The sequence below is a fragment of the Anoxybacillus suryakundensis genome (assembly GCF_001418025.1).
Classification (GTDB): Bacteria; Bacillota; Bacilli; order Bacillales; family Anoxybacillaceae; genus Anoxybacillus; species Anoxybacillus tengchongensis.
In genome coordinates this window covers 113,962-171,632 of sequence record NZ_LIOK01000003.1, presented here as the reverse complement: position 1 = coordinate 171,632, position 57,671 = coordinate 113,962, and the positions used below count along the sequence as shown (strand labels likewise).

Here is a 57,671-nt window from a genome sequence, read left to right as displayed (position 1 = left end):
CTGTTCACACGTAATGATTTTCGACCGTCCTGTATGTTTACGTGCGAGCTTGATCGCCGCTTCGTTCGCCTCCGCTCCGCTATTGCAAAAAAATACGGCGTCACCAACAGAATGTTGAACAAGAAGGGAAGCAACTTGTTCTTGAATCGGAAGATGAAATAAATTCGATACGTGCCATACTTCGTTTAACTGCGCTTCTAACGCTTGTTGCACAGCAGGATGACGGTGACCAAGATTGCATACCGCAATACCGGCAACAAAATCGATATATTGTTTTCCATCCGTCGCGATGACTTTCGTCCCTTCCGCTTTTGCGACCGTAATCGGAAAACGTTGATAAGTAGGAAAAATCATACATACACCTCTTTCTTCATCATCGTTCCACGCCACGTTCCTTCTTTATAAAACGGAACTTTTCCGCTTACAATGGCCACTTCATTGACCGAGTGGAGCGCATGAAGGGCGGCTTTGACTTTCGGAATCATCCCACCTGAAATCGTTCCGTCTGCGATCATCGCTTCAATCATTTGAGCTGTCGCTTCTTCCACAACTTCTCCATTGTTTAAAATGCCATCCACATCTGTGACAAAAACGAGTTTATCAGCCGAAAGTGCCTGCGCAATAGCCGCTGCGGCTGTATCTGCGTTAATGTTATACGTTTGCCCACCTTCATCTACACCGATTGGCGCAATGACGGGAACGTATCCGTGACGCAACAACGTATGCACAAGCTTCCCACGAACGTTCACGACTTCACCGACATAACCAAGCGCATGAAGATCAATTGGCTTTGCTTGTAAAAGACGATCATCCACACCCGATAACCCTACTGCGCGAATGTCGTTTGCTTGCAAAAGAGAGACGAGCGTTTGATTCACTTTTCCGTTTAACACCATTTCGACAACGTCCAACACATCTTTGGTCGTTTTTCGCAAGCCGTTTACAAATTCAGATGGAATGTTGAGCGCCTTCAACAACTGCCCAATGTCTGGCCCGCCGCCATGAACGATGACAACATCAAGTCCGCTTTCTCTTAGTTGTTTTACGCTCGTAAAAAACGATGGGGATAACTCATGAAGCACGCTGCCGCCACATTTAATAACAATCACACCGCTCCCCCCTTACGTGCGATAGCTCGCATTAATTTTAATGTAGTCATACGTTAAATCGCACCCCCACGCGATACCTTCTCCTTCACCGAGATGTAAATCGACTGTAATGACGACAACATCTTCCATTAAGGCCGCTTTCGCCTCTTCCTCTGAAAACGGTACCGGTTGGCTTTGCTTTAACATTTGAATGGAGCCAATCCATACGTCAACACAGTCGGGATTGATCGTTGCTCCACTATGACCGATCGCGCCGATAATACGCCCCCAATTGGCATCCGCCCCATACACCGCTGTTTTCACTAAATTCGAGCCGACGATATGTTTGGCTGCCCATTTTGCTTCTTCGTCTGTTCGCGCTCCCTTGACGCGCGCTTCAATCAATTTCGTTGCCCCTTCACCGTCGCGCGCAATTTGTTTCGCTAAATGTTCACACGTTTGGCGAAGCGCTTCATAAAAATTCGCCCAATCCGGATGTTGTGGAGAAAGCGGCTCATTGCCTGCTAACCCGCTCGCCATGACGATGACCATATCGTTCGTTGACGTTTCTCCGTCAACAGTAATTTGGTTAAACGACACATTTGTAATCGAACGAAGAGCATCTTGTAACACATCTGACGGAACGTTTGCATCCGTCGTAATAAAAGCAAGCATCGTCGCCATATTCGGATGAATCATCCCCGATCCTTTTGCCGCTCCTGCGACCGTCACGACTTGACCGTCCACGATCGTTTCGTAGCACGTTTTTTTCATGACAAGATCGGTCGTTAAAATCGCCGTTTGAAAATCAACCGCTCCAGCCCATTCTGCCGTCGGTTTCAATTTTGGGATGCTTGCGCGAATGTTTTCCATCGGCAAACATTCACCGATCACCCCTGTCGATGCCACAGCGACAAGATGCTCATGGAGCCCGAACGTCTCCGCACACAATTTTCTCATTTCGTACGCATCTTTTAATCCTTGTTCGCCTGTACATGCGTTGGCATACGCGCTGTTGACGATTACTGCTTGCAGCTTGTTTTCAACAGCGATGCTTTGCTTTGTTACTTGCAATGGAGCGGCTTGAAACACGTTTTGCGTATATACTGCCGCACATGATGCGGGCACGTCACAAACGATCACCCCTAAATCTTTTTTCGTATAACGTAAGCCCGCATGCACACCTGCTGCTTGAAATCCTTTCGGCGTGACAATCGTTCCATCGGCTATATATTTCACTTTTTTTTCTTTCACTTTCACTTTTCTCCCCCCATTTACGGATACAGTGGCATTGACGTCAATCCCGTTTGTTCATCAAATCCACACATCACATTTGCATTTTGAATAGCCTGCCCCGCTGCACCTTTCACTAAATTGTCGATGACGCTCACAACGGTGATGCGGTTTGTTCGTTCATCATAAGCGATCCCGATATCGCAATAGTTCGAGCCGTACACGTCTTTCGTGCACGGAAAAGATCCCGCTTCCCGAACGCGCACGAACGGGCAATGTTTATACGTTTCTTTATATAACTCTATGATTCTTTCATGCGATAATGCGCATGCAGCTTCCGCATAAATCGTCGCCATAATGCCGCGCGTCATCGGAATTAAATGCGTGCTAAACGTCATTGGTGCCATTTGTTCGTTCCAATCGCACAACATTTGTTCTATTTCAGGAATATGTTGATGTGTATTTACTTTGTATATTTTTACATTTTCATTCGTTTCCGCAAAATGAACGCCAAGCGAAACGCCTCGTCCTGCGCCAGATACGCCTGATTTCGCATCAACGATGACGGAATGCGGCACAATCCATTTTTCAATGACAAGTGGCGCTAATCCGAGCAACGTTGCTGTCGGATAACAGCCAGGATTGGCGATTAAATTCGCCTTCGCAATGTGTTCACGATTCCATTCTGTTAAACCGTATACTGCCTGTTTCAACACTTCTTCGCTCGGCGGCGTTTTTTTATACCACTTCGCATATACGCTCCCATCACGCAAACGAAAGTCTCCAGATAAATCGACGACTTTATATCCTGCCGCAAGCAATTTTGGCGTCCATTCGCTCGATACGCCCGGCGGCGTCGCTAAAAAAACGAGCTCTCCTTCCATTTCGTCGATTCGGATATCGCGCAATACAAAACGTTCTTTCATATGCGGATACACATCGTGTAGCAAAACATCACTTTGTGAAGATGAATGGACGGAAGCGACATGCATATACGGATGATGTTGCAATAAGCGAATGAGCTCAATTCCCCCATATCCTGTCGCTCCAATAATGGAGACTTTCATCAAACCGTTCCCCACTTTCTGTATATTTTATAAATTTAGTTATCATTATAATACTGCATAAAAATAAAATCAAATGTATATTTAAATATTTTTTCGTTTTTCCACTTCCTTTATTGACGCCATATATATTTTTCTTTTTAATGGAATTAGATAACAACAAAAGGTGGTTAGCGTATGACAATTCGACCGATCTCCTTATCCGAGCTTCTTTCCCTCCCTCACCATATCATCAACATACAAAAAGGAGAATATATTTTTCGCGAAGGGGAAACGACAAACGAACTATATATTGTATGCAAAGGAAAAGTACAATTAAGCAAAACGACGGAGGAAGGACGTGAACTGTTGCTTCGCATTTGTGAGCAAGGCGATGCGTTTGGGGAGATCGTTCCGTTCCAGTTGACGTGCACATGTACCGTCAGCGCAAAAATGATGGAAACAGGAACGTTAGCTGTGATTAACAAGCAGCAACTCGAAGAAAAATTGTTGATAGATCATGTGTTTGCGTTGCAATTTATGCAATGGATTCATTTACAATTACAGCGGATGCAAACGAAAATACGCGATTTAATTTTGCACGGAAAAAAAGGGGCGCTGTATTCGACGCTCATTCGATTAGCAAATAGCTACGGCGTAGAAACAGAAGATGGCATTCTTATTGACTTCCCGATAACAAACCAAGAGCTTGCCAACTTTTGCGGCAGCGCCCGCGAAGTCGTCAGCCGCTTATTAAAAGAATTAAAAGAGCTCGAGATCATTTCCGTCGAGAAAGGGAAAATGACGATTCACGATGTGCAATTTTTAAAAGATGAAATTCGCTGTGAAGGCTGTCCCATTGATATATGTAACATGAAATAAACGGGTGTCCGAAAAAATGAAGACACCCGTTTTGCACGATATTAATAAACGATCATGATAACAAGCGCAAAATAAACAGCATTGGCAATTTCGTAAATCCCTACTTTTTTAATGGGCATCGCTTTTCCATAAAAGTAAATGGCACGCACGACGCTCGGCACATAAGCGAGCGCAAGCCAGCCATGGCCCGTTGCGCTGCATGCGACAATAAGCCCGATATGAAACAACCATGATGCCCATTTGTAACGCGGATTATTTTTTTCGCGAATCATCGTTTTGACGTAAAACGTGCTTCCGATGAAAAATAACATGGAGACGATAAACAAAAACCATGCTTTTCCATCAATCGTTCCTGTACCGATGTAGTAACTGCCAAGCCCGCCAATCGAAAAGTTGATAATTGCAGCGACATCATTTGTAAACGACCGCTCTTTTTTCTTTTTCGCAAAATACATATTCACTAGAAAAAACGGAATAATTGCTAATCCGAAATACAAAAGCGTCGGTTTGTAAGCAAGTGGAATTGCGACAAAGCCGAGCGCGATCAACATATATGTGGCAAACCATTGTTTATGACGAGCGTTCGCTTGTTTTTTCACGATTAACGTCCATATATATGTGGCTAAATAAAGAAAAAACCATGCAATGAAAAGTGGAAGATGAAGCCACGTCGCCTGACCGATATCGACGCCGAACAAAAACGGAATAATTAACATTGCCCAAGCGCCATGTTGTTTTGGAATAACCATCACATCCCCTCCTTCATCTTCGATTGTATCATCATCTTCCTTCTTTTTTTGTGACGCTCATCACATATTTTTATAAATGTGTGACAAACCATTGAACCGTTTGTAAAAACGCCTCGCGCGTCACTTTATGCCCCGCATGTTCATCAATTAGCATTGTAAGCGGCTGATGAAACGGCTCGATTTGTTTATAAAAAGCGTATGTATAATCAAACGGAACGACGTCATCTTGTTTTCCGTGCCAAATGAAAAGCGGACGACCGTTTAATTTTTCAGGTTGTAGCGATAAATCGTATGCCGTTAATGTGTTGCGTAACGCGTCGAGTTGCTGTTTAGAAAGTGGCAATGTCATCCCTTTTCGCTCGGCAAATTGCAATTGCAAATCAAAAAACGTTTGATAGCAAGGGCTCCCCATTAGCGAACCAGCCACGCGAATCCATTCATATTGCGTCAACGCACCAAACGTCACAATGCCCCCCATCGATGTCCCAACGACGCCAATGCGCTTTGGATCAACAAGTTCTCGCGCCACAAGCTCATTTTTTATTTGTTCTAATTCGCGAATAGTCGTTAACACAATATCCCAAAAAGACAAATGAAGTTCATCGTCAGAAAGCGGATTTGGACGTTCCCCATGATACAACGCATCCGGCAAAACGACACGATACCCTGCTTCCGCAAGCAAATAACCGAAATGAAGATTATGTTCTTTCGCGCTTGTAAATCCATGAATAAAAATGACAAGTGGTCGCATATGATGTGTATCATCTTCTTTCACGACGTGCAAGCACGGAATATTTGCGATCGACTCCCGAATAATCGACACCATGTTCTCATCTCCCATTTTATGTTTTAACATTATCTTACCATATAGACAAATATTTTGGAAAAACGATACACTAATAACGAACGATTTTAACGAAAAGGGGAACGACAATGGAACAACATTTAATTGCACTTGATTTAGATGGCACGTTATTAAAAGATAATAAAACGATTTCTGATCGTACATACGATGTCATTCAACAAGCAAAACAAGCAGGGCATATTGTCGTTATTGCGACAGGACGACCGTATCGTGCGAGCAAAATGTATTATGAACAACTCGACTTAACGACACCGATCGTCAATTTTAACGGCGCGTTCGTTCATCATCCGAAAGACGACAGTTGGGGAATGTATCATACGCCATTGCAGTTAGAAACGGTAAGAGAAATTGTTGAAGTAAGTCGAAAGTACAACGTGCGCAACATTTTAGCCGAAGTGATGGACGACGTTTATTTTCATGAACATGACGAGCAGTTACTTGATTTATTTAATTTAGGGAACCCAAACGTATATATCGGAAACTTGCGTGACATTTTACGCAAAGAGCCGACAAGCATTTTAATTTTATCTGACGAACAAAACGTCGGGCGCATTCGCACATATTTGTCAGAAGTGCACGCAAACGTCATCGACCATCGCAGTTGGACAGCCCCGTGGCACGTCATCGAAATCGTCCGTACGGGCATTCATAAAGCGGTCGGTCTTGAAAAAATTGCTTCTTTTTACGGCATTCCACGCGAGCGCGTCATCGCTTTTGGCGATGAAGATAACGATATCGAGATGTTAAAATGGGCAGGCGTAGGCGTTGCGATGGGCAATGCGATTGAACCGCTTAAAGCAATCGCAGATGATGTGACAAAAACAAATGAAGAAGATGGCATCGCTATTTATTTGCAATCATTATTAAAGTTATAAAAAATTCCCTCACGTATTGTAGCGTCATATGTGCAAACTATATGCGACGCCATATGCGTCACAAGCGGCAAATAAGGGGGAATGTCGTGTGGGTAAACGAAATAAATCAAAACGTTTCGTTCAACAAGGTGCCGATGCCGTGTATAAACATGATGAACGCATTCCGTATCATATGACGTATGAAGAAGCGGAACGACGCAAAGCAGAAAAAGCGGATCATGCAAATCTTGGGGGCTTTTAATATGGGGAATCCGTTATTTCAACAAGCGAAAAAAGCGGTTGCCAAAGCAAAAGAAGAGCGCACTGAACGTGCCATCGCTTTCGCAAAAAATACGCTCTCATCCGCTTTTGCGAACGCTAACGACGCCGAGCGAAGACAACTACACGATTTACAAGATGAACTTGATGCTTTGTAAAAAAGCTGCGCACGCTGCGCAGCTTTTACTCTTTTCGGAAAAACCCGACGACTTCTGTCGTTTGCATGATGTTCGTGAACGCCTTCGGGTCGACTTCTTTAATAATGCGTTTTAAATCAAACAACTCATAACGTGTAATGACAATCATTAACATATCTTTATCCTCATTTAAAAATGCACCTTTTGCTGGAATGACAGTAATGCCTCGAATCATTTGCGACTTGATCGCTTGTTTCATCTCTTCCCCTTTTGTCGTAATAATAAGCGCGGTTAATTTTTGATGGCGCGTATGAATCGCATCAATGACGCGCGTTGTCACATATAACGTCACGAGCGTATATAACGCCTTCTCCCAACCGTACATATATCCAGCCGTTAAAATAATAATCGAGTTGAGCGCAAAAATGTACGTCCCAACAGATCGATCGTTTACGCGCGACAACACGAGTGCAATAATGTCTAATCCTCCTGTCGACGCCCCCCATTTTAACGTCCAACCCGTTCCGACAGCCGCAATGACCCCACCGAATACCGCATTTAATAAAATGTCTTCAGAAAGCGAACGAACGGGAATAAGTTCGAGAAATAGCGACATAAATACAACGCTCAAAAAGCTATAAAACGTAAAAGACTTCCCTACTTTTTTCCATCCTAAAATAGCGACAGGAATGTTAAATACAAAAAGCAACAAACCTGTCGAAATCGCATAAGGTGTGTAGTCGCCGACAACTTTAGAAATAAGCTGTGCAGCTCCAGCAAACCCGCTCGTATATACGTTCGCTGGAATTAAAAATAAATTCATGCCGATGGCGTTTAATAATCCACCGATGATGACGACAAATAGTTTTTTTACGTCCACAGAACATCCTCCTACAAAGCACTAAGATTGTTTTTTTTCATCATAATCGCTACACTTAAAATAAGTACATACATAGGGGTGATGGAAATGAATATTAAAATTATAGCGGATAGCGGGTGCGATTTGCCACTTTCTTTTATACAAGAAAAACAAATTGCTTTTTTACCGTTAGCTGTACATATAAACGACCGCGACTACGACGACCAACTAACCGTTCAACCAAAGCAAGTGTACGATGCGATGCGCAATGGGGACGTGCCGAAAACGTCGCAAGCGAAACCGTCACAAATGGAAGAGCTATTTACGACATTCGCCAAAGAAAACATCCCTGCCATTTATATTGCCTTTTCTTCCGCTTTGTCAGGTACATATCAAACCGCTGTCATGATAAAAAACGATGTGCTTGAACAATACCCTCACGCAAAATTGACGGTCATCGACTCGAAATGCGCCTCACTCGGTCTTGGGCTTGTCGTGAAAAAAGCGGTTGAGCTTGCGGAAAGCGACATGCCGTATGAACATGTCGTGACAACCATTGAAACGTATTGTCGTCATATGGAACATATTTTTACGGTCGATGATTTGCAATATTTGGCACGTGGCGGGCGCGTCAGCAAAACAGCGGCGTTTGTCGGTGGAGTATTAAACATTAAACCGCTTCTTCACGTCGAGGACGGAAAGTTAATTCCGATTGAAAAAGTGCGCGGACGGAAAAAAGTACTGAAGCGCATGGTCGAACTTATGCAAGAGCGCGGAGCAGACGTGCAAAACCAACTCATCGGCATTAGTCACGGCGATGACGAACAAACGGCGCTCGAACTAAAAGCGATGATTGAAGAAACGTTCGGTTGCAAACAATTTTTCATTTCTGAAATTGGCGGCGCCATCGGAGCGCATGCTGGTCCAGGCACGATCGCCCTCTTTTTCTTGAATAAACAACTCGAGCAATGATTACACTACTTTTCAAAGGGGGCAAGAATATGACGAGCGATAACGACAAAAAAGCAAAAGACAATAATGCCAAACGACACGAAAAAAATATGGAGCGCGAAAAAAACCGTCAAGCTGGCAAACGCGCCTACTCAAAAGAAACGAATCATTTGTAAAGAAAAAGATGCTCGCGCGGAGCATCTTTTTCTATTTCATTTGAAACTTTGCCATCGTCCGTTGTAAATCATCTGTAAGTTGACGCAACGTCGTCACTTTTTCGCTCATTTTTTTGAACGCTTCTAACTGCTCCACCATCGACGCGGCAATTTCTTCGCTGCCTGCTGCCGATTGTTCAACGACCGCACTAATGCTTTCAACATTTTGCAAGACGTTTTTGCCAAGCTCTTTCGATTCATTCATGCCGATGACAAGCGCTTGAATATCGGTCGTAATATGGTGTACTTTTTTCTCAATGGCACTAAACGCCTCCGTCGTCGTTTCAATGGCTTTCGTTTGTGCTTCAGCAATATCTACCCCACGACGAACGGCTTCGGTGACGTTCGTTAACCCCGATTGAATGAGATGAACCATCTCAAAAATTTGGCTTGTCGCTTTCGATGATTCTTCTGCCAGTTTGCGCACTTCTTCCGCGACGACTGCAAATCCTTTCCCTGCCTCCCCTGCACGCGCCGCTTCAATCGCGGCATTTAACGCCAATAAGTTCGTTTGCGTCGCAATGTCAGATACTGCTTTTGCCATATCTTCAATTTTTCTTGCATACGTCGCAAACTGTTCCGTCGATTGTTCAATGGAGGCAGTCGCCTGTGCATTTTCATCAATAAACGCTTTTTGTTCCGCTAACGCCGCTTGACCGTGCACAATCGCTTCGACCGCTTCATCGCTATAACGAGCCGTTTGTTCGGTACGCCCAACGTTTTCTTGTACAGTATGTTCCATTCGTTCAATGAGTTGTACCGCATGTTGTAAATCTTCGGAAATGCTTTGCGCTCCGGCTGACAATTCGTTTGTTGATACAGCTACTTGATTATTAATTTCTGTTAACGTTTTTGTTTCCTCATCAATTTCTTTCGCAAACGCCTCTACTTGCTTACTGACTGTATCAACCGATTGAAGCAAGCCATTCAGCTGATCAGCCATCGTTGCAAATGCTTCATTTAAATCAGCAAGCTCGTCTCTCCCGCTATACTTCACAGGCTCAATACGCAAATCGCCGCTTGCAATTTGTTTCGCATTTTCAGCGATTTTTCTTAGCGGCACCGTAATTTTTTGTGTTAGTCTAAATCCGCTAAATCCTGCAAACAATAATACCACTGCAATCGCAACGAGCGAAATCGTAATAACGCCTGAAATTTGTTTTTGTAACGTTTGTTGCATGTACGTATAATATTCGCTCACATATGTGTTGACGACATATATGTCGTTTAATACCCCTTCTGCTCGCATCGACTGGCGGCGAATTTCTGCTACGTTCCGTGCATCAAGTGCCGCTTTCGATTCTTTAGCTAGCACGTCAAATTTTTTATTCGCTTGTTCAAGTGCAGCACGAATGTACGATTGGGTCAGTCCTTTATTTAATACGCGAAGCAACTTTTCTGATTCTTCCAAATGAATAAGTACTTCTTGTTTATTTCCTTCTGTTGGGCTATATGCATAGTTGCTTAAACTTTGCTTCGTCGCTTTCAGCTCTGCTTGTAAATGTTGCGCCTTCATCATCAGCGGAACGAAATCTTGATTCGACGATTGAATCGAAAGCATATTTATAATAATAAACACAATAATAGCGCCGGCAATGACTGGCGTTGCTAATGAATGAAATAATAATCGTTGTTTAATCGACATCGTATCCCTCCTTTATTGCGTAATGCCGTTTGTCGCTTTTTCTTTCCATTTTTCAAGCGTCGCCTGTTGCTCTGGACTGAGCGTCACGACACGAATCGGTGCTAAATCGACGCCGTTTTCTTTTAACCCAAGTTCGATCGTTCCTTTTGGCACTTCTTTCTTTTCAACATACTGTTTAATGACTGTATATAACGCAACATCTACATTTTTTAACATCGATGTGACCACCGCTTTTTCCGCATAAAAATATTGGTCGCTATCGACACCGATTGCATATTTTTTGTTCATCTCCGCCTCGCGTAGCACCCCGACACCTGTAAACCCAGCCGCCGCATACAACACATCTGCGCCGTTGGCAATCATTTGTTTGGCGATCGTTGCTCCAAGCTTGTCATCGCCAAAATTGCCGGCATACACTTCTTGCACGTTTGCTTCTGGCTTCACCGCTTTTACCCCTTGAATAAAGCCGTTCGCAAACTTCCGAATCAATGGCACATCCGCTCCACCAACGAAGCCGACGTTGTTCGTTTTCGTCAGCATGGCTGCGACAACACCTGCTAAAAAGCTCCCTTCATCTTCTTTAAACGTAATGGACGTAATGTTTTGGAGGTTAGATACCGCGTCAATTAATATAAATTGCTGTTTCGGATATTTTTTTGCGACTTTTTCTAAATCTTGTTGCACCATAAAGCCGAGACCGATAACGAGATCGTTCCCTGCTTCAACAAGCTCGGTTAGCCCTTTTTCATACGTTCCCGTTTCTTTTAACTCACGGTAGTCAAAAAAGATGCCGAGCTCATCTCTCGCTTTCATTAACCCTTGAAATGCCGAGTCGCTAAATGATTGATCGCCAAGTCCGACGTCTGATAACATAATGCCAATTTTCACACGCTCTTTCGGCTGAAAGGAGCTCGTTTGTGAACACCCAGCGGCAAGTAACAAAACGAATGCCATCATGAGTGAAATCATTTTTTTCATAAAATTCCCTCATCTCCTTATCTTTCGATCAAATCTCACTTCATGTATTATATCGACAATATTCGACAGTTTGTTTACTTTTTATATATAAATATTTTGTAAAGTTGTTCATATGTCAACAATCGACTATAATGGAAACACAACAAATTTATATTGAGGTGATATATATGTCAAAAGAAAGTTCATTTGATATTGTGTCGAAAGTCGATTTGTCAGAAGTAACAAACGCCATCAACATCGCGTTAAAAGAAATTCAAAACCGCTATGATTTTAAAGGAAGCAAAAGCGACATTTCGCTTGAAAAAGATGAACTCATTTTCATTTCTGACGATGAATTTAAGCTCGAACAACTCAAAGACGTGCTCATCGGCAAGCTCATTAAGCGCGGTGTGCCAACGGAAAACATTCAATACGGAAAAATCGAACCTGCTTCTGGCGGAACGGTGCGCCAACGTGCCAAACTCGTCCAAGGCATCGACAAAGACAACGCGAAAAAAATTAACACAATCATTAAAAATACAGGTTTAAAAGTGAAAAGTCAAATTCAAGAAGACCAAATTCGCGTCAGCGGCAAAAGTAAAGACGATTTACAAAAAGTCATCGCCGCCATTCGCGAAGCAGACTTACCGATCGACGTCCAATTCGTCAACTATCGTTAAGAAGGCAACACGCCTTCTTTTTTATTTTCAAATAAAATAGTTGAATATTTCTAAAAAATCAGTTACATTTATGAGTAACTTCATACAACATCTTATCGAGAGAAGGGGAGGGACTGGCCCGATGAACCTTCAGCAACCTGACGATCGTCAAGGTGCTAAGTCCAGACAAGCGATTCGCTTGGAAGATAAGAAGGAGCGCACAACGTCTTCTTCTTATGAAGAAGACGTTTTAGTTTGAAAAAGAAACGGAGGAATGGACGTGGGACTGTTAGACGATTTAAAACAACGCATCGTCATCGCCGACGGAGCGATGGGAACGTTATTATATGCGCACGGCATCGACCGTTGCTTTGAAGAATTAAACGTAACGAAGCCGGAAGAAATCGTTCATATTCACGAAGCGTATATCGAAGCAGGCGCTGAAGTGATCCAAACGAACACGTACGGCGCCAACTATGTAAAACTTGCTCGCTACGGTTTGCAGGACGATGTAAAAGAAATCAATAAAGCGGCTGTCCAACTTGCAAAACAAGCAGCAAAAGGACGTGCCTACGTGCTCGGTACGATCGGAGGATTGCGCAGCACAAACAAAAGCACGATTTCGCTTGAAGAAGTGAAACGGACGTTCCGTGAACAGCTGTATGTGTTGTTAAGCGAAAATGTTGATGGACTTTTACTTGAAACGTATTACGATTTCGAAGAATTACAAACCGTTCTTTCCATCGCTCGGAAAGAAACGACGTTGCCGATCATTGCCCACGTCACGCTTCATGACATTGGCGTCTTGCAGCACGGCATGCCGCTTGCTGAAGCGCTTCGTCAGTTAGAACTACTTGGCGCCGATGTCGTCGGCTTAAACTGTCATCTCGGTCCATATCATATGTTGCGTTCGCTCGAAGAAGTGCCGATTCCAACGCGCGCCTTTTTATCGGTGTACCCGAATGCGAGTTTGCCACAATATCGCGACGGACGATTCATTTACGAAACGAGCGAACAATATTTTGAAGAAACAGCCCGCGCGTTTCGTGATCAAGGGGTTCGACTCATTGGCGGCTGTTGCGGCACGACACCAAAACATATTGCCGCGATTGCTCGCGCCCTTCCCGATCGCACACCTGTATATAAAAAAGAAGTGAAACAACGGCATACTATTGTCGTTCAAGAAGCAGAACAAACGAAACAACCTTCCCTTGCCGATCTTGCACGCACGCGACGGTCGATTATCGTCGAGCTCGATCCGCCAAAAAAACTCGGCTTAACGAAATTTTTAGAAGGCGCAAAAGCATTAAAAGACGCACATATTGACGCACTAACGCTTGCCGACAACTCGCTTGCGACACCTCGCATTAGCAACATCGCTGTCGGAACAATCGTCAAACAACAACTAAATATGCGCCCACTTATTCATATTACGTGCCGCGACCGCAATTTAATCGGTTTACAGTCGCATTTAATGGGACTTCATACGCTCGGCATGACCGATGTACTCGCTTTAACAGGCGACCCGTCCAAAGTCGGCGATTTCCCTGGCGCAACGTCCGTATATGATTTATCATCGTTTGACCTCATTTCGTTAATTCGGCAATTTAACGAAGGGCTTTCGTACTCAGGTAAACCGCTCGGACAAAAAACGAACTTTTCCATCGCTGCGGCCTTTAACCCGAACGTGCGCCACTTAGATAAAGCGGTCAAGCGGCTAGAGAAAAAAATTGAATGCGGGGCGCACTACTTTTTAACACAACCGCTGTATAGTGAAAAACAAATCAAAGACGTATATGAAGCGACAAAACATTTACCAACGCCGATTTACATCGGCATCATGCCAATTACAAGCGCGCGCAACGCTGACTTTTTACATCATGAAGTGCCAGGCATTACGCTGTCAGACGACATTCGTGCCCGCATGGCTGCGTGCGCCAACGATCCTGTTCAATCGACAAGAGAAGGCTTGGCGATCGCCAAATCACTCATCGATGCAGCATTCGATTTATTCCGCGGCATCTATTTAATTACGCCGTTTTTACGCTACGACATGACGGTCGAACTCGTTCACTACATTCATGAAAAAGAGCGGCTCACAAAAGAAAGGACGGTCTACTATGGCTAGTTTATTTGAACAGCTTGAGAAAAAAATTTTAATTATTGACGGTGCGATGGGAACGATGATTCAAGCGGCCAACTTAACAGCGGACGATTTCGGCGGTGAAGCGTACGAAGGATGTAACGAATATTTAACACTCACTGCTCCTCACGTCATTTCACATATTCATGAAGCTTATTTTGCCGCAGGAGCAGACATCGTTGAAACGAATACGTTCGGAGCAACACGCATCGTCTTAGACGAATACAACCTCGGCCATTTGGCGCTTGAATTAAATATCGAAGCAGCAAAACTTGCGAAACGAGCGGCGGAAAAATATACAACAAGCGATCACCCTCGCTTCGTTGCTGGCTCGATAGGTCCAACGACAAAAACACTCTCCGTCACAGGAGGAGCGACATTTGCGGAACTCGTTTCTTCCTATGAAGAACAAGCGCGTGGCTTACTGCTTGGCGGCGTTGATTTGTTGTTGTTAGAAACGTGCCAAGATACGTTGAACGTGAAAGCTGCTTTTCTCGGCATTACCGAAGCGTTCAAAACGGTTGGCAAGCAAGTGCCGCTTATGATTTCTGGAACGATTGAACCGATGGGAACGACGCTTGCCGGGCAAACGATCGAATCGTTTTTTATTTCCATTCAACATATGAAACCATTTGCGGTCGGTTTAAACTGCGCCACAGGTCCTGAATTTATGACCGATCATTTGCGCTCACTCGCTTCATTAGCGAACACCGCCGTCAGCTGCTATCCGAACGCTGGTCTTCCTGACGAAGAAGGACATTATCACGAAACGCCAGACATGCTCGCAAAAAAAATTCGCCAATTTGCCGAAAAAGGATGGCTAAATATCGTCGGCGGCTGTTGCGGCACGACGCCACAACATATTCAAGCGATTGCCGAAGCCGTACGCGACATTCCACCGCGTGCGATCCCGAAACAGTTTGCGATGCACGCCGTCTCTGGCATCGATGCGCTTATTTATGACGAAACGATGCGACCGCTCTTTGTCGGCGAACGAACGAACGTCATCGGTTCGCGCAAATTTAAGCGGCTCATCGCGGAAGGCAAATACGAAGAAGCGGCAGAAATTTCCCGTGCCCAAGTAAAAAATGGGGCGCACGTCATCGACATTTGTTTGGCGGACCCTGACCGCGATGAAAAAGAAGATATGGAGCAATTTATTCAACAAGTCGTGAAAAAAGTGAAAGTGCCGCTTGTGATCGACTCGACCGATGAAGACGTCATCGCCTGCGCATTGTCGTATTCGCAAGGAAAAGCGATCATTAACTCTATTAATTTAGAAGATGGCGAAGAGCGGTTTGAAAAAATTGTTCCACTTCTTCATCAATACGGGGCAGCGGTCGTCGTCGGCACGATTGACGAACAAGGGATGGCGATTGACGCGAAACGAAAGCTAGACATCGCCCTTCGTTCGTACGATTTGCTTGTTAACAAATATGGCGTCTCACCACACGATATTATTTTCGATCCGCTCGTTTTTCCGATCGGCACAGGAGACGAACAATACATCGGCGCAGCAAAAGAGACGATCGAAGGCATTCGTCTCATTAAACAACATTTGCCAAACTGTTTAACGATGCTCGGCATTAGTAACGTGTCCTTCGGTTTGCCACCTGTCGGACGCGAAGTGTTAAACTCCGTCTTTTTATACCATTGCACACAAGCGGGACTTGATTATGCAATCGTCAATACAGAAAAATTAGAGCGATTCGCTTCCATTCCAGAAGAAGAAGTACGCTTAGCCGAGGCATTGTTGTTTAATACGAATGATGAAACGTTAAACGCCTTTATTCAATTTTATCGCGATAAAACGAAACAGCCGAAACAAAAAGACGTCCATATGACGTTAGAAGAACGGCTCGCCACATATATCATTGAAGGAACGAAAGATGGGCTGATCGAAGATTTGACGCTCGCCTTACAAACGTACAGCCCGCTTGACATTATTAACGGGCCGCTCATGAACGGAATGGATGAAGTCGGTCGCTTATTTAATGATAACCAGCTTATCGTGGCCGAAGTGCTGCAAAGCGCAGAAGTGATGAAAGCAGCGGTCGCCTTTTTAGAACCGCATATGGAGAAAAATGAAACGAGCGTGAAAGGAAAAGTGTTGCTTGCGACCGTCAAAGGCGATGTGCACGACATCGGCAAAAATTTAGTCGACATCATTTTAAGCAACAACGGGTTTCGCGTCGTCGATTTAGGCATTAAAGTAACACCGCAACAGCTCATCGAAGCGGTGCGTCACGAACAGCCCGATATGATCGGCTTATCGGGGTTGCTTGTGAAATCCGCGCAACAAATGGTGCTCACTGCACAAGACTTAAAACAAGCGGGCATTTCGCTACCGATTTTAGTCGGCGGTGCAGCGTTATCGCGCAAATTTACCGATACGAAAATTGCCCCGGAATATGACGGCATCGTTTTATATGCGAAAGACGCGATGGAAGGACTTTCGCTTGCGAATCGCATCGTCCAACAAGACATCGCCTATGAGAAAAAAGAAAAAATCGAACATGTCACAAAACGACAAAGCGCCGTCGCCGTTATGACAAAATCGAACGTGAAGCCAGCGCCTGTTTATGTTCCGACCGATACAGAGCGACATATATTGCCACACATTCCGCTTTCCCATATTGAACCGTACGTCAATTGGCAAATGCTTCTCGGTCACCATCTCGGTTTAAAAGGAAACGTTAAAAAACTGCTGGCGGAAGGAAATGAAAAAGCGACGATGTTAAAAGAGTTGATCGACGAACTGCTCGCTGAAGCCAAACAAACAACGTCACTTGCACTAAAAGCGGTATATCAATTTTTCCCAGCAAAAAGCGACGGCGATACGGTCGTCATTTACGACCCGCGCGATCAACAAACGGTTATCGAGACATTTACGTTTCCAAGACAAACGAAAGCACCGTATTTATGTTTAGCCGACTATCTTTCTCGTGAACAAATCGACTACGTCGGGCTATTTGCCGTCACCGCTGGCCGAGGCGTGCGCGATTTAGCCCAACGTTTCAAAGAAGAAGGGCAGTTTTTAAAAAGCCATGCGATTCAAGCGTTAGCGCTTGAACTCGCAGAAGGATTAGCGGAGCGCGTCCATCAAATTATGCGCGACCGCTGGGGCTTTCCTGATTCGCCTGATTTTACAATGGAAGAACGGTTTGCAGCAAAATACCAAGGACAACGTTTTTCTTTCGGCTACCCTGCTTGTCCAAATCTGGAAGACCAAGAAAAGCTGTTCCGCCTTTTACGCCCAGAAGAAATCGGCATTCATTTAACGGAAGGCTATATGATGGAACCAGAAGCGTCCGTTTCAGCGATCGTCTTCGCCCATCCCGAAGCAAGATACTTTAACGTGTTGTGAAAAAGCTGATCGCCATCAGCTTTTTCACAATATCCATTCTTTATAAATCAATCCCTTTCATCGCTTGAACGCCTTGATGATAGTAATGTTTCACTTCTTTCATTTCCGTCACTAAATCAGCAAGTTGAATGATGTCCTCTTTTGCGCCTCTTCCTGTCACGACAACATGCGTATGCGCTGGCTTATTCAGCAACGTATGCACAACATCTTGAAGTGGCAAAACATCATCAATCGGAAACGATGTAATCGCTAACGCGACGTTTAGCTCATCTAAAATAACGATATCGTACTCTCCTGACAGCACACGTTCTTTCGCGAGCGCCCACCCTTTTTGTAACGCTTCGCGATGCTCGGTCGGCGTTTTCGTCCATGTAAATCCTACACCTGTTTGATGCACGCCAATGCCGAGCTGCTGTAATACTTTCGCCTCACCATATGGACGGTGCGGCGACTTAATGAATTGAATGACAATCACTTTTTTTCCATGTCCTGTCGCGCGAACAGCAAGACCGACTGCTGCAGTCGTTTTCCCTTTTCCGTCTCCCGTATAAACAATCACCACGTTTCTTCCACCCACTTTAACCGATCATGCAGCTTCACAACATCCCCGACGACAATAATGGCAGGAGAAGAAAGTTTTTTCTCTTGTACGATGTCAACAATCGTTTGTAACGTGCCAACGACCGTCCGCTGCTTATTTGTCGTTGCCCATTCAATCACTGCGACAGGTGTATGGCCATCTTTTCCATGACGTTGCAGCTGTTCACAAATGTAACCGATATTTCCCATCCCCATATAAAATACAATTGTATCCGTCGCATGACTGAGCGCATCCCAGCGAATGCGATCACGTTCCCCGCTTTGGTGTCCCGCAATAAACGTGACTCCACCCGCATAGTTGCGATGCGTCACCGGAATGCCCGAATATGCTGGCGCTGCCACACCAGCTGTCACACCCGGCACGATTTCATACGGAATGCCATGTGCTCGTAAATATTCTGCTTCTTCGCCGCCGCGACCGAACATAAACGGATCACCACCTTTTAACCGAACGACCGTTTTTCCTTTCATTGCATATTCCACAAGCCATTTGTGAATTTGTTGTTGAATGTTTCCGTGCTTTTTTGGCTCTTTGCCACAATATAAAAACTCTGTTTCTTCTTTCGCATAAGTTAACAACTGCGTATTGACGAGCCGATCGTAAATAATAACGTCCGCCTTTTCGATACACTCCCGTCCATATAAAGTAATCAGCTTCGGATCACCAGGACCTGCACCAACAATGTATACTTTTCCTTTATTCATGATGATCGCTCCCAGTTGATACGTTACCTGACGAAAATGTCGCCATACGAAGCATCGCCATTGCCATATTGACAATCGGAAAGGCGACCGCTGCTCCACTTCCTTCGCCAAGGCGCATATGTAAACGAACGAGCGGCTCTTTGTTTAACAACTGAAGGGCGATGCGATGCCCTGGCTCCACAGACTCATGACTAGCAATCATATAATGAACGACGTCTTCATCAAAACGTGTCGCAACAAGTGCGGCAACGGTACAAATAAAACCGTCAAGCAAAATTGGAATGCGCCGCTCCGCCGCTGCAATCATCGCCCCTGCCATCGCTGCAATTTCAAGTCCGCCGATTTTTGTCAATAAATCAATCGGATCAGACGCTTTCGGCTGATGAAGCATAAGTGCTCGTTCAATGACTGCCCGTTTATGTTTCACCGCCTCATTATGAATGCCTGTTCCTTTCCCGACAAGCTCTGCAACGTGGCGACCGCTCATTGCCGCTAACAATGCACTTGCAGTTGTCGTATTTCCGATTCCCATTTCCCCAACGATCAAACAACGAATACCGCTGTCAATCATTCGGTTTCCTTGCCGATATCCGACTTGCACTGCTCGCTCTGCGTCTTCTTTCGTCATCGCTTTTTCGTACGCAAAATTGTTCGTTCCGTACGCCACTTTTTCATTGATGACGCTTTCTTCATGAATATCAACCGCCACACCAACATCGACAACTGCAAACGTGGCGTCAATTTGTTTACTAAATACGTTAATCGCGGCTCCGCCACGTGCAAAATTAAGCACCATTTGCGCCGTTACTTCTTGCGGATAAGCAGACACCCCTTCTTTTGCGATGCCGTGATCGGCTGCAAAGACGAGCACGCCCGGCGGTGTCACGCGCGGAAAACGTTCCCCTGTCATTTTCGCAACCTCGATCGCTAGTTCCTCAAGCCGTCCAAGACTGCCACGCGGTTTTGTTAGTTGATCAATATAGTTGCGCACTTCTTCCCCGATTTGTTTATAAAGCATGATCCTCTCCCCCTTGAAATGCGATCATTTTTTGTTCAATCGCTTTTACATCGACATGTGTTTCAATGCAATTTGCCAGATCATCGAATGCTTGCTCACGTAATTGCCGATAAAGCGGTCGCTCCACTAGTGGTGGAAGCTGTTTTTTGCACCGCATATCATTTAACAAGTGATGACGAAACGCATCGTTATGAAACAAATCGTGCATATACGTTCCGATCACGCGCTCATCTTTCGTTTTACACCCATCTGTTTTTCCGTTGAGCAAAATAAGTGGCTCACCGTGTTTCACAATCGAACGTCCCATATGAATTTCATATCCTTTTACATGAAACGTTTTGTTTTTATAGGTTAATCTTCCTTCGCATAACACCGTCGTTTTTTCACACGAAAGCGTCGTTGCCACCGGCAACAAACTTAATCCATCTATATCATCGAGCGGTGTTTCGACATGAAACGGATCTTTGATGCGCTCACCAAGCATTTGATAGCCGCCGCAAATGCCGATGATCGTCACATCCGTTCGCTCATACAAACGCTGGATGTCAGAAAACAACCCTGTTTCTCTTAAAAATTGAACGTCTTCAATCGTATTTTTACTTCCGGGCAAAATAAGTATATCGGGCTCTCCTAATACCGACACATCGGTCACAAACCGCACCGAACAATCCGGTTCAGCAAAAAACGGATCGACATCTGTAAAGTTCGACAGGCGCGGATATTGAATGACCGCAACATCAATCGCTTTCGTATCGTCTTTTTTTGTCGCATACCGGGAAAGCACGACCGAATCTTCAGCATCGATTCGCATCGGCACGTACGGCACAACACCGAGCACCGGCACACCTGTATATTGTTCAAACCAACGCAATCCAGGCTGAAGAAGCGAAGCATCGCCGCGAAATTTATTAATAATGACCCCGATGACACGCTTGCGGTCTTTTTCCTCTAATAGCTGCAACGTGCCAACTAAACTCGCAAACACTCCACCGCGCTCAATATCGCCAACAAGCACGACAGGCGCATTCGCCATACGCGCCACGCGCATATTCACGAGCTCGCGATCGTTTAAATTTACTTCCGCTGGGCTGCCAGCTCCTTCAATGACAAGACGATCGTATTGTTGCATCAATGTGTCGAGCGACTGTCGAACGAGCTCAAGACCGATATTAAAAAACTCGTTGCGATAAGCGGTCGCTTTCATATTTGCATACGGTTTTCCATGCACGACAATTTGCGCTTCTTGATCGCGGCTCGGCTTAATTAAAATCGGATTCATATGCGTCGTTGCCAACACACCTGCCGCTTCCGCTTGTACCCCTTGCGCGCGCCCGATTTCTTTTCCATCGACTGTCACATATGAATTGAGCGACATATTTTGTGATTTAAACGGTGCCGTCTTCCAGCCGTTTCGTGCAAAAATGCGGCAAAAAGCGGTCGCAATGACACTTTTTCCAGCATCCGAATGTGTTCCTTGAAACATAATCGGAAGCGCCTTACGCATCGCACTTCACCTCGCAACACATTTTCAGCCATCGTTCAACAATCGAAGGGTTGGATGGAAAATAAAAATGAACGTAACCAGCGACGAGGCGTTTGTCCATATAACCATCTTTTTTGCATCCGCGCAACCCTTTTGTTTCATACGCAAACTTCCCTTCCGTTCTCGGAATAAATGTTGAATAATGAAATTCGTGCCCTTTCGCTCGATCTTGTTCAAACAAAAAATTTCCTTCTGCTCCCATCACTTCGCGATAGCCGAGCGCCGCAAGCGTTCGTTGCATGCGCACATGCCCAGGAATGACGCCGACCATTTCGTAATATTGTCCAGCTGTCGTCACGATCCCTTCTGTTAAATACATAAATCCCCCGCACTCCGCAAGCGTCGGCAAACCACTTTCAATCACTTCGACAATCGACTGTTTTACTTCTTCATGACGCGCCAGTTCCGCGGCAAATTCCTCTGGAAATCCCCCTCCAATGTACAAACCGTCAACGTCATCTGGTACACGTTCGCCGGCAAGCGGTGAAAAATACACGAGCGTCGCTCCATACTCCTGAAGCATCTCCAAATTTTCTTCGTAGTAAAAATGAAATGCGGCATCTTTCGCGATGGCAATACGCACGTCATACGTTTGCTTCGGTTTAAAAAAAGGCGCGCTTGATAGATCATTCGCCTCCGCCAATTCCCATATTGCATCCAAATCAACCGTTTTAGACGTTCGCTTGCCAAGCTCATCAAAAAACGGCTGAAGTTCTCCTCGTTCGACAGATGGAACAAGACCTAAATGGCGCTCTGGAATCGTTACATCGCTCTCTTTTTGCAAATAGCCGACGACAGGAATGTGACATTGTTGTTCAATCGCTTCTTTCACAAGCCGAAAATGTCCTTCGCTTCCGACCCGATTCGCAATGACGCCAACGATACGAACACGCTCATGAAACGATTGAAAGCCGCGTACAATCGCTGCGGCGCTGCGCGCCATCCCTGAACAATCAACAACTAATAATACAGGGCTTTCAGTCATGATGCTAATTTCCGCAGTCGAGCCTTCGTTTGTCGTCGCCCGTTTTCCGTCAAATAACCCCATCACTCCTTCAATGATGGAAAGATGTGCCCCTTCGCTTCCTCTCCGACATATGTCGCGCACAACGTTTTCATTCCCCATCCAACTATCTAAATTGCGTGATCGTCTTCCCGTCACCGCTGTATGATATGTCGGATCAATGTAATCTGGCCCACACTTAAATCCTTGAACAACATATCCTTTTTGTTTAAATGCGCTCATTAAACCGAGCGTCACCGTCGTTTTGCCGACGCCGCTTCCCGTTCCCGCCACGACAATTCTTCTCACCGCTCTCCCTCCCATAGCGCAATCGAAATCGTCACGTTACCGCTTTTTTTCTTCGTTAAAACAAGTTGTTGTTGTCCGCTATATCGCTTCGCGGCAGGTTCGCTGACGCCGTATGCCCCTACATAACGAAACACTGTTTCAGACGGTTCGTCGATTGGGACAGCGTTTAATTGTTCTGCCGTGTAAAAAATAAGTGGCCACTTATATTTGTTCGCGACAGCTAATAAACCTTCTTCTTCTTTTTTTACATCAATTGTACATAACGCTTTTACACTTTTAATAGAAAAACGAAGCTGTTGCAACGTATCGCAAATCACTCGTTCAATCTCTTCTGCACTCGTTCCGCGATTGCATCCGATGCCGATGACAATCACTTTCGGACGATACAACACCCCGTTTTGTAAAATGTCTTCTTCTTCTTTTTCAAGCAAGCGATGCGTCACAACGAGCGCCGCATCCGGCTCCGCTTCAAGCGCTTCGGCAACCGAAGCATACTGCCGAATGTTTGATGGAATCGGCGTATCATACGTCCACCAATTGCGCTCTCCTGATTCTTGTACAATCGCAACATGTTGCTCATTAACAACCGCAGCGCTCACAGGCGTCAAATTGTTTTCATTTTCCCATTCCCACCCGAACGAGCGACCGAATAAATCAACCGCAATCGTTCGCTGTACATCGGATGCTGTCGTAATGACCGGACGAGCGCCAAGCAAATTCGCCACTTTTCTTGTCAGCTCATTGGCTCCTCCTAAATGACCAGATAATACACTAATGACATGTTCTGCTTTATCGTCAATCACAACAACGGCAGGATCTGTTTTTTTATCTTTTAATAGCGGAGCAATCATGCGCACAACAGCGCCGAGTGAAATGATAAGAATGAGCCCGCGATATGCGGAAAACAATTCCGCCAACAGACAGCGAACGTTTCCCGAAAATAAATGAATGCCTTTTTTCGCTTCGTCGCCTTTTGCAAATTTATCAGTGTAATAAACGTGCGCATGCGGAAGTTGGTCATACAGTTTTCTTGCGATTTCTACCCCATGTTTCGTAATCGCTACAACGGCATACATTTTACTTCTCTCCTTTACGATAGCCGTGTGTAAATGTTTCATCGTACAATTTAGAACGATATGACCCATCAAGCTCATTTGAAAGCGCCCATCCCGCTAAAATAAGGGCATGTTGTCGAATGCCATGGCGCTGCATATCTTCATGAAGCGTACCAACAGTCGAACGCACGACTTTTTCGTCCGGCCACGTCGCTTTATATACAACAACGACAGGGGTATGCTCACTCCAGCCAGCTTCAAGAAATGCAGCTGTCACTTTTTTTGTTAACGTTGCACTTAAAAAAAGAGCAATCGTACAGTGATGTTCAGCAAGCAAAGTGAGCTTCTCCTTTTCTGGAACCGGTGTTCTTCCTTCCGCACGTGTTAAAATAACCGTTTGCGTCAAATTAGGTACGGTCAACTCCACTTGCGCAGCAGCGGCAGCAGCGAATACAGAACTAACTCCCGGAACAATTTCGACGTCAATGCCTTCTTTTTTCAAAAGTACGATTTGTTCCATCGTTGCTCCATAAATTGCTGGATCACCTGTATGAAGACGAACGACCATCTTCCCGCTTCTCACTTCTTCACACATAAGTGAGACAATTTGCTTTAAATGCATGCCCGATGTCCGAAAAATGCGCGCGTCTTTTTTTGCATATGTAAGCAATTCATCATGGACAAGCGAATCCGTATAAAAAATGGCATCCGCTCGCTGCAACAACTTCATTCCTCTGACTGTAATTAAGTCGCTCGCTCCTGGACCAGCTCCCACAATATATATTTTCACTTTCTCACCACCATTAACGTTAAATATGGCAACGACATATGTTCTAATTGCTCGATGTCCCATATGACCTCTTCATGAGACGTCACTTTTGTCACGACTGCCGCTTGCTTCACCAAATTCATCTCTTTTAGAAGAGAGAGAAGGAGTGGCATGACTTTTGCTACTTTTAAAAATACGACGCACTCGTGCTCTTGAATCGCTTTTTTCATCGCATCATAATCATCGCGTGCGGGGAAGATAGCGATCGTTTCATCGCCGTCCGCTAGCGGCAACTGCAGGCGTGCTGCTGCGCCATTTATAGATGAAATGCCGGGAACAATTTCAATTGACACGTCTGGATATTTTATTTGCATCGTGCGCATAAAATGAATAAATGTGCTATATAAAAGTGGATCGCCTTCTGTCACAAACGCCACATGTTTCCCCTCACGCAAATAAGTCCATACCGTTTCGACTGTTTCATTCCATTTTTCACGCAATACATTTTCGTCTTTCGTCATTGGAAAAACGAGACCAAGCATCTCTTTTTCCGCTGAAGAAAAGTACGCATCAACAATTTGTTGCGCATAACTTTTACTGCCATTCGTCTTTTTTGGATAAGCAATCACGTGCGCTTCTTTCAATCGCCGAAATGCTTTTACTGTCAACAGTTCTGGATCGCCCGGTCCGACACCAATGCCATATAACGTACCGATCACTTGCTTTCCCCCTTTCGTGCTGAAATAATATATATCGGGTTTAATGCATCAAACCGTGTCAATTGTAAAATTGGCTTGCTTCGCGAAAACTGAGCGAGCAAAATATCGACATCGTAACCGTGACGACGTAACGCATCTGTCGCTTCATATAACGTTTCGATTGTGACCGCATTGATGACGATGCGTCCCCCTTGTTTTAACCGCGTGCAACAAGCTGCAATAATATCCCGTAAACTTCCTGATGTCCCCCCAATAAAGACGGCATCTGGATCAGGAAACTGCTCTAAATGTTCTGGCGCTCGACCGTGCACGAGTGTAAAGTCTGTGCGGAATTTTTTCATATTTTTCCGACATATTTCAATATCTAACGCGTTTTTCTCAACAGCAAATACCGCTCCTTCCCGAGCGATTTTCGCCGCTTCAATAGCGACCGATCCTGTGCACGTACCAATGTCCCATACGACACTTTTTTCATGGAGGCGAAGTGCTTGCAAGCTTAATACACGTACTTCTTTTTTCGTAATGAGCCCTTTTTCTGGTTTTCTCTGAAAAAACTCTTCATCCTCTATACCAAACGTCCAGCTCGGTTCTTTATTTACACGTCGTAAAACGACGATATTTAATGGGGAAAACGATGTATGCATCATATCCTCTAATGTAAAAAAGCGACAACGCTCGTTCTCCCCACCAAGATTTTCGCCAACAAACGCCTCATATTCCGTCATACCATATTCTAAAAGATATGAAGCAATCGCACGCGGATCGTTCGTTTCATCTGTTAAAATAGCTACTTTTTCTTTTCCATCTATACGCTGAGCAAACCCTTTCATCGAACGTCCATGTAAACTAACAACGTACGCATCATGCCAACTTTCCCCTATTTTCGCAAACGCCCATTGGAGTGAACTGATAGAGGGATATACTTCAATCGGAACTTTTTTCGCTAAATAACTACCGATTCCGTAAAATAACGGATCACCTGATGCTAAAACGACCGTTTTTTTCGGCTCGTTTACAAGCGTTTCAAAAAGTGATGATAAGTTGCTTCGAATAACAATTTTTTCCCCTTTGTAGTGAGGAAAAAAAGACAGCTGCCTTTCTCCGCCCACGAGCCGCTCGCTCTCATGAATCCATCGTTCATACAGGGAAGGAAGAGAATCTGTCCCATCAGCTCCAATTCCGATTAATTTCATTCGCTCCATCGTTTCGCACCGCCCTTCCTAACCGTTGTCCGTTTAACGTATAAAGCGTCGTTTCAATGACCATTCCACCATGCACTTCCCGCAACGCATGTTGACAACAATAATCACATAACAAATCGAAAAACGACATATATCCTGCTGCGTACATCATATCTCCAACTTGTGACGCTGTATTCGCTTGTTTCACCGCTTCAATGAGAGGTGGCGGAGCACCTGCTTGCTTCGCAACATCTGCTAAAAAATGAAAATCGACAGGAGCACTTTTCGAGTGCACCATCATTACTCCTTGAGCGACTTTTGAAAATTTCCCCATCATCCCAACGAGCGATATAGTTTTCATACCGAGACGCTTACATTGTTTCAGCGTAAAACCGACGAAATCTCCCATCTCAATAAACGCTTCTTCTGGAAGATGGCTATATTGCATCATCGCATATTTTTCACTTCGTCCTCCTGTAGTAATAACCACATGGCCACAACCACACGCGACGGCAACTTCAAGAGCACGCACAATACTTGCTCGATAAGCAGATGTCGAAAACGGGACGACGATGCCGCGGGTGCCTAAAATAGAAATGCCGCCAATAATGCCGAGACGACCATTTAACGTTTTCTTCGCAATTTCTTCTCCGTTCGGTACGGAAATAACAATGCGTACCCCACACTTCACACCGTATTCCGTAAGCAACTCGTGAACAACATCGGTCATCATTTGCCGTGGTACCGGATTAATGGCTGCTTCGCCAACTGGAACGGGAAGTCCGGGCTTTGTTACTCTACCGACCCCTTCTCCTCCATCAATAAGAATGCCTTCGTCGATCCAGCTAACTGTCGCAACAATGGAAGCACCGTGCGTCACATCAGGGTCGTCCCCCCCATCTTTCACCACGGTCGCACTCGCTCGATCTTTCTCCATTTCACAAGAAACGATCGGGAAAGTGACTTCCCGCCCGATCGGCAACATAATTGTCGCTTCTGTTTGTTTGATGCCGGTAATAAGCGCACATAACGCCGCTTTTGTCGCAGCCGTTGCACATGCCCCGGTCGTATACCCCTCACGTAATTTTCCCTTTTCCATACTTATCCTCGCTCCGCTAAAATAGACAAGGCATTTAACGCGGCCACTGTCACCGTACTCCCTCCTTTTCTTCCGATGTTCGTAATAAATGGAATATCTAGTTTCGCTAACTCTTCTTTCGATTCCGCTGCTGAGACAAAGCCGACAGGGAGACCGATAATTAAACCTGGGCGTGCCTCTCCTTCTTTCACTAATCGAATTAATTCAAGCAAAGCGGTTGGTGCATTGCCAATGGCAAAAATGCCTCCGTCCGCTTCTTTCACCGCTTTGCGCATCGCAACAATCGCACGCGTCGTGTTTAATCGCTTCGCTTCTTTCATGACATCATCATCAGAAATATACACGTGCACACTCCCACCATATTTTTCAAGACGTGCTTTGTTTATTCCAACTTGTACCATTTGTACATCAGCAACGACTTTTTTTCCCGCGCGAATCGCTGAAATGCCCGCTTCAATCGCACGAGGATGAAATAAAAGACTCTTTCCTAACTCAAAATCGGCGCTTGCATGAATGACGCGTTGAACGATGGCGTATTGCTGTTCAGCAAATGAGTGCTCTCCTATCTCATCATCAATGATTTGAAAGCTTTTTTGTTCAATTTGTTCTGGCTGAACAGTTAATGGGCGAAATGTTGTTCGAAAATCCATTTATTTTTCTCCTTTCTTTTTCATTTCTTCCAACGCACGAATGACGTCAGAAAACTCATGATAAACGACGGGATAAGAAAGTTTCGGACGGCGGATGACAACCGTTTCAATGCCAAGTTGTTGCGCTGCTGCAATTTTTTCATCGACAAATCCCACTCGTCCGCTTTCTTTCGTTACAAGGAGCGTCACACCAAAATGTTTCATCAAAGCCATATCTAGTTGCTTCGTAAACGGTCCTTGCATCGCAATAATATTTTCTTGCGGAAAGCGTAATTGTTCGCACTTTTCCATATTGTCTTTCCGTGGCAACATACGTGCAATGAGACGAACATCGGGAAGCGGGAGCAACTTTTCTGCAAAAATATGCAACGTTTTGCTTCCTGTCGTAAGCATGATGACCCCTCTTTTTTTCGCTGCGTACTCTGCTGCCGCTTCGTAGCTATCGACGAATGTAACGCGATCATACATAATGACGCTTTCTTTTCGTTCATAGCGGATATACGGAACGTTCGCTTCCTCTGCTGCTTGCATCGCTTGTTGCGACGCTTCTTCTGCAAATGGATGGCTCGCATCAACGATCGCTTTCGCTTTATGTTGTTTTATGATCTCAACCATTTCATGCGCGTTTAAACGTCCGATATGCGCACGCAATCCGACATATGACATTTGTTCTGCGGCGTGTTCGGTGACAACTGTAGCCAATACGTCATACCCTGCGTCACGAATGGCTAACGCTAATTGCCTTGCATCGCTCGTTCCCGACAACATAATAATCATTCATCTCACCTCAATGATCATGATGATGGTGGTGGTGATGTTCAGCCATATGAAGCCGATATTGGCACGTATCACAATTCATATGAACCGAGTGACTAAGCACTTCTTGTAACCGATCAAGCACAATCGTTTGTAGCGACGGATGAAAGCCAAAATAATGCGCCAATACAAATGACATATGCGGATACATGCTTTGAAACTCAGAAACTTTCTTTTCTAATCGCTTAATAAGCACGCCTGTAAATAAAAAGTAAGGTAAAACAACGATTTTTTTTGCTCCGAGCTTAACACATCTTACGACAGCCTCATCTAATGACGGATTTGTGACACCCATAAACGCAGGTTCAACGATCGCCTGTTTATTTCGCTCCCAAAATAAGCGAGCAATTTTATATAAATCGCTATTCGCATCGGGGTCGCTTCCTCCGCGTCCAAGCAAAATGATTGCTGTTTGCTCATCCGTAACAACCCCTGCTTCTTTCAGTCGGTCGTTTAAAATCGTAAACGTATCATTATGAATACCAAGTGGTCGCCCATACATAAACGAAACGTGTGGATAGCGCTCTTTTGCCTCGTCAATCGCTGCCGGTATGTGCAGCTTGGAATGTCCAGCTGGAAGTAAAATGATTGGAATGACAATAACATCTGTTGCCCCTTGTTCTACACAATGGGCAATGCCATCAATGATTGATGGAACGCCAAATTCTAAAAAACATGTATGCACATAAAACGTCTCATCAATTTGCGGGCGAATGGTTTGAACAAACTGTCGTACTTGTTCGTTTCCTTCTTCATCTCGACTTCCATGCCCAACAAATAAAACAGCTTTCATTTTCATCACTCCCCACATGCCGCAGGCTCTGCTTTGATCGTTTGTCCATAAGCAAAGCCACCGACCTCTTTTTTTCGCTCAAAAAACTTATGAAATCGCTCGTTTGCATATCCTTCTTCTTTATATTGCACAATAATGCGAGCGATCGTTTCTACAATGTCATCTGGACGAATGCCTTCGGCGACAAGCTGTCCAGGATGTGCATTTCTTCCTACTGTTTTCCCACCTAAAAATAAATCAAACGCCCCTTTACGATAAACAATTCCGATATCTTCATGGACAGCCCCGTAACACGCCATGCCACACCCGTTAAATCCAAGGCGCAGTTCTTTTGGTAAATTCATGCCACCAAATTGTTTATGCAGTTGCTCAGCATAAGGAATCGCATCTTTTTTTTCTCCCTCACAAAAGTCACACGCTTTTATAACACACACATTTCCCGTTGGTGCAACCGTTAAACCTGCTTCTAAAAGTTCACGGACGATGTCGTCTGGTCGTTCTGTTTCCACCGTTACTTTTAAATAATGATCCGCCGTATACGTAATCATCCCTTGCTCGCCGACGATGCGAGCGAGATCCATCATTTGCTTTGGCGTAAATGTTTTATTTACCACTCCCGGACTAACTGCTACTTCCAACCGTTCCGTTGTTTGTTTCTTTGGAGCAGCCACTTTTTCATACGCTTCTTCCGCTAGTGAGCGCATGTTCGTTAACGCCCATGGTTCCGCTTCTGGTCGCAATCGCTCGTGCAGTTTTAACGGTTGGACAGCGCTTGATAGCTTATATTTTCGCTCATAGCCACGAGGGGTAATCATCACACCGTCATGAACGAACGTGGAAGAATTTCCGATAATGACCGTCGTTAACATGCCGATGTCATGCTCTAACATTTCCCCTAAACTCGTTAATACAATATGTTGCCGCTCGCGGTACGCACTTTTCACAAGACCAACGGGCGTGTCTGGTGAACGGTATGTTAATAAAATACGCTGCGCCTCGACAATTTGTTGCGTACGGCGACCGCTCTTCGGATTGTATAGCGCAATAACGAAATCCGCTGCGGCAGCTGCTTCTATTCTTTTTGCAATGACGTTCCATGGCGTTAAATGGTCGCTTAAACTAATCGTGCATGAATCGTGCATAATGGGTGCCCCTAATAAAGCGGCGCAAGAATGAATGGCTGAAATACCCGGAATAATCTCCACTTCGATGCCTGTTTCTTTTTCCCATCCTTTTTCAATTAACACTTCGTAAATGAGCCCCGCCATACCGTACAACCCTGCATCTCCACTTGATATGACAGCCACTTTTTTACCACGTTCCGCCTGTTTAATCGCCTCTTGAGCCCGGCTCACTTCTTCTGTCATTCCCGTGCTAATGACTTCTTTTCCATCGATGAGATCCATGACTAAATCGACATACGTTTTATAGCCGACAATAACATCGCTTTCTTCAATCGCCTCGCGAGCTCGCTTTGTCATATGATCGACACTTCCTGGGCCAAAGCCGACAACAAACAATTTTCCCACCATGTTTTCACCCCTTTTTCCATCGTTCGATCCATTCAAACAGTTGCTGTTCTGTACACATCTTGTTTTCCTTCAGCCATATGCGTAAAAGAAGTGGAAGCGGCAAACCAAGCTCATAAAATATGTTCGTTTTTGTAAATACAAAGGCCGGTGTTCCATGCAAAACGATGCGACCATCATGCATAACAAACACTTCATCCGCCCATTGCCAAACGAAATCAAGATCGTGCGTAATGACAACAGGCGTTGTACCCTCTTTATGCAGCTCATTTAGTTTCATGACTAAGCGCTCGCTCTGCGAAACATCTAAATAAGCAGATGGTTCATCGACAATAAGCAAATGAGGCTTTGGCGCCATCGCCACCGCAAGTGATAACCATTTTTTTTGTCCAAGACTTAAATGATGTATCGGTATATCGCGCCACTTCTCAAGCGAAAACTGTTTCATAATTTGTGCCATTTGCTCGTGATTTCCTTCTAAACTAAGCGCTAGTTCTTCCTCAATCATCGGTGCTAAAAATTGATGTTCTGGGTTTTGAAAAACGACACCAACATGCTTTCGCAAATCTCGCCATTGCTGACGATCTGCTACTTTCTCTCCTTCCCAATACACATCCCCTTTGGTCGGTCGGTAAATACCGTTTGCATGAAGCAACCACGTCGTTTTCCCACAACCGTTTTTTCCAATGAGCGCATATTTTTTTCCTCGTTCAATTGTAAGCGACACCCCTTTTAACACGTGCGCTCCGTTTCGATACGTATAATGAACATTATGAAACCGTAGCATATAAGCCCTCCAAAATAAATAGAACAACAATTCCAATAAACGCTTCAATGATATACCTTCTTGGCAACTGTTCATCTGCACACATTGGAACAGCAAAAGAAACGTTGCGCGCCTGTTGTGCAATCATCATCGTCTCATAATGATGTAATGTTTGACGTAACAACTGTGCAACAGCTAGTGAAGCAAAGCGCCAATCCCGCTCCCCACATTTTATTTGCGCCGTAACAAACAGTTCTTTTGCTGTTTTTTCTACTATAAAAATAAAACGATACGTCAACAACAACAGTTCAATAAATGCTTTAGGAACGTGCCATTTGCTTAATGCGTGAGCAATACGAAAAAATGGCGTTGTGATCGCAAGGAAAAAGAGAACAAGAGAACTTGTAAACGCTCGTAAAAAAACTGTACTTACATATGAAAAGCTTTCACTTATGAAGTGAATTGCGCCATCAAATGAAAAAAGAAGCGGTATGCTACTTCCGAGAATAACGAGCGCTATGAGCATACAAACGCGTAAACAAACGCTCGAAGGCAAACGCGCATATCCAAGCAACCAAACGAGCAACCAAACGATAATGATTAAGCGGACAACATTCGTCCCAAGAAGCGCCCATATGAGCAAAATAAGCGCAAATATTAGCTTAAATGTAGCATTTAATTTCGAAAGACGATTCCGATACGCCCATTGATCAAGCCAACTAACCATTTCTCTTTCGTCCTTTATACAGTCCGATAATATATCCAATCACTCCAGCACCAAACGCAGCTTGTAAAGAAAATAATAACGTCTCTACTTCTCCACCCGGCGGTTCAAATACGACATCAAACCACGGTTCATAATGTGGTGCAATTTGTTGAATCATTTCTTCAGCAGCCGTATCCGCTCCGGCAAACTCTGTATTTTTGACAAACAAGAGCGGCAAAATGATTAAAAGTGCAGCAATGAATAACAATATCCGATCGCTCATTTAAAAAACACTCTCCTCTCCTCTAACACATCTAACTCTCGCTCCGAGTACGTATGCAAAAAGTTCCATACGACAACAGTAAGGAGTCCTTCCGTAATCGCAAGTGGTACTTGTGTCACCGCAAAAATTGAAGCGAATTTTAAAAATGCGCCCCATACGCCACTCGTTACATCTGGAAATGCTAGGGCGAGTTGAAACGACGTCATGACGTATGTCGCCAAATCAGCCATCATCGCCGCTAAAAAGACGGACATACGCAATGATATTCCACACTTTTTACATAAAACGAACAAGCCGTACGCAACGAACGGACCGACCACCGCCATCGAAAATGCATTCGCCCCAAGCGTCGTCAAACCACCATGCGCAAGCAAAAGCGCTTGAAACAATAATACTGCTGTACCGATGACCGTCATAACAAACGGTCCGAATAAAAGCGCCCCGAACCCCGTCCCTGTCGGATGCGAACTACTGCCTGTGACAGATGGAATTTTTAATGCCGACAAAACAAATGTAAACGCTGTAGCGAGTGCAAGGAGTAATTTCACCTCCGGCTTTTGTTTCATCAGATGCGTCATTGTACGTAAACCAATAAAGAAAAACGGTAAAAATAGCAACCACCAAATGAGCGCCCATTGCCAAGGTAAGAACCCTTCCATAATGTGCATCGCATATGCGGAAGGTGAAAGTGCAAATAAAATATAGACCGTAGCGCACATACTAACAATCCAAAACAACGGTTTCTTCACTTTTTCTTCCCCCTTGTCGCAACGCTATATTTAGGCATGACAAAGCCTTCATCGTATGTGTACGTCACATATTCATGCAACATTTCACCATCGCGTACATGTTTTCGTACGATGTCCTTTCCGATCTGCTCATTAACGGCACGATACCAAATGCCTTCAGGATAAACGATAACGACGCACGCATCTTCACAGCGACCGTTACATCGTGTCCGCGTTGTATGAACATACTCATGTAATTGTATCCTGTCAATTTCATCACGAATCGCTTGTGTCACCTCCTCTCCACCTTTTCGCATACAACTCCCTCCGTTACAAATCAACACATGATGTTTCGTTCCTTGTAAATCCCATGTCGCCATATATGTCGCCCCTTTTTAAAAAATAAAAAAGCACCTCTAGGTAGAGGTGCAGAAAAAACGAAAGATTCAAACAATAAAACTTTCACAATTGTTGTGTATTTTTCATCGTCCCCGCACGTCCACCTATATTCCCGTAGGCAGCCGACGTATCGCAAGCAGGCAGGTCTCCTGGCTTAGGTTCATCATCTCGTTGCGCCTTCCCAAAAATCAGTGGCATATTGCAACGAAACTCCCCATCACAGTGGCGGGTACCGCGACGGCTTTGCACCGTTCTTCCCTTTTAAGCATACGGACGTATGCACCGTACTTGCTTCATCGTATATTGTTTTTCAAAGAACACGAATGTTAAGAATATGATACACCATTTTTTTCTTCTCGCCTAGCCTGTTTTATAAAAAAGCACCTTCTCATTCAGAAGGCGCCTTATAGTAATCGCACGAAAATCGTTTCACGATCGTATGTGGAATGATGATTCGTTTAATCGGCTCATTTGGGTTTTCGATTTGTTGAATTAAATTTCTTGCCGCTTCAAAGCCAAGTTGAAAAATATGAATGTCTACCGATGTAAGCGGTGGACGAGAAATTTCCGATAAAAGCACGTTGTTAAAACTGACAATCGATACATCTCCCGGCACGCTTAATCCCATTTCAGCAAGCGTATTTAATACCCCAAGCGCCATCAAATCGTCGGCGACAACGAGCGCAGTTGGCGGTTCGGCAAGTGAAAGCAACTCTTTCATCGCTTCTTGTCCGCCTTCTTTTAAAAATTCTTCATGCACAATGTAATCTTTTCTGTATACAAGCCCTGCAGATTTTAACGCTTTTTCATAACCGCGCAAACGATCCATCGTCACAATAAGATTGACGTTTCCACCAACAAACGCGATGCGCTCATGACCAAGTTCAATTAAATATTCTGTCGCTTCGCGCGCCGCACGCACGTTATCGTTATCAACGTGCGTAATCTCCTCTGCTTTTTTATGCGGTTTTCCAATGACAACAAACGGCACATCTTCTTTTTGTAAATAAGCCATAATTTTATCGTTCGCACGCGAATACAGCAAAATTACACCATCGACGCGCTTTCCTTGCACCATATGCACAACGCCATCGTAAATTTCCGCTTCCGTTTCCCCTGTCGATAACTGCAACGCATATTGCCGATCATGCACCGCTTTGCTAATGCCGCGAATAACTTCTGGGAAGAATGGGTTTTGAAACGCTTTATCAGCTGAGCTCGGCATGACGAGCCCGATCACTTGCGTCGACTTATTTGCTAAACTACGCGCGATGAAATTCGGATGATAGCCAAGCTCTTTCATCGCCTCGCGCACTTTTTTCTTCGTTTTCTCGCTAATGCGCGGGCTATCTGCGATGACGCGGGAAACGGTCGATGGCGCCACATTTGCTCGCTTCGCTACATCTTTAATCGTTACTGTCATAAAAATCCCCCATCTCTTACAAAACAAACGTGTTTGTCGCTTCATCGATGACTCGTTGTTCCCCATTGACAACAATCGTTTTCGGCACGTCCCCAACAAACGAGACATGCAATTGCCATGTTGGTTGGTACGTCCCATCTGTTTTTACATCAAAATGAACGGTATGATCAACAAACGTTGCTCGAATATGCATGCGGATATATTCCCCTTTTTCATACGCAAACGTTGTTCCGTCATCATCATAAAGCGTGTATGTCGATGTTCCTTCTTTCATTGTATACACGTACAATGTCATTTGTTCATCAGCCATAGCGGTCGATAGCTTCACATCGGCGTGAGCAATCATCGCCCCTTCTTTTACATATATCGGCAAACGATCAAGCGGAGCTTCCACGATATACCGCCGACTACCTTCAAACACTTCTTTTGTCCAATAATCAATCCAACGTCCTTCTGGGAAGTACACGATACGATGCGCTGTATACGGACGCATCACCGGAGCGACCATTACTTCATTTCCAACCATAAATTGATCTGAGATGTTCCACGTTTCGCGATCGTTCGGATATTCCATCATCAGCGGGCGCATCATCGGCACACCTGTTTGATACGCTTCAAAGCATAACGAATATAAATGTGGCAACCATTCGTATCGCAATTCAATATATCGTTTTACGATTTGTTCGTATGTTTCCCCAAATGCCCACGGTTCTTGCCGAGCAAAATCAATCGCACAATGATTGCGAAAATACGGGAAAAATGCCCCAACTTGCGTCCATCGAACGAGCAGTTCTCCATTCGCATCATGTGCAAACCCACCGACATCTGCCCCGCAAAACGCCACTGCGGATAATCCTAAGTTTAAGCACATCGGTATCGACAGCTCAAGATGCTCCCAAAAGCTACGATTATCGCCTGTCCATACAGCTGCGTAGCGATGAATACCGGCAAATCCTGCGCGCGTCAACACAAACGGGCGTTTTCCTTTCAGTTGCTTTTTCAATGCGTGATACGTCGCCTCTGTCATCATCATCCCGTATACGTTATGCACTTGGCGATGCGTTTTCCATCCGTCATGGACGACTTGTTCATCCATCGTTTTTGTCTCGTTAAATACCGATGGCTCATTCATATCGTTCCAAATTCCTTCAATGCCGATGTCCGTATAAAACGTATGCTGCTCGCCCCACCATTTGCGCACTTTTTTCTTTAAAAAGTCTGGAAACACGCTCGTCCCCGGCCAAACGTCTCCTTTGTACAACGTTCCGTCAGCATATTTACAAAAATAATCTTTTTGCACTCCATCACGATACGTATCATACTCCGCGTCAACTTTCACGCCCGGATCAACAATCGGCACGATATGAACCCCTTGTTCCTTTGCATATTGAACGAGCGATTGCGGATGTGGAAACCGTTTTTGATCAAACGTAAAAACACGATATTCATCCATATAATGAATGTCCAAATATACTGCATCAAGCGGAATGTGTTTCGCCCGAAACGTATCGATGAGTTCACGCACTTCCTGCTCTGTTTCATAACTATAACGCGATTGATGATACCCGAGCGCCCATTTCGGTGGCAGCGGCATACGTCCAACAAGATGCGTATATTGCGCTAACACATCTTTCGGATGCGACCCAGCAAACACATAATAATCAAGCGCTCCCCCATCTGATGTAAACGTATAAAACGATTCATGACGTAAATCAAACGTCGTTTTATACGTATGATCGAAAAAAATGCCGTGCGCATGCCCGTTTTTTAACACCATCATATACGGATGCGACTGATATAACGGGTCTGTTTCTAAATTGTGCGGCGCATACACATCCGTATTCCACATCGTCCATACTGCACCGCGCTTATTTAACACACCTGTTTTTTCTCCTAATCCATATACGACATCGGTCGGGGTGAGCGCATGTGTACACCGCATACGCCCTTTCGCTTGAAAACATACAGGTTGTTCATCGCGCACAAGCAGCGTTCCTTCATTGTCGTATATCGCTAACCGAAACGGGCTTCGCTCGATGACGACCGTTAATCGTTTTGTCTGCAACTCCCAGCCATCTTTTCCTTCACGAACGTGCACGTCTACTTTTTCTGGCGTTGCGATGACCGCTGGGCTAACGGAATCGTACTTCCCATCGAACGGATCGATCGTCACCCGAACGATATCGCCACGATAAAAATGAATATTAACAACTGCTTCGTCGCACGTCAATGCAAATATTTGTTTTTTACCTTCAATTTTTTGCACATCTCCAATCGGTTGCCACACTTCTTTTTCGTCCGCTTGATCGATCGGTCGAATCGCAAAACTCGTATCTTCTAGCATGTTCTCTCCTCCATCATCATCATGCTTTTCGTTTTTTCGCTAAGTATAAAAACAGTCCAAATGCTGTATATACCGCAAGAAGTGCCGCGATAAACGGAATGTTTACCCCTGTTTTTGGCGCAAGTACGTAAATTTCTGCCGTTTCACGATCTAAAATGATATCATACTTCCCATCTTTGCTGCGTACTAAATCTCCTGCAAGCAACCCGCGCAATTCCCTTCCTTGTTCCAGTTCGTCATCGAGCGTCACTTTTTGCGTTTTTGATGTATTGTTAATCGCAATGACCGCTGTTTCGTTTTTATACGTTCGTTTAAAGAGCGCCATGCCGTCTTTTTCATAAAGCAACTCAAAATCACCTCGGCGAAGCGACGGAAGCTTCTCACGCAATTCACCAAGCTTTGTCACATAGTCAATGAGCTCTTTATCGGTACGGAAGTTCATTAAACGACGGTTGTCTGGATCTTCCCCGCCATCAAGGGCTATTTCTGTTCCATAGTACATAATCGGAATGCCTGGTGCTGAAAACAAATACGTCAATCCAAGCTTTAAACGCGTCACCGGATTAATGCGATTTTGCAATGCTAATCGTGTAAAACGAACGGTATCATGATTATCTAAAAACGTGCCAAGCAAATACGGACGTTCATAAAACGCCTCGTTTCGCTTCCATACGTTGTAAAGCGGTTCAAGCGATTGATCGACGTTTGAAAAAATAGCAGACGCTTCTTTATAAAACGGAAAATCAATTAATGCATCGATGCCGTGCTTGCCATATTCGGCAACGTAGCGCGGATCGTCATGCCACACTTCACCGAGAAGGAAAAAGTCTTGTTTCACCGATTTCACTTCTTTAGAAAACTCGTCCCAAAACCACTTTGGCACATGTTTGACCGTATCTAAACGATAACCGTCGATGTCCGTTTCTTGAATCCACCATTTCGCGACATCCAATAAATACGCTTTCACTTCCGGATTTTCTTGCGCTAAATCAGGGAGACCAAATAGCCAGCCGTTTTCGACTTCTTGTTGATTCGCCCAATTGAAAATGTCTTTTTTCTCATGAAACCAATCTTTTTTCGCTGGATCGTTCAGCCACGGATGATTGTATCCTGTATGATTGACGACAAAATCTAAAATGACTTTCATATCGCGCTTATGCGCTTCTTTTACAAGCCGTTTAAAATCATCGAGCGTGCCGAAATGTTCTTCCACTTTGTAAAAGTCTTCAATCCAATAACCGTGATACCCGCCTTTTTCATTCGCAAAAATCGGGGTCAGCCAAATCGCTGTAAAACCCATCTCTTTTATGTAGTCAAGCTTGTCAATAATTCCTTGCAAATCACCGCCATGATACGCTTTCGGGTCATGTACGTTCACTTCATAGTCATTTTTCGGATTGCCGTTATTAAAACGGTCGACCATAATAAAATACACGCGTTCATCTTGCCACGTTCGCTCCGTTTTCGCACTCGCTGGCGTCGTTACGGACAACAACAAAACAAAAATAAGTAGCGCGCGAAATACACGTTTCATTTCATTTCACTCTCCATTCATTCCAAAGCTTCTTATGATAATATATCTCGAAATAGTAAGAAAGGAAAGAACCTAAGCGATTCTTTCCTTCCGTTTCTCACCCTTTTGTTCCACCTGCCGTTAAGCCAGAGACGAAATACTTTTGGAATGAAAGGAAGAGAATAGCGATCGGCACCGCAATTAAAACGGATCCTGCTGCAAACGTTGTAAATTCACTACCAAATTGTTTTGCGACTAAATCGTACAATCCGACCGCAAGCGTATATTTTTCTTTACTGCGCAGTAACACGCTCGCTAAAATAAAATCCCCAAACGGCGCAATAAACGTAAAGAGCGCCACAACCGCGATAATCGGTTTCGCAAGCGGTAAAACAATTTGAAAGAAAATACGCAAATGCCCTGCTCCGTCAATTTTCGCTGATTCATCGAGCTCTTTCGGAATCGTATCTAAATATCCTTTCATCAGCCACGTATTCATCGGAATGGCCCCACCGACGTATACAAGAATTAACCCTAAATGCGTATCGACTAATCCCGTTAAAAGTGCCAAAATGAAAATGGCAATCAACGCCGCAAAGTTTGGGATCATTTGTAAAATCAAAAACGTCATTAACCCGTTTTGACGGCCGATAAATCGATAACGTGAAAACGAATACGCTGTTAAACTAACTAAAATGACGGAAAAAATCATCGTCAATGTCGAAATTTTTAAAGAGTTCCAATACCAAGTGAGATAGTCGCTTTGCGATGTATCAAACAACTTTTTATAATGGGCAAGCGTGGCGTTATCTGGAATCATTTTCGACCCTGATAAACTTTGCCCCGGGTTAAACGACGAGCCAACGACCCAAAGAAGCGGATAGACGATAATGATCGTCATCGCCAAAATGACTGCATACGACAACGTCAACCGAATGAGTTTTTGTCTTTTCATATCCATATTACATCATATCCTCTTCTTTAAATGATTTTGTTCTTCTAAACTGCCATAATGCGACAGATACGACAACGAGAGAAAGCAATAACGTAATCGCAGCTGCTTTTGAATATTGCGCAGACGTCATCGTTAAACGATAAATCCACGAAATTAAAATGTCTGTCGCACCTGCATTTTGCCCAGATACCGCAGGGCCACCGCCATTAAATAAGTAAATGATGTTAAAGTTGTTGAAGTTAAACGTATATTGCGTAATTAAAATTGGCGCTGTCGCATACAATACGAGCGGAAGTGTAATTTTTGTAAACTTTTGCCAACTTGAAGCGCCATCGACTGTCGCTGCTTCATACAATTCGTTCGGAATGGCTTGCAATACCCCTGTTGTCATCGCAAAGACGAACGGGAAGCCGAGCCACGTTTGAATGAGAATGAGTGCGACTTTCGTCCAAAACGGATCCGTCATCCATTCAATCGGTCCGATGCCGAGCGATGCTAAAATCGTTTTATTAATGACACCGAACGATTCGTTAAACATACCTGAGAAAACGAGAATCGTTACAAACGCTGGAACAGCCCACGGTAAAATGAAAATCGTCCGAATGATCGCTTTTCCTTTTAAATCTTTTTGGTTCACGATAATAGCTAGGAAAATACCGAGCGCAATTTGTAACGTTGTTGCTCCAAACGTCCAAACGATCGTCCAGGCAAGTACGTTAATGAACGTTTTTCGCCAAAGATCGAGCTTTACTAAGTCAATAAAGTTTTGAAATCCAACCCAATCAACAAGTTTTGCTGGCGGAGAATGATACAAATCATAGTTTGTAAACGCCAATAACACGACGAAAATAATCGGAAAAATGACGACAAACACAAGCAAAATGAACCCTGGTGAAATCATTAAATATGGAAAGCCGTTGTCCACGAGCGCGCGATATTGCTCACGCAACGAGCTAATTTTCAACCCTAAATCGCGCTTTTGCCCATTTTTATAGGCGTCGCGCAAATTAAACGCATAAAACCCAAGCCCAAACACTGAAATGATAACTGCTAAAATTCCTTCAACGAGCAAGAAAATGGAATGGTCACGTCCGACAACTTCACCGAGCGTAAAGATTCCCCACCATCCCATATTTAATAAATCTTTAAAAACGATCAAAAACGAAGCAGCTAAAATAAAAAATGAGATACCTTTCACGTATTGACGATTATATAGTTGTCCAAATCCCGGAATAAGTGATAAACCGAGGGCAATTTTCCGATGGTTCGATTGATACATTGGTGTTTCCATTGATTTTGTCTCCTTTCTAAACAATGGCGAGGAGCGCACTTGAATGTGAATAACTAAACAAATAAAAGAAAGTTGAAGCAGTACCTCTACAAGAGAGGTACCGCTCACTTCTTACTTGCTTGGATGGTTTGTTTCAATGTTCGTTTTAATTGTTTTTACAGCTTCATCAAGCGCTTGTTTTGGCTCCGCTTTTTGATTTGCCACAAGTTGAAGTGCTGTCGCCATTGGTCCCCATACTTCTGCCATTTCAGGAATGTTTGGCATTGGAATCGCGTATTGAGATTGAATTGCGACTGCTTTCGCTCCTTCATCTTCTGCGATTAATGGATCGTTAATGAGCGACTTCACAGGCGGAATTTCACGCGTTAACTCGAAACGTTTTTTCGCATTTTCTTCGTTTGTAATAAACTCAATTAGTTTTGTTGCCCATTCAGGATGTTTAGAGAACGCAGATACGTGCCATCCTTTTACACCCATAAATGTTTTCACAGGCTCACCGTTTGGCAATTTCGGCATTGGTGCGACACCGATATCGATGCCTGCATCACGCATCCCTTGGAACGCCCACGGACCGTTCATGACAGATGCTGCTTTTCCTTCGTTGAATAAGCCATCCATCGCTGAACCGCCGTTTTCACCGATAATACCTTTCGGGAACAATTCTTTATACCATTTTTGAATATATTCTGTTCCTTTGACTGCTCCTTCATTATTTAAGCCGATATCGTTGCGATCTAACGCACCGTTATTGTTTTTAAATACGTAACCGCCCATACCAGCGATCACACCGTGCGCGAAATAGAAGTTATCCCAAAGCGCTAAGAAACCGTATTGTTCACCTTTTGTAAACTCTTTTGAGAATTGATACAATTCATCCATCGTTTCTGGCGCTTTGTCCATTAATTTTTTATTATAAATGAATACAGGAGTTTCTACCGCTTTCGGAAGTCCGTATAACTTTCCATCGTACATTTGCGCTGATACCGAAGATTCTGTAAACGTATCTAATACCGATTGATCGACTTGAATTTCGCGAATAAGCCCTTCTGTAACGAGCTGACCGATTTGGTCATGCGGAACAGTAATGACGTCAGGACCTGTGCCAGCCGGACCGTCTAAACGCAGTTGATCGCGCTGTTTTGTTGCCATTTCCACTTCTTTGTACTCGACTTTAATACCATACTTTTCTTCGAACGCTTTAATCGCTGGCTCTAACGCCACACCGCGCTTCACGTCTTCCCAAACGACAAGCTTTTCCGGTTTTGGCGGCATGCCGTCTTCTGACACTTCAGTTTTTCCTTCATTTTCATTTTCTTTCGGTTTTGCCTCATCTTGTGGACCACAACCTGCCATCACACCTGCAAGTAATGCAAGCGATGAAAAAATGGATACCGTCTTTTTCATTTCGACCCCTCCTGTGTTTTAAGCAATACGTACAAACGCTTTCATTTTTGCGAAAACGATTGCACAACCTTTATCTTCATTATACAATCATTTTCCGTTTTGACAACTATTTTTTTCATCTTTTTTTGAATGAATGTTGACTTTTTAGTTCTGTTCATTTTACGCTTTACATAAGCAATGTATCCGCTTCCTTCATTCAAAACAGAACGAGCGTACAAACATGTGATAAAAAGCGCAATCGATTGCGCTTACAGTTGAAAGGAGTGTTTGAAACATGTTAAAAGAAGCGATTTACCACCGTCCAAAAGATGCGTTTGCTTATGCATACGACGAGCGAACGCTACATATTCGTCTGCGAACAAAAAAAGATGATGTCGATGCAGTATACTTGTTATTTGGGGATCCATACGTTTGGAAAGACGACGCATGGCAATTTGACAAGCAATCTATGCAAAAAAGCGGTTGTGACGCTTTGTTTGATTATTGGTTTATCGCTGTGCAACCCCCGCATCGCCGCTTGCGCTATGGGTTTGAATTGCACGCAGGAGAAGACGTGCTTATTTATACAGAAAAAGGCTTTTACAAACAAGCACCGACAGACGATACAGCATACTATTTTTGTTTTCCATTTTTAAACCGCATCGACGTGTTTCACGCGCCTAGCTGGGTGAAAGACACCGTTTGGTATCAAATTTTCCCTGAACGGTTCGCCAACGGCAATCCACGCTTAAACCCACCAAATACGTTGCCATGGGGAAGCGTCGATCCGACAACAACGAGCTTTTTCGGCGGCGACTTTGAAGGTATCATCGCACAATTAGACTATCTCGTTGAACTCGGCATTAACGGCATTTATTTTACACCTATTTTCAAAGCGCCATCGAACCATAAATACGATACGATTGACTATTTCGAAATCGACCCACAATTTGGCGACAAACAAACATTTAAGCGGCTTGTTGAAGCATGTCATGCCAAAGGCATTCGTGTCATGCTTGATGCCGTGTTTAACCATAGCGGCTATTATTTCGCCCCGTTTCAAGACGTATTAAAAAACGGCACGAAATCACGCTATAAAGATTGGTTCCACATTCGTGAATTCCCGCTTCAAACGGAACCGATTCCAAATTATGATACGTTTGCGTTTGTGCCAGAGATGCCGAAATTAAACACAGAACATCCGGAAGTGAAACAATATTTATTAGATGTCGCGACATATTGGATTCGCGAGTTTGACATCGACGGCTGGCGCTTAGACGTTGCGAACGAAGTCGATCACCAATTTTGGCGCGAGTTTCGTCAAGCGGTAAAAGCGATCAAACCGGACGTTTATATTCTCGGTGAAATTTGGCACGATGCAATGCCGTGGCTTCGCGGTGATCAATTTGATGCGGTTATGAACTATCCGTTCACAAACGGGGCGCTCAACTACTTTGCGAAAGAAAACGTAAAAGCAAACGAATTTGCTCATACGATCGTGAATGTGTTGCATAACTATCCGCAAAACGTAAATGAAGTGGCGTTTAACTTGCTCGGCAGCCACGATACACCACGCATTTTAACGCAATGCGGTGAACGAAAAGAAAAAGTGAAGCTCATGTTTACGTTCCAATTTTCTTTCAGTGGATCACCATGCATTTATTATGGGGATGAAATCGGTTTAACAGGTGGGCAAGACCCGCTTTGCCGCAAATGTATGGTATGGGAAAAAGAAAAGCAAGATCGTGATATATTCACGCATGTACAAAAGCTCATTGCGTTGCGCAAACAATATCGCGCCTTGCGCTTTGGCGAATTTCATATGTTAGAAGCAAACGATAAAACAAATCATATCGCTTACGTGAAAACGTACGACGATGAAACGATCGTTTGCTTGTTAAACAATGCAGATACATCGCTTACATGGACCGTTCCATTTTCACTAAAAGACAAAACGGTCATCAACCTTTGGACAAACGAATGCATAACTGAACAAACAATGAATATTGAGCCGTACGGCTTTCGCATGCTGCTTGTACAGCCTACGTCCGCTGTATAAAACGGCGATATTCGCTTGGCGTCATGCCTTCCATTTTTTTGAATACGCGCGAAAAATATGCGCCATCTTCAAATCCGACTTGTTTTGCAATCGCCGCGACCGTCTCGTTGGTTGCGGCTAATTTTTTCTTTGCTACTTTCAATCGATAATCGTTTACATATTGCAACGCGCTCATTCCAATCGTTTTTTGCATACAGCGCGAGATATAGTCTGGATGAAGTCGGAGGGCATAAGCAAGATGCTCCATTTCAAACGGTTTATCATAATGACGATGAATATATTCCATCGCCTCCCTACACACGTGTTCAGCTGCTGATGGAATATGAAGCGTTTGTTTTTGCAGTTGAACGATCCACTGTGCAAATAACAACTGTTGCGACAGCGAATGATCAGGTGTTTGCTGTTCATGTACGATATGTTGAAGCATCGTTTCCATTCCTTTTTGATTCAACTTCCCATATTGCGGAATGAATAAACGATATTGCGCATAATCGACATATGTAGCCTCTCTCTCAATAATATCGCTCCATCCGTACGGCTGTTTTTCAACACGCTCGTATTGTGGTGCAGAAAAATGAACCCAAATAAAATATGTATCTTCATCACAAGGCTCATGTCCATAATGTTCAAAGCCCGGACATAAAATGACGTATTCCCCCTCACGAACAGCAAACGTTTCTTGTTGTTCTGTCATATATAACGTCCCTTTTTGTACATACAGTAAATCAAATACGGAAAATGTACGCCGAAAATGTTTCATTCCTTTTTGAAAAACCGCCTCCCCTCCTTTAATAAAAACAGGAAACGGTGGTACGGAAAACGATATATACATACAATCTCCCCTTTAAGTCGGAAATGTACAAAAGTCATCGCCTTTTTCTCTTTTCACTATTATATACAATCCATTAAACTAAAAACAGTTTGCAAGTCGGAAATCGTAAAGGGGTTGTCTTGTTTGGCAAAAAAGCTTTCTTTATTTGCGCTCACATGGCCCATTTTTATTGAATTGACGCTTCATATGTTGACGGGCAATGCCGATACGTTTATGCTCAGTCAATATGCTGATGAAGCGGTGGCGGCTGTCGGTGTTGCGAATCAACTATTGTTTATGGTCGTTGTCATGTTTGGTTTTATCGCGACCGGAACGTCCATTTTAATTGCCCAATATGCTGGAGCAAATGATGAAAAAACAGCTTCCTATATTGGAGCGGCTTCCATTTGGGCGAATTTGTTATTTGGCGTCATATTAAGTGTTGCGCTTTGGGCAGGAAGCGATCGTTTACTTCAACTAATGAACGTTCCACATGAGTTGATGGCTGATGCGCGCGCGTATTTATGGATTGTTGGTGGCTTTTCGTTTGTGCAAGCGCTCATTATGACGCTCGGCGCCATTTTACGTAGCTACGGTTTTACACGCGATATGATGAATATTACGATTGGGGTGAACATATTAAACATCATTGGCAACTATTTCGTGTTGTTCGGACCGTTTGGCTTACCGGTTTTAGGTGTTGAAGGGGTCGCTTGGTCAACAACGATTAGCCGTATCATCGGGCTTGTCATTGGATTTTTGCTCATCATGAAACGTCTCCCGCACCCTCTCCCGCTTTTATCGAAAGAGGCGTTTGCATTTCGTTACATCAAACAATTATTAAAAATTGGCATCCCATCGGCTGGCGAGCATGTCGCTTACAATACGTCACAACTTGCCATCACCTATTTCATTACAATGCTCGGCACTGAGGCGTTAACGACGAGAGTATACACACAAAACATCATGATGTTTATTTTTTTATTTAGCGTCGCCATTGGGCAAGGGACGCAAATCATGATCGGTCATCTCGTTGGGGCAGAACGCTTTCATGAAGCGTATACCCGTTGCTTACGAAGTTTGCGTCTTGCAGTCATCATTTCGTTTACGATGGCAGCGTTGTTTTCCGTTTTTTCTGATCAACTGTTTTCCATTTTCACAAGCAACAAACGGATGATTGAAACAGGCGGGACGCTCATTTTACTCACGATGCTTCTTGAACCGGGGCGCTCATTTAACCTTGTAATCATTAACTCCTTGCGCGCGGCCGGCGATGTGAAATTTCCCGTATATATCGGCATTGCTTCGATGTGGGGGGTGAGCGTTCCGCTTGCTTACGTGCTTGGTATTTCGTTCGATCTCGGCTTAGTCGGCGTCTGGCTCGCCTTTACTGCGGACGAATGGCTGCGCGGCTTGCTCGTCTATTGGCGTTGGAAATCAAACGTATGGCGCACAAAATCGTTCGTCAAAAAGGAAGCGACAGCTTAAAACCAAGCAAATGGTTCGCAACATTTTGTCCGCTAATGACAACCATCGGCGACCCGCCTCCTGGGTGGGTCGTCCCTCCAACAAAATATAACCCTTTCACCTGCCGACATGCGTTCGACGGACGTAAAAACGTATCACGACGTCGATTGGACGCCATCCCATATAACGCCCCGCGATATGCGCCAAACTGTTCCGCAATATGAAGCGGAGTGATCACTTGTTCGACATCTGGTACAATGTCCAACCCATATGCCCGAAGCCTTTCATACACGAGCTGCTTATATGCTTGTTCATCGACTTGCATACGCCCATCTTTCGTAAGCGGCGGAGCATTCACTAGCACGAACAACGACGTGCCAGCGGTTGTAAACGGCGGGGCGCAAACGTATATTGTCGGATGTTCGCTATACCGTCCGGCAAATAGATGTTCAAACTCTTGTTTATAATTCGCCGAAAAGAAAACGTTGTGATGAGCTAAATCATCCCATGTTTGTTTTGTACCAACTAACATGACAAAGGCGGAAATGGACGGCTCAGCTCGTTCATACGAACGATCGTGAGGATCAACAAGCTCTCGATATGCCCGCAACAAATCGGCATTCATAATGACGACGTCCGCTTCCACCTTTTCCCCATCTTCAAGCTCGACTCCTTTTACCGTACCGTTTTTTACAATGACGCGTTTGACCGCCCGATTCGTATGTAACGTTGCCCCTGCTCGTTTCACAAGCATCGCAAACGTATGAGCAATTCGGGCGTTTCCTCCTTCCACATAATATACCCCGTCAACCATTTCTAAATAGGCGATCATCGCAAACGTCGCTGGCGCCATATACGGTGATGAACCAATATACGTCGCATAACGGTCGTACGCTTGAATGACATGTTCATTTGTAAAATAGCGGCTAAAAAAAGAATGAAGCGTCTCAAACGGACGAGCAGACAAAAGAGCAACCGCAAGCGATGGCGACATATAATCAACAAACGAGCGAAACATGCGCGGAAAAAAGTACGTTTTCGCGAGTTTATACAGCCGCTCCACTTCGCGAATAAAATCGTCGTATCGCAACGCCCCGATGCGATCAATACGCGCAAGCTGCTCTTTCATATAGTCGCGATCGCTTGACAGAAAAAACGTTGTGCCGTCTTCGTACACGTTTTTCGTATGGACAGCCAATTTCCGAAACGTCATGTAATCTTCAAGGCGCTCACCTGTTTGCTCAATGACGTGGCGAAACACAAACGGCATCGTAATCGTATTCGGCCCAAAATCAAAATAATAGTCGCCAAGTTGAACGGGCATTAACTTCCCGCCAAAATGGCGATTTTTTTCAAATAACTGCACATCCACACCGCGATGGGCGAGCGTCACAGCGGCAGACAACCCACCGAGCCCACCGCCAATAATGACGACTTTTTTCACGTGTACGTCCTCCCTTTCCATTCATAACGTTTCGCGCGCATCGATGCATACATTAATGCGATAAACGCTCCTGCACTTATCGGCATCCAATAACACGTCGAAATCGAGCGCTCCGTCTTCCATTCGACATACGCTTTTTGAGCAATAACGATGATGAGTGGCGTCGCATACGCCGCTCCATACATAAATGACAACGGAGCAACAACAAGCGGTGCGACGTAAAATAGTCCGTAAAACATCGTGAGCATCACGACAAAAAACGATGAGCGATTTAACCCGACATATACATTTTTTAAAAAACCTTCCCATACTTCTTTATTCGTTTCATACATATAACAAACAACATGTGTGCTTACGTTCGCAAGGATGACACGATACCGATGTTCTTTCATTTTGCGGGCAATCATTACATCTTCAACAAGCTCACTTTTTACAGACGCATGCCCACCGATCGCTTCATACGCCGCGCGTTCAAAAAACAAACACGCCCCATGCGCTGCGGTCGCCGAACGTATATGCGTATAATTTGCTAAAAATAAAGGCAAATGAAACAAAATAAAAAAATGTTGCAACGGCACGAGCCATTTGCCGATCAACGGAAGCGACGACGGATGAAACGACGGAAAGCCCGTCACTAATTTCGCATCATACGCGGCTGCGACCGCCAACAATTTTTCAATGACTGCGGGCTTTAACTCGACATCCGCATCAATAAAAAACAAATACGCCCCTTTCGCCTGTTTCGCCAGTTGATGACACGCATGCACTTTCCCTACCCAACCGTTAGGAAGAGGCTTCCCTTGCCATATTTGAAAACGATCGTCTTCTTTCGTTTCTTTCAACAATAACTCATACGTGCGATCAGTCGATTGGTCATCAAGAAGCAAAAATTCGACTGACTCATACGTCAACTGCTTTAACGAACGAACGAGGCGCACGACATTCCGCTCTTCATTGCGAAGAGGAACGAGGACACTGACAAGCGGGCGAGCGACGATTTGTGGACGTTTCGGAAGCGAAATAAGAAACAAAGCGTTAAAAACGGTCCAAATGAAAAAACTTACCCACACCCCGATCATAACGCCCCTCCGTTCCAACGTGTAAACGATTGAAGCTGTTCGCTCACAACCAACCTCTTCACTTCATCTAGTTGTGCGGTGCAAATGCGTTCGAGTTCAGCCGTTTTTTCCTTCCGATCGCTTCCCACCATATGAGCCGCCCATAACGGCTCGCCAATATGAATAAACCATTCCGGCTTACGATGGTGACGAAAACTATGGTAAAACGCAAGCGGTATGATCGGCACGTTCGCTCGTTCCGCTACATATATGGCCCCTGTAAAAAAATGAAGTGGACGTTTTTCAATATGTTGTTCTTCCCCTTGTGGAAACATCCAAACACTTTTTCCATCGCACAATAACGAAACGGCGTAGTCAAGCGACTTCATTATTTCTTTTCGTTTCGTCCGATCAATCGAAAAACCGCCAAGCTTACGAAAAAACGGATATTGTTTTAACCCTTCTTCACTCATCATCGCATAACTATTTTGTTGAAACAGAAAACGGCTCAATTGAAAGGCGATTAGCCCATCCCACCATGAACTATGATTCGCGACATATAACGCAGGTGTTCGCACGATGCGTCCACGCACATGTAGCCGATGAAACGACGTGCGCAACAACCATGTGTTGTAAAGGGAAAACATCCATTCAAACGAACGACTTTTTTTCGCTTTAATCATGCCGACCGTCTCCATTTCCAAAAAATAAACGTCGCAAGCGATAACCCAAGCAAAAAAGCAACGTACAATTGTTCTAGTAAAGCAAGAAATAAAAACATCGCGTCAAGAAGGAAAAACAGGACAATGGCTCTCCTTTCTGAACTTGCCTTGCGCCCAGGAAGAACGAACAATAAAAGATGAATGACAAACGCAACAACAAACCACCCAGCAAAATTTTGAAGCGGAACGTTATAATATATGCTCGTTCCTTCCCAAAGCCAATATTGTTTCGCAACATATGCGACCGGGTCAATCACTAAATCTAATACAACCGCCAAAGATGCGCCAACAACGGAAGCAACAATAGGTCTCATTGGCGGAACGAAACGTAACGCGAGCGCATGCGTACAACCGATCACGGCAAGCCAAGCGAACCCAATCGCTATTGGAACACCAAATATGGTCAGACCAAATTGATTCGTATAATCATATGAGCCAAAAATGAAACTATACGTCGCCCCAACATACTCGACCGCCATCGTACCAATGAAGATCGCAATTGTTGCGATGATCCCCCGTTGACCGTACCTTTCAATTAAAAATAATGCACCAATCATTCCCGCAAGCATTAAAAAAACAACGTTCGCCCATTCTAACCACGGCGGTAGAAGATGAAAACCGACGAGTACAAGTCCGCATCCATACCAAATGAGAAAAAGGCGGTATAAGCGCTCACCCCACTTCAACGTTTTCGCCCCCAATTTGTTGGAGCAACGCTTTTTTTCGTTCTTCCGACACAAACGCCCGCTTCGCAAATACGTCATATTGTTGCTCACGAACAACGTGTAAAATGCTTTTGTACATCAATGTCGCTCCCCGTACGGCAAAACGTGCTGAAAGCGGATAAAGCGAAAATGCCGCTTCGGCATACGTATATTTCTCTTCTGCCTTTTGTGCAATATGTTCCCATAAATCAATAAATGCGTTCGTCACCCGACCAAAAGCGATATCTTGTTCACTTACTCCATACACGCTCATCCATTCACGCGGTAAATAAATACGACCACGCGCTATATCTTCTCCGACGTCGCGCAAAATGTTCGTCAGTTGCATCGCTTCTCCAAGCGCGATGGCGCTTTCTTTTAACTGCTCGCGACGATGCGGGGCTAAAATCGGCAATAACATTAAGCCAACGGTGCTTGCGACACAATAACAATAACGCAACAACTGGGAAAACGTATCATAACGATGAACAGTCAAATCCATTTTTTGTCCTTCAATCATATGCGAAAACGGTTCAGCGTCCATATCATAGCGGGAAAATACGTCGCGAAGCGCTACCCACATAAAGTCATTTTCTGTATATCCCCCTAAAAACGATTCCCATTGTTTTTCAAACTGTCGTAGTTGTTGATGTGGCTGTGTTCCTTCATCAACAATATCATCGACGCGACGACAAAATGCGTAAATCGCCCAAATGGCATTACGATCATGTAACGGTAAAACGGAAAATGCCCGATAAAACGTTTTCGAATGATGTGCCGTCACCGCTTCACATTGCGCATACGCTTGCCTGATATTCATCATTCTCCACTCCAATCACGAGATATTTGTTGTGCACATAACTTTGCCCCTTGCATGACAACCGGCACCCCGCCACCGGGATGAATCGACGCACCAACGCCATATACGTTTTCGTAACGTGTCGACTTCACTTGTGGGCGAAATGGGCCGGATTGAAATAACGTCGGTGCGATCCCAAACATGCCGCCATCATACAATCCTTCTCTGTGCGCATCAAGCGGCGTACGCACGTGCATCCACTCGATCGCCTGTTTGACATTCGGAAACGCCCGTTTTTCTACTTCATCGACGATGCGGGCGATCCAACGATCTTGTTTCGTCCAATCGATATGCCGTCCAGCTGGTACAGGAATTAACACATACAACACACTTTTTCCTTCAGGTGCGAGCGAACGATCGACCGCTGACGGATAAAACGTATAAAATGACGGATCTTGTGGAACGACTTTGCGATCAAATACATCGCCCATATGTTGTTGAAAATCATGGGGTAAAAAAAATTGATGAATTGGTGCATCGTACGTTTTCCGAACCCCCATATAAAGCAGTACACAGCTCGATGATGGGATCCATCTTCTTTTTTTCGTCATCATCGTCGGCTCATCGGTATTCATAACAAATGCATCAAAACGATACTTTTCTCCTTTCACATAAAGCGCCTCAACAGTCGATCCGTTCACTTCATACCGCTCGATTTTCGTTTGCAGTCGGACGGTGACACCCGCTTCTTCTAGCTTTCTTGTAAGTAAAGAAACGAGACTTGCGTAGCCACCTTTTACGTAATACACGCCGTGCGCATGCTCGCTAAACGAAACGAGCGAGTAAAGCGATGGCGTTGCATACGGATTGCCGCCAATATATAACGTTTGTAACGAATAAGCAAGCTGCAACCGTTCATCGTGAAAATAACGGGCCATGTTCGTTTTCACAGATTGATAGGCGCGCATGCGCGAAAAAAGCGCCATCGTTTCTTTCGTGAAAAACGTTTGTTTCTTTATAAATGACTTCGTTAAAATGAGCTCATCGCCTTTTGCAAAATATTCCCTCATCTCATTCATAAAACGTTGAAATCCTTTTTCTTCTCCAGGAAACAGGCGAGCAATTTCTTGTTTTTGTCTTTCTACATCCGCGTACTTTGTATACGATACGCCGTCTGAAAAATGAATCGTATACATCGGATCGCAGCGAACAAGCTCGTATTCATCTTCCGTTATCCCAACATCGGAAAGAAACGTGCGCAGCTTCTCTGGCAATAATACAATCGTTGGACCAGCATCGATGCGAAACCCGTCTCGCTCAATAAACGAAAGCCGTCCACCAAGTCGATCGTTTTGTTCAAAGATCGTCACATGCGCGCCGCGTTTCGCTAGCCATAACGCCGTCATCATTCCACCAATTCCGCCACCGACAACGGCGATGTTCATCACGCTTCCCTCCGTTTCGGCAAAGCGCCAACGGGAATAAGCGGTTGACGATGAGCATGCAATATGCCGTTTGCGGTAATGCGAGCCGATTCAAAAATCGTCGGCAAACCGCTTCCCGGATGCGTCCCGCCACCGACAAGCCAGCAATGCTCTAACTCTTCAAATTCGTTATGTGGACGAAACACCATCATCTGCGACAACTGATGCCCTAAGTTAAATGTCGCCCCTTCGTAAACGAACATGTCATGTTCCCAATCATGTGGGGTAATGATTTTTTCATATTCAACATGTTGTTCCATACGTCCCCATCCTAACTTTTTCGCGAGCGTATCCCATAGTTTTTCACGAAACGGTTCTTTCTCTTTTTCCCAATCAATCCCGCTCGTATTGTTCGGTACAGGGGCTAAAATGTAAAGCGCACTTTTTCCTTTTGGTGCTACTGTCTCATCTGTGACGATCGCATTTTGTACGTAAATCGATGGATCGTGCGGAATCGTTTTTTCTTTCGTAATTTCATCGACATTTCGCTTATAATCATCCGCAAATATAATCGTATGATGGGCAAGATCCACCGGCTTGTTTATCCCGACATACATCATAAACGTTGAACATGAATATTTCTTTTGTTGCAATTTTTCTTTGCGATATTTGTTTAATACCCCATCATCAACGAGATTTGTCATCGCATAAGCAAAATCAGCATTCATAATGACTTCATCAGCCACCACTTTTTCACCGTTTTCTAATATGACGCCTCTCACCGTACGACCATCAAGCCAAAGCTTTTTTACTCCTGTGTTGACATATACGCGCCCCCCATATTCTTCAACGATGCGCGCCATCGCTTTTGGAATTTCATTTAATCCACCGATGACGTGATAAATACCGTACGCATGTTCCATATAAGATAAAATGGAAAATGCACCTGGACATTCCCAAGGGGACATCCCTAAATATTTCGCTTGAAACGTAAATGCTAAACGAAGGCGCTCATCATGAAAATATCGGCTTAATATGTCGTATAGCGACTGCGATAACGTCAATTGCGGCAATGCTTTTAACACTGTCGGTCGCAAATAATGGTATAATCTGTCCATTTTACTTTGCAAAATGGGGGCAAGCGCCTGCAACTTCCGCTCGTTTTCATTCATAAACCGCTCATAACCATCTTCGTCCCCTGGAAATAGCGCAGCAATTTGTTCTTTCATTCGCTGCCGATCCATCGTCATCGCTAACTTTACATCAGGAAAAATAAGTTCATACATCGGATGTAATTCAACTAGTTTCACGTAGTCATGTATGTTTCTTCCTGCGGCTGTAAATAGTTCTTCAATAATATGAGGCATGCTTAAAAACGTCGGACCGATGTCAAAGCGATACGGTCCAAGCTCGAATCGTCCATTTCGCCCGCCTACGTACGATTGTTTTTCGAATACGGAAACGTCATATCCTTTCGCGGCAAGCAACATCGCCGCCGCAAGCCCACCAGGTCCCGCCCCAACGACAACAATTTTTTTCACGTGATTCACTCCATTAAACAAAAGTTATACAAATATTATACAAAATAATAAAGAAACAAGAAAGAAAAAAGACAGCCGTTTTTAGCTGTCTTTTAAATGAATGTTGTAATGCTCAAACCATTCGTGAAATTGAATGAAATACGCTAAAAGTTGCGGACCAGACATGAGTTGACCAAACCATGGGATGCGAAACGAGTTTCCTTTTGTCTCAACTAATTGTTTTAACTTCTTTTCATCAAACAATTCGTACAAAACCGATGAACGATTTGTTAAAATCGTCCCTAACCGTTCAGCAACGATGTCGGTATAACGCGGATGATGCGTTTTTGGATACGGACTTTTTTTCCGATACAAAATGTCATTTGGCAAAATCCCCTCCAATGCCTTACGCAAAATACCTTTTTCACGATTGTTATGCATTTTCATCTCCCACGGAATGTTCCATACATACTCCACGAGACGATGATCGGCAAACGGCACGCGCACTTCTAAACTTGCCGCCATGCTCATTCGGTCTTTTCGATCTAACAGTGTCGTCATAAACCAAACCATATTTAAATAAAACAATTCGCGGCGGCGCGCTTCTTCCGCGCTTTCTCCGTCTGCGTGAGGAACTTCACGAAGCGTTTCTTTATAACGCATATGCGCATACTCATGAAGCGGCAGTTTTTCGCGCCACGTTTCATGTAAAAGATCGAACCGTTCATTTAACGACCGCATCCACGGAAATCCGTCACGCTCGAAGTCTTCTTTTCTATGAAACCACGGGTAGCCTCCGAAAATTTCGTCGGCACATTCACCCGACAAACTAACGACAAACTGTTGCTTAATCTGACGACAAAACCAGAGAAGCGATGAATCAATATCCGCCATCCCCGGTAAATCGCGAGCGATCACCGCCGCTTGCAATTCATCAGCCAACTGTTGTTGCGAAATGACACACGTATGATGAACGGTTTGAAACGCATCGGTCATTTGCTTAATCCACGGCCCGTCGCTGTTCGGCTGAAAGGCGTTGGCTGTAAAATATTGTTCGTTTTCTTCGTAATCAATCGAATACGTATGAAGCGGTCCTTTTCCTTCTCGTTCAAACGCCTGCGCCGCAATCGCTGTAATGGCGCTTGAGTCGACGCCACCTGACAAAAACGTACACACCGGAACATCTGACACAAGTTGACGTGTAATCGCATCAATGAGCAATGTTCGAATATGCTCGACCGTCTCATCAAATGAATGCACATGTGGCCTGCTTTTTACGTTCCAATAGCGCCATTGATGCACGTCACGCTCAGCAACGATCATCGCATGGGCCGGCCGCAGTTCATAAATCGTTCGAAAGACGCCATGCCCCGGGGTGCGTGACGGGCCAAGCGCTAAAATTTCGCACAAACTTTCGCGATCAATTTCTGCTCGAACGTTTGGATGCGCTAAAATGGCTTTAATTTCTGAAGCGAATAAAAACTCTCCTTGTTCGTAGCGATAAAAGAGCGGTTTGACACCTAGACGATCGCGCGCTAAAAATAGCTGCTTTCGTTCACCATCCCACACCGCAAATGCAAAAATACCATTTAGATAGTCGACGCATTGTTCGCGCCATTCCATATATGCGGTAAGCAACACTTCTGTATCCGAATGCCCTTGAAACGTATATCCTTTTTTCAATAACTGATTGCGAATATCTTCCGTATTATACAGTTCGCCATTATAACAAATCGTATAAGCATAGCCGTTTTTCGTTCGCGTCATCGGCTGAACGCCACCTGTTGGATCGACAACGACAAGCCGCTTATGTCCAAATGCAACATGGTCATCAACCCAAACGTTCGTATCATCCGGCCCTCGGAAAGAGAGCGTATTGGCCATCTTGAGCACCGTTTCTTTCTCTTGATGTAAACGACGTCCAAAATGAACCCATCCGGTAATTCCGCACACGTCAATCATTCCCTTCTGTTGTGAACAAGTATGAAGCATGCTTTTATTTTATGCATCGTTTATATAAATGATGAGTTGTCTATAATGGCGTACGGAGGGAATTGACACAAAAAGGAGGGAAACGAATGGATCGCCTTACAACATTGCGCACACAAAAACGTGCTTACATCTATGGTGTTGTTGAACAAGTAAATGGCGAATGGG

General features: G+C 44.4%; 55 protein-coding genes and 2 riboswitches (2 of these 57 only partly in view). Of the genes, 12 read left to right on the top strand and 43 right to left on the bottom strand.

All coding sequences use genetic code 11. The annotated features are described in order from the left end of the window. The 4 genes in view from ASC42_RS03255 to argC are tightly spaced (at most 14 nt apart) and all read right to left on the bottom strand, a layout consistent with a single transcriptional unit that may run on beyond the window. Positions 1 to 354, bottom strand: the 5' portion of a protein-coding gene (locus ASC42_RS03255) for an acetylornithine transaminase (RefSeq protein WP_055440533.1). 804 nt of this gene lie to the left of the window's left edge; 354 of the gene's 1,158 nt are visible here — the first part of the coding sequence; the start codon lies at positions 352 to 354; its stop codon lies off the left edge, out of view. Next, the gene (argB, locus tag ASC42_RS03250; protein WP_055440532.1) at positions 351 to 1,109 is read right to left on the bottom strand and encodes an acetylglutamate kinase; all 759 of its coding nucleotides are present in this window, start codon (positions 1,107 to 1,109) and stop codon (positions 351 to 353) included. The genes ASC42_RS03255 and argB overlap by 4 nt, the downstream gene beginning before the upstream one ends. A 12-nt stretch (positions 1,110 to 1,121) precedes the next feature. Further along, complete coding sequence (gene argJ, locus ASC42_RS03245; RefSeq protein WP_055440531.1) at positions 1,122 to 2,348, bottom strand: bifunctional ornithine acetyltransferase/N-acetylglutamate synthase; 1,227 nt, start codon at positions 2,346 to 2,348, stop codon at positions 1,122 to 1,124. Between the two features lie 14 nt (positions 2,349 to 2,362). Next, a complete protein-coding gene (gene argC, locus ASC42_RS03240; protein ID WP_055440530.1) occupies positions 2,363 to 3,388 on the bottom strand; it encodes an N-acetyl-gamma-glutamyl-phosphate reductase in 1,026 nt (341 codons plus the stop codon). A gap of 174 nt (positions 3,389 to 3,562) precedes the next feature. Between argC and ASC42_RS03235 the strand changes: the two genes are divergently transcribed. Further along, entirely contained in the window at positions 3,563 to 4,246 is a 684-nt protein-coding gene (locus ASC42_RS03235) for a Crp/Fnr family transcriptional regulator (RefSeq protein WP_055440529.1), read from the top strand. Between the two features lie 41 nt (positions 4,247 to 4,287). Here the strand turns inward: ASC42_RS03235 and ASC42_RS03230 are convergent, their stop codons facing one another. Then, positions 4,288 to 4,995 carry a YwiC-like family protein gene (locus ASC42_RS03230; protein ID WP_055440528.1) on the bottom strand — a complete coding sequence of 236 codons (708 nt, stop codon included), beginning with the start codon at positions 4,993 to 4,995 and terminating at the stop codon, positions 4,288 to 4,290. A 70-nt stretch (positions 4,996 to 5,065) separates the two neighbouring features. Next, positions 5,066 to 5,821, bottom strand: coding sequence for an alpha/beta fold hydrolase (locus tag ASC42_RS03225; RefSeq protein ID WP_055440527.1), 756 nt, complete (start codon positions 5,819 to 5,821; stop codon positions 5,066 to 5,068). 107 nt (positions 5,822 to 5,928) lie between these two features. Here ASC42_RS03225 and ASC42_RS03220 point away from each other — a divergent pair, with 107 nt between their 5' ends. The 3 genes from ASC42_RS03220 to ASC42_RS13620 all read left to right on the top strand — a co-directional run bounded on the left by ASC42_RS03220 (position 5,929) and on the right by ASC42_RS13620 (position 7,151). After that, a complete protein-coding gene (locus ASC42_RS03220; RefSeq protein ID WP_055440526.1) occupies positions 5,929 to 6,735 on the top strand; it encodes a Cof-type HAD-IIB family hydrolase in 807 nt (268 codons plus the stop codon). A gap of 88 nt (positions 6,736 to 6,823) precedes the next feature. Next, a complete protein-coding gene (locus ASC42_RS14000) occupies positions 6,824 to 6,976 on the top strand; it encodes a hypothetical protein (protein ID WP_167338088.1) in 153 nt (50 codons plus the stop codon). A gap of 1 nt (position 6,977) precedes the next feature. After that, entirely contained in the window at positions 6,978 to 7,151 is a 174-nt protein-coding gene (locus ASC42_RS13620; RefSeq protein WP_072242653.1) for a DUF3813 domain-containing protein, read from the top strand. A 25-nt stretch (positions 7,152 to 7,176) separates the two neighbouring features. Here the strand turns inward: ASC42_RS13620 and ASC42_RS03215 are convergent, their stop codons facing one another. Further along, the gene (locus ASC42_RS03215; RefSeq protein WP_032100789.1) at positions 7,177 to 8,010 is read right to left on the bottom strand and encodes a YitT family protein; all 834 of its coding nucleotides are present in this window, start codon (positions 8,008 to 8,010) and stop codon (positions 7,177 to 7,179) included. A gap of 87 nt (positions 8,011 to 8,097) precedes the next feature. On the opposite strand from ASC42_RS03215, the gene ASC42_RS03210 reads away from it, so the two are divergent. After that, complete coding sequence (locus ASC42_RS03210; protein WP_055440525.1) at positions 8,098 to 8,961, top strand: DegV family protein; 864 nt, start codon at positions 8,098 to 8,100, stop codon at positions 8,959 to 8,961. A 29-nt stretch (positions 8,962 to 8,990) separates the two neighbouring features. Continuing rightward, positions 8,991 to 9,116: a DUF3941 domain-containing protein gene (locus ASC42_RS13615; protein WP_003395443.1), complete on the top strand. Its 126-nt coding sequence runs from the start codon at positions 8,991 to 8,993 to the stop codon at positions 9,114 to 9,116. Positions 9,117 to 9,147: 31 nt separating this feature from the next. Here the strand turns inward: ASC42_RS13615 and ASC42_RS03205 are convergent, their stop codons facing one another. Together ASC42_RS03205 and ASC42_RS03200 are read right to left on the bottom strand one after the other, a co-directional pair. Further along, entirely contained in the window at positions 9,148 to 10,800 is a 1,653-nt protein-coding gene (locus ASC42_RS03205; RefSeq protein ID WP_055440524.1) for a methyl-accepting chemotaxis protein, read from the bottom strand. Between the two features lie 12 nt (positions 10,801 to 10,812). After that, positions 10,813 to 11,778 (bottom strand): BMP family lipoprotein, encoded by a 966-nt coding sequence (locus ASC42_RS03200; RefSeq protein WP_055440523.1) that lies wholly within the window; start codon positions 11,776 to 11,778, stop codon positions 10,813 to 10,815. 167 nt (positions 11,779 to 11,945) lie between these two features. Between ASC42_RS03200 and ASC42_RS03195 the strand changes: the two genes are divergently transcribed. The 3 genes from ASC42_RS03195 (at position 11,946) to metH (ending at position 17,926) form a co-directional block, all read left to right on the top strand. After that, positions 11,946 to 12,437, top strand: coding sequence for a YajQ family cyclic di-GMP-binding protein (locus ASC42_RS03195; RefSeq protein ID WP_055440522.1), 492 nt, complete (start codon positions 11,946 to 11,948; stop codon positions 12,435 to 12,437). An 89-nt stretch (positions 12,438 to 12,526) separates the two neighbouring features. Next, a riboswitch (SAM riboswitch) is annotated at positions 12,527 to 12,629 on the top strand. A gap of 67 nt (positions 12,630 to 12,696) precedes the next feature. Then, positions 12,697 to 14,544, top strand: a complete 1,848-nt coding sequence (locus tag ASC42_RS03190) for a bifunctional homocysteine S-methyltransferase/methylenetetrahydrofolate reductase (RefSeq protein ID WP_055440583.1) — start codon at positions 12,697 to 12,699, stop codon at positions 14,542 to 14,544. After that, positions 14,537 to 17,926 (top strand): methionine synthase, encoded by a 3,390-nt coding sequence (gene metH, locus ASC42_RS03185; RefSeq protein ID WP_055440521.1) that lies wholly within the window; start codon positions 14,537 to 14,539, stop codon positions 17,924 to 17,926. Before ASC42_RS03190 ends, metH begins: the two co-directional genes overlap by 8 nt. A gap of 40 nt (positions 17,927 to 17,966) precedes the next feature. On the opposite strand, the gene cobO is transcribed toward metH, so the two are convergent. The 25 genes from cobO to ASC42_RS03060 form a co-directional block, all read right to left on the bottom strand. Further along, on the bottom strand, positions 17,967 to 18,488 hold the full coding sequence (cobO, locus tag ASC42_RS03180; protein WP_082435674.1) for a cob(I)yrinic acid a,c-diamide adenosyltransferase: 522 nt from the start codon (positions 18,486 to 18,488) through the stop codon (positions 17,967 to 17,969). After that, the gene (gene cobA, locus ASC42_RS03175) at positions 18,482 to 19,231 is read right to left on the bottom strand and encodes a uroporphyrinogen-III C-methyltransferase (protein ID WP_055440519.1); all 750 of its coding nucleotides are present in this window, start codon (positions 19,229 to 19,231) and stop codon (positions 18,482 to 18,484) included. Before cobA ends, cobO begins: the two co-directional genes overlap by 7 nt. Then, positions 19,224 to 20,249 carry a nicotinate-nucleotide--dimethylbenzimidazole phosphoribosyltransferase gene (cobT, locus tag ASC42_RS03170; RefSeq protein ID WP_055440518.1) on the bottom strand — a complete coding sequence of 342 codons (1,026 nt, stop codon included), beginning with the start codon at positions 20,247 to 20,249 and terminating at the stop codon, positions 19,224 to 19,226. Before cobT ends, cobA begins: the two co-directional genes overlap by 8 nt. Further along, positions 20,239 to 21,753, bottom strand: coding sequence for a cobyric acid synthase (locus ASC42_RS03165; protein ID WP_055440517.1), 1,515 nt, complete (start codon positions 21,751 to 21,753; stop codon positions 20,239 to 20,241). The genes cobT and ASC42_RS03165 overlap by 11 nt, the downstream gene beginning before the upstream one ends. Next, positions 21,746 to 23,119, bottom strand: a complete 1,374-nt coding sequence (locus ASC42_RS03160) for a cobyrinic acid a,c-diamide synthase CobB (protein ID WP_055440516.1) — start codon at positions 23,117 to 23,119, stop codon at positions 21,746 to 21,748. The genes ASC42_RS03165 and ASC42_RS03160 overlap by 8 nt, the downstream gene beginning before the upstream one ends. Further along, on the bottom strand, positions 23,101 to 24,180 hold the full coding sequence (locus ASC42_RS03155; protein WP_055440515.1) for a cobalt-precorrin 5A hydrolase: 1,080 nt from the start codon (positions 24,178 to 24,180) through the stop codon (positions 23,101 to 23,103). Before ASC42_RS03155 ends, ASC42_RS03160 begins: the two co-directional genes overlap by 19 nt. Before the next feature lies 1 nt (position 24,181). Then, on the bottom strand, positions 24,182 to 24,949 hold the full coding sequence (cobM, locus tag ASC42_RS03150; RefSeq protein WP_032100800.1) for a precorrin-4 C(11)-methyltransferase: 768 nt from the start codon (positions 24,947 to 24,949) through the stop codon (positions 24,182 to 24,184). Then, the gene (gene cobI / locus ASC42_RS03145) at positions 24,946 to 25,647 is read right to left on the bottom strand and encodes a precorrin-2 C(20)-methyltransferase (RefSeq protein WP_055440514.1); all 702 of its coding nucleotides are present in this window, start codon (positions 25,645 to 25,647) and stop codon (positions 24,946 to 24,948) included. The genes cobM and cobI overlap by 4 nt, the downstream gene beginning before the upstream one ends. Beyond that, the gene (locus tag ASC42_RS03140; protein ID WP_055440513.1) at positions 25,644 to 26,849 is read right to left on the bottom strand and encodes a bifunctional cobalt-precorrin-7 (C(5))-methyltransferase/cobalt-precorrin-6B (C(15))-methyltransferase; all 1,206 of its coding nucleotides are present in this window, start codon (positions 26,847 to 26,849) and stop codon (positions 25,644 to 25,646) included. The genes cobI and ASC42_RS03140 overlap by 4 nt, the downstream gene beginning before the upstream one ends. Beyond that, positions 26,815 to 27,927, bottom strand: coding sequence for a cobalt-precorrin-5B (C(1))-methyltransferase (locus tag ASC42_RS03135; RefSeq protein WP_055440512.1), 1,113 nt, complete (start codon positions 27,925 to 27,927; stop codon positions 26,815 to 26,817). Before ASC42_RS03135 ends, ASC42_RS03140 begins: the two co-directional genes overlap by 35 nt. Before the next feature lie 2 nt (positions 27,928 to 27,929). Then, positions 27,930 to 28,577 carry a precorrin-8X methylmutase gene (locus ASC42_RS03130; protein ID WP_055440511.1) on the bottom strand — a complete coding sequence of 216 codons (648 nt, stop codon included), beginning with the start codon at positions 28,575 to 28,577 and terminating at the stop codon, positions 27,930 to 27,932. Further along, on the bottom strand, positions 28,578 to 29,354 hold the full coding sequence (cobK, locus tag ASC42_RS03125) for a precorrin-6A reductase (protein ID WP_032100805.1): 777 nt from the start codon (positions 29,352 to 29,354) through the stop codon (positions 28,578 to 28,580). A gap of 10 nt (positions 29,355 to 29,364) precedes the next feature. Then, the gene (locus tag ASC42_RS03120) at positions 29,365 to 30,186 is read right to left on the bottom strand and encodes a sirohydrochlorin chelatase (protein WP_055440510.1); all 822 of its coding nucleotides are present in this window, start codon (positions 30,184 to 30,186) and stop codon (positions 29,365 to 29,367) included. Between the two features lie 5 nt (positions 30,187 to 30,191). Next, positions 30,192 to 31,718, bottom strand: coding sequence for a precorrin-3B C(17)-methyltransferase (cobJ, locus tag ASC42_RS03115; protein WP_055440509.1), 1,527 nt, complete (start codon positions 31,716 to 31,718; stop codon positions 30,192 to 30,194). A gap of 4 nt (positions 31,719 to 31,722) precedes the next feature. Beyond that, on the bottom strand, positions 31,723 to 32,502 hold the full coding sequence (locus tag ASC42_RS03110; protein WP_055440508.1) for an energy-coupling factor ABC transporter ATP-binding protein: 780 nt from the start codon (positions 32,500 to 32,502) through the stop codon (positions 31,723 to 31,725). After that, on the bottom strand, positions 32,486 to 33,208 hold the full coding sequence (locus tag ASC42_RS03105) for a CbiQ family ECF transporter T component (protein WP_055440507.1): 723 nt from the start codon (positions 33,206 to 33,208) through the stop codon (positions 32,486 to 32,488). The genes ASC42_RS03110 and ASC42_RS03105 overlap by 17 nt, the downstream gene beginning before the upstream one ends. Further along, positions 33,201 to 33,470 carry an energy-coupling factor ABC transporter substrate-binding protein gene (locus ASC42_RS03100; RefSeq protein WP_055440506.1) on the bottom strand — a complete coding sequence of 90 codons (270 nt, stop codon included), beginning with the start codon at positions 33,468 to 33,470 and terminating at the stop codon, positions 33,201 to 33,203. The genes ASC42_RS03105 and ASC42_RS03100 overlap by 8 nt, the downstream gene beginning before the upstream one ends. Further along, on the bottom strand, positions 33,467 to 34,219 hold the full coding sequence (locus ASC42_RS03095; protein WP_209424216.1) for an energy-coupling factor ABC transporter permease: 753 nt from the start codon (positions 34,217 to 34,219) through the stop codon (positions 33,467 to 33,469). Before ASC42_RS03095 ends, ASC42_RS03100 begins: the two co-directional genes overlap by 4 nt. Continuing rightward, a complete protein-coding gene (locus ASC42_RS03090) occupies positions 34,216 to 34,578 on the bottom strand; it encodes a (2Fe-2S) ferredoxin domain-containing protein (protein ID WP_055440505.1) in 363 nt (120 codons plus the stop codon). The genes ASC42_RS03095 and ASC42_RS03090 overlap by 4 nt, the downstream gene beginning before the upstream one ends. 141 nt (positions 34,579 to 34,719) lie before the next feature. After that, positions 34,720 to 34,900, bottom strand: a riboswitch (cobalamin riboswitch). Positions 34,901 to 34,985: 85 nt separating this feature from the next. Further along, positions 34,986 to 36,020, bottom strand: a complete 1,035-nt coding sequence (locus ASC42_RS03085; RefSeq protein ID WP_055440504.1) for a LacI family DNA-binding transcriptional regulator — start codon at positions 36,018 to 36,020, stop codon at positions 34,986 to 34,988. Between the two features lie 16 nt (positions 36,021 to 36,036). Continuing rightward, positions 36,037 to 38,364 carry a glycoside hydrolase family 31 protein gene (locus tag ASC42_RS03080; RefSeq protein ID WP_055440503.1) on the bottom strand — a complete coding sequence of 776 codons (2,328 nt, stop codon included), beginning with the start codon at positions 38,362 to 38,364 and terminating at the stop codon, positions 36,037 to 36,039. A gap of 19 nt (positions 38,365 to 38,383) precedes the next feature. Continuing rightward, complete coding sequence (locus ASC42_RS03075) at positions 38,384 to 39,898, bottom strand: alpha-amylase family glycosyl hydrolase (RefSeq protein ID WP_055440502.1); 1,515 nt, start codon at positions 39,896 to 39,898, stop codon at positions 38,384 to 38,386. Between the two features lie 97 nt (positions 39,899 to 39,995). Further along, positions 39,996 to 40,838 (bottom strand): sugar ABC transporter permease, encoded by an 843-nt coding sequence (locus ASC42_RS03070; protein ID WP_032100816.1) that lies wholly within the window; start codon positions 40,836 to 40,838, stop codon positions 39,996 to 39,998. A gap of 1 nt (position 40,839) precedes the next feature. Next, positions 40,840 to 42,123, bottom strand: coding sequence for a carbohydrate ABC transporter permease (locus ASC42_RS03065; protein ID WP_042534515.1), 1,284 nt, complete (start codon positions 42,121 to 42,123; stop codon positions 40,840 to 40,842). A gap of 111 nt (positions 42,124 to 42,234) precedes the next feature. Further along, positions 42,235 to 43,527: an extracellular solute-binding protein gene (locus tag ASC42_RS03060; RefSeq protein WP_055440501.1), complete on the bottom strand. Its 1,293-nt coding sequence runs from the start codon at positions 43,525 to 43,527 to the stop codon at positions 42,235 to 42,237. Between the two features lie 274 nt (positions 43,528 to 43,801). Between ASC42_RS03060 and ASC42_RS03055 the strand changes: the two genes are divergently transcribed. Continuing rightward, positions 43,802 to 45,565 (top strand): alpha-glycosidase, encoded by a 1,764-nt coding sequence (locus tag ASC42_RS03055; RefSeq protein ID WP_055440500.1) that lies wholly within the window; start codon positions 43,802 to 43,804, stop codon positions 45,563 to 45,565. Here the strand turns inward: ASC42_RS03055 and ASC42_RS03050 are convergent. Further along, complete coding sequence (locus ASC42_RS03050) at positions 45,549 to 46,397, bottom strand: helix-turn-helix domain-containing protein (RefSeq protein ID WP_055440499.1); 849 nt, start codon at positions 46,395 to 46,397, stop codon at positions 45,549 to 45,551. The genes ASC42_RS03055 and ASC42_RS03050 overlap by 17 nt on opposite strands. Before the next feature lie 123 nt (positions 46,398 to 46,520). Here ASC42_RS03050 and ASC42_RS03045 point away from each other — a divergent pair, with 123 nt between their 5' ends. Beyond that, positions 46,521 to 47,864, top strand: coding sequence for an MATE family efflux transporter (locus tag ASC42_RS03045; protein WP_425339065.1), 1,344 nt, complete (start codon positions 46,521 to 46,523; stop codon positions 47,862 to 47,864). On the opposite strand, the gene ASC42_RS03040 is transcribed toward ASC42_RS03045, so the two are convergent. The 8 genes from ASC42_RS03040 to asnB form a co-directional block, all read right to left on the bottom strand. Then, a complete protein-coding gene (locus ASC42_RS03040) occupies positions 47,842 to 49,308 on the bottom strand; it encodes a phytoene desaturase family protein (protein WP_082435673.1) in 1,467 nt (488 codons plus the stop codon). The two genes, ASC42_RS03045 and ASC42_RS03040, sit on opposite strands and share 23 nt — an antisense overlap. Next, the gene (locus ASC42_RS03035) at positions 49,284 to 50,366 is read right to left on the bottom strand and encodes a glycosyltransferase family 2 protein (RefSeq protein ID WP_055440496.1); all 1,083 of its coding nucleotides are present in this window, start codon (positions 50,364 to 50,366) and stop codon (positions 49,284 to 49,286) included. The genes ASC42_RS03040 and ASC42_RS03035 overlap by 25 nt, the downstream gene beginning before the upstream one ends. Then, positions 50,363 to 51,028 (bottom strand): lysophospholipid acyltransferase family protein, encoded by a 666-nt coding sequence (locus tag ASC42_RS03030; RefSeq protein ID WP_055440495.1) that lies wholly within the window; start codon positions 51,026 to 51,028, stop codon positions 50,363 to 50,365. Before ASC42_RS03030 ends, ASC42_RS03035 begins: the two co-directional genes overlap by 4 nt. Continuing rightward, positions 51,025 to 51,753 (bottom strand): carotenoid biosynthesis protein, encoded by a 729-nt coding sequence (locus ASC42_RS03025; protein ID WP_055440494.1) that lies wholly within the window; start codon positions 51,751 to 51,753, stop codon positions 51,025 to 51,027. The genes ASC42_RS03030 and ASC42_RS03025 overlap by 4 nt, the downstream gene beginning before the upstream one ends. Beyond that, entirely contained in the window at positions 51,740 to 52,591 is an 852-nt protein-coding gene (locus ASC42_RS03020; RefSeq protein ID WP_082435671.1) for a phytoene/squalene synthase family protein, read from the bottom strand. Before ASC42_RS03020 ends, ASC42_RS03025 begins: the two co-directional genes overlap by 14 nt. Then, the gene (locus ASC42_RS03015) at positions 52,591 to 54,015 is read right to left on the bottom strand and encodes a phytoene desaturase family protein (RefSeq protein ID WP_055440492.1); all 1,425 of its coding nucleotides are present in this window, start codon (positions 54,013 to 54,015) and stop codon (positions 52,591 to 52,593) included. Before ASC42_RS03015 ends, ASC42_RS03020 begins: the two co-directional genes overlap by 1 nt. Beyond that, positions 54,015 to 55,535, bottom strand: a complete 1,521-nt coding sequence (locus ASC42_RS03010; RefSeq protein ID WP_072242651.1) for a phytoene desaturase family protein — start codon at positions 55,533 to 55,535, stop codon at positions 54,015 to 54,017. The genes ASC42_RS03015 and ASC42_RS03010 overlap by 1 nt, the downstream gene beginning before the upstream one ends. Positions 55,536 to 55,616: 81 nt before the next feature. Further along, on the bottom strand, positions 55,617 to 57,467 hold the full coding sequence (asnB, locus tag ASC42_RS03005) for an asparagine synthase (glutamine-hydrolyzing) (protein WP_055440580.1): 1,851 nt from the start codon (positions 57,465 to 57,467) through the stop codon (positions 55,617 to 55,619). Positions 57,468 to 57,592: 125 nt separating this feature from the next. Here asnB and ASC42_RS03000 point away from each other — a divergent pair, with 125 nt between their 5' ends. Further along, on the top strand, positions 57,593 to 57,671 hold the 5' portion of the coding sequence (locus tag ASC42_RS03000; RefSeq protein ID WP_055440491.1) for a DUF2777 family protein. Its footprint extends 443 nt past the window's final position; only the first 79 of its 522 coding nucleotides appear in the window; it begins with the start codon at positions 57,593 to 57,595; the stop codon falls past the right edge of the window.

Bases quoted from the DNA above. Each gene is read 5' to 3' on its own strand.
- argC (WP_055440530.1), bottom strand. From the start codon at position 3,388: ATGAAAGTCTCCATTATTGGAGCGACAGGATATGGGGGAATTGAGCTC.
- ASC42_RS03235 (WP_055440529.1), top strand. From the start codon at position 3,563: ATGACAATTCGACCGATCTCCTTATCCGAGCTTCTTTCCCTCCCTCAC.
- ASC42_RS03230 (WP_055440528.1), bottom strand. From the start codon at position 4,995: ATGGTTATTCCAAAACAACATGGCGCTTGGGCAATGTTAATTATTCCG.
- ASC42_RS03225 (WP_055440527.1), bottom strand. From the start codon at position 5,821: ATGGTGTCGATTATTCGGGAGTCGATCGCAAATATTCCGTGCTTGCAC.
- ASC42_RS03220 (WP_055440526.1), top strand. From the start codon at position 5,929: ATGGAACAACATTTAATTGCACTTGATTTAGATGGCACGTTATTAAAA.
- ASC42_RS13620 (WP_072242653.1), top strand. From the start codon at position 6,978: ATGGGGAATCCGTTATTTCAACAAGCGAAAAAAGCGGTTGCCAAAGCA.
- ASC42_RS03210 (WP_055440525.1), top strand. From the start codon at position 8,098: ATGAATATTAAAATTATAGCGGATAGCGGGTGCGATTTGCCACTTTCT.
- ASC42_RS13615 (WP_003395443.1), top strand. From the start codon at position 8,991: ATGACGAGCGATAACGACAAAAAAGCAAAAGACAATAATGCCAAACGA.
- ASC42_RS03205 (WP_055440524.1), bottom strand. From the start codon at position 10,800: ATGTCGATTAAACAACGATTATTATTTCATTCATTAGCAACGCCAGTC.
- ASC42_RS03200 (WP_055440523.1), bottom strand. From the start codon at position 11,778: ATGAAAAAAATGATTTCACTCATGATGGCATTCGTTTTGTTACTTGCC.
- ASC42_RS03195 (WP_055440522.1), top strand. From the start codon at position 11,946: ATGTCAAAAGAAAGTTCATTTGATATTGTGTCGAAAGTCGATTTGTCA.
- metH (WP_055440521.1), top strand. From the start codon at position 14,537: ATGGCTAGTTTATTTGAACAGCTTGAGAAAAAAATTTTAATTATTGAC.
- cobA (WP_055440519.1), bottom strand. From the start codon at position 19,231: ATGAATAAAGGAAAAGTATACATTGTTGGTGCAGGTCCTGGTGATCCG.
- cobT (WP_055440518.1), bottom strand. From the start codon at position 20,249: ATGCTTTATAAACAAATCGGGGAAGAAGTGCGCAACTATATTGATCAA.
- ASC42_RS03165 (WP_055440517.1), bottom strand. From the start codon at position 21,753: ATGCGTAAGGCGCTTCCGATTATGTTTCAAGGAACACATTCGGATGCT.
- ASC42_RS03160 (WP_055440516.1), bottom strand. From the start codon at position 23,119: ATGGGAGGGAGAGCGGTGAGAAGAATTGTCGTGGCGGGAACGGGAAGC.
- ASC42_RS03155 (WP_055440515.1), bottom strand. From the start codon at position 24,180: ATGTATGCCGTTGTAGCGATTACGAAACATGGGGTAGAAATCGCAAGA.
- ASC42_RS03140 (WP_055440513.1), bottom strand. From the start codon at position 26,849: ATGGAGCGAATGAAATTAATCGGAATTGGAGCTGATGGGACAGATTCT.
- ASC42_RS03135 (WP_055440512.1), bottom strand. From the start codon at position 27,927: ATGGAAAAGGGAAAATTACGTGAGGGGTATACGACCGGGGCATGTGCA.
- ASC42_RS03130 (WP_055440511.1), bottom strand. From the start codon at position 28,577: ATGGATTTTCGAACAACATTTCGCCCATTAACTGTTCAGCCAGAACAA.
- cobK (WP_032100805.1), bottom strand. From the start codon at position 29,354: ATGATTATTATGTTGTCGGGAACGAGCGATGCAAGGCAATTAGCGTTA.
- ASC42_RS03120 (WP_055440510.1), bottom strand. From the start codon at position 30,186: ATGAAAGCTGTTTTATTTGTTGGGCATGGAAGTCGAGATGAAGAAGGA.
- cobJ (WP_055440509.1), bottom strand. From the start codon at position 31,718: ATGGTGGGAAAATTGTTTGTTGTCGGCTTTGGCCCAGGAAGTGTCGAT.
- ASC42_RS03110 (WP_055440508.1), bottom strand. From the start codon at position 32,502: ATGCTACGGTTTCATAATGTTCATTATACGTATCGAAACGGAGCGCAC.
- ASC42_RS03105 (WP_055440507.1), bottom strand. From the start codon at position 33,208: ATGGTTAGTTGGCTTGATCAATGGGCGTATCGGAATCGTCTTTCGAAA.
- ASC42_RS03100 (WP_055440506.1), bottom strand. From the start codon at position 33,470: ATGAGCGATCGGATATTGTTATTCATTGCTGCACTTTTAATCATTTTG.
- ASC42_RS03090 (WP_055440505.1), bottom strand. From the start codon at position 34,578: ATGGCGACATGGGATTTACAAGGAACGAAACATCATGTGTTGATTTGT.
- ASC42_RS03085 (WP_055440504.1), bottom strand. From the start codon at position 36,020: ATGACAGTAACGATTAAAGATGTAGCGAAGCGAGCAAATGTGGCGCCA.
- ASC42_RS03080 (WP_055440503.1), bottom strand. From the start codon at position 38,364: ATGCTAGAAGATACGAGTTTTGCGATTCGACCGATCGATCAAGCGGAC.
- ASC42_RS03075 (WP_055440502.1), bottom strand. From the start codon at position 39,898: ATGAAACGTGTATTTCGCGCGCTACTTATTTTTGTTTTGTTGTTGTCC.
- ASC42_RS03070 (WP_032100816.1), bottom strand. From the start codon at position 40,838: ATGGATATGAAAAGACAAAAACTCATTCGGTTGACGTTGTCGTATGCA.
- ASC42_RS03065 (WP_042534515.1), bottom strand. From the start codon at position 42,123: ATGGAAACACCAATGTATCAATCGAACCATCGGAAAATTGCCCTCGGT.
- ASC42_RS03060 (WP_055440501.1), bottom strand. From the start codon at position 43,527: ATGAAAAAGACGGTATCCATTTTTTCATCGCTTGCATTACTTGCAGGT.
- ASC42_RS03055 (WP_055440500.1), top strand. From the start codon at position 43,802: ATGTTAAAAGAAGCGATTTACCACCGTCCAAAAGATGCGTTTGCTTAT.
- ASC42_RS03050 (WP_055440499.1), bottom strand. From the start codon at position 46,397: ATGTATATATCGTTTTCCGTACCACCGTTTCCTGTTTTTATTAAAGGA.
- ASC42_RS03040 (WP_082435673.1), bottom strand. From the start codon at position 49,308: ATGGAAAGGGAGGACGTACACGTGAAAAAAGTCGTCATTATTGGCGGT.
- ASC42_RS03035 (WP_055440496.1), bottom strand. From the start codon at position 50,366: ATGATCGGGGTGTGGGTAAGTTTTTTCATTTGGACCGTTTTTAACGCT.
- ASC42_RS03030 (WP_055440495.1), bottom strand. From the start codon at position 51,028: ATGATTAAAGCGAAAAAAAGTCGTTCGTTTGAATGGATGTTTTCCCTT.
- ASC42_RS03020 (WP_082435671.1), bottom strand. From the start codon at position 52,591: ATGAATATCAGGCAAGCGTATGCGCAATGTGAAGCGGTGACGGCACAT.
- ASC42_RS03015 (WP_055440492.1), bottom strand. From the start codon at position 54,015: ATGAACATCGCCGTTGTCGGTGGCGGAATTGGTGGAATGATGACGGCG.